A 56630-nucleotide genomic window follows, 5' to 3' on the forward strand; every position below is an offset into this window, starting at 1 on the left:
ACGCTGTCGCAGCAGGTCTCGGCCCAGCTCGAGGAGCATTTCGGCGACAAGGTGTTCAAGACCGTCATCCCGCGCAACGTGCGACTGGCCGAGGCGCCGTCCTACGGCATGCCCGGCGTGGTGTTCGATCCCTCGTCCAAGGGCGCGCAAGCCTACATCGCGTTCGGCGCCGAGATGGTCCAGCGCATCAAGACAATGTAATTGGAAAGACTACACAACATGGCAACCAAAAAAATGAAGGGCCTCGGCCGCGGACTGGAAGCGCTGCTGGGCGGCGACTCGGAGCCGGCCCAGGGCGGCGCCACCCCGTCCGCGCTGCCGGTCGGGCAGCTCCAGGCCGGCAAGTACCAGCCGCGCACGCGCATGGACGAGGGCGCGCTGGCCGAGCTCGCAGCCTCCATCAAGTCGCAGGGTATCATGCAGCCGGTGCTGGTGCGCCCGGTCGATGGCGGCCGCTACGAGATCATCGCCGGCGAGCGCCGCTTCCGCGCGGCGCAGCTGGCCGGGCTGGAAGAGATCCCGGTGCTGGTGCGCGAGGTCGACGACCAGGCCGCCGCCGCCATGGCCCTGATCGAGAACATCCAGCGCGAGGACCTGAACCCGCTGGAAGAGGCGCAGGGCATCGCGCGCCTGATCTCGGACTTCAGTTTCACCCACGAGCAGGCCGCCAACGCGGTCGGCCGCTCGCGCAGCGCCGTGTCCAACCTGCTGCGGCTGATTAACCTGGCCGGCCCGGTGCAGACCATGCTGATGGCGGGCGACATCGACATGGGCCACGCCCGGGCCCTGCTGGCGGTGGACAGCGCCACCCAGATCGGGCTGGCCAACCAGGTCATCGCCAAGCGCCTGTCGGTGCGCGAGACCGAAAAGCTGGTCGCGCGCGCGCTCGAGGAACGCGATGCGCCGGCGGCCGCGCCGCGCCAGAAAGAAAAGCCGGGCGACATCGTGCGCCTGGAAGAGGAGCTGTCGGACAAGCTGGCCACCCCGGTCCAGTTCAAGATGGGGCCGAAGGGCAGGGGGCAGATGATCATCGACTTTGCCGACCTGGACATCCTGGACGGCGTGCTGGCCCGCCTGCGTGCCTGAGCTTGTTGATAAGAACAAGCTTATCCACACCTGCCACCATTCGAACCGTCGTCCCGGCGCAGGCCGGGACCCATGCTGAGGTAGCTCCGCCTGCGGCCTCGACGTTTTCGCGGCAGAGCATGCGGTCGATGGGTCCCGGCCTGCGCCGGGACGACGCGGTTTCCTTGGGGTGGCTGTAACTTTTCGCCTCCCCGCAAGTTTCCTGTAAGTTAACAGATATATGCACTGCCGTTGTGCAAAATCTTTTCCTCTAAGAAACTTTTCGCACCACAAACCTGCCCCATCAACGTCCAGAATCGTTTGACTGGCTTCCGGATAAACACTTATAATCGTCAGGATAACTGTAACTACCGTACCGTTACCGGCTTCAAATGGCTAGCGCGAAAAATCCAAAAGAATGCTGCGCATAGTCTCCCTGCAAATGATGGCAACAGCACTGGCTGGCCTTGTGGCCGCACTGCTGGGGGGATGGCCTGCGATGATTTCAGCCGTGCTCGGTGGGTTGTGTTGTGTCGTACCCAACGCGTTGTTCGCGCTGCGCCTGTTTGCCAGCGTGCACCGTCCGGGTGCAGCCAGTCCGGCGACGTTTTTCGTCGGCGAGTTTATAAAGATTGCGTTGACGGTGGGCTTTCTTGGCGCCACCGCCTGGTTGTACCACGATTTGAACTGGCCCGCGCTCATCGGCGGCTTCATCGTGGCGCTCAAAAGTTACATCATCTTATTGTTTAGGCACCAGAAATGACAACTGAAATTGCTGAGGGAGCACCCGCCGCCGGCGAGCACGCGATCACTGCCGGTGAGTACATCAAGCACCACCTGCACCACAACGCATCGGCCGCGCAAAACGGCCCGATCGATTTTTCCGTTATTCACTACGATACTATTTTCTGGTCGGTCCTGCTGGCCGCCGTCGCCGCGATCTTCCTGATCGCCGCTGCGCGCCGCGCCACTGCCGGCGTGCCGGGCCGCTTCCAGGCCTTCGTGGAAATGGTGGTCGAGCTGGTCGAAGACCAGTCCAAGGCCATCGTGCACGGCAACCGCTCGTTCATCGCCCCGCTGGCGCTGACCGTGTTCGTCTGGGTCGTGCTGATGAACTCGATGGACTTCCTGCCGGTCGACCTGTTCTCCTGGACCGCCGGCAAGCTCGGCCTGGGCGAACCGTACTTCCGCGTCGTCCCCACCGCCGACCTGAACGGCACCCTGGGCATGTCGCTGGTCGTGCTGGTGCTGATGCTCTACTACAACGTCAAGATCAAAGGCGCCGGCGGCTTCGTGCACGAGCTGTTCTGCGCCCCGTTCGGCGCCCACCCGGCCCTGTGGATCTTCAACTTCGGCCTGAACCTGATCGAATTCGCCGCCAAGACCGTCTCGCTCGCAATGCGACTTTTCGGCAACATGTTTGCCGGCGAACTGATCTTCCTGCTGATCGCCCTGCTGGGTGCGCAGTGGGTGGGCTTTACTGGGCAAAGCCTGGCGCTGTCGGGCCTGCACATCTTTGCCGGTTCGATCTGGGCTGTATTCCACATCCTGATCGTGCTGCTGCAAGCTTTCATTTTCATGATGCTGACGCTGGTGTACCTCGGCCAGGCGCATGAAGGTCACTAAGCAGCATCTCGTTTTTCGCAGTATCTGGTTTTTTAACTTTTCATTTTTTTGATTATCTAAGGAGTTTTTGATGACTAACGTCGCGTTTGTTGCACTGGCTTGCGGTCTGATCATTGGTCTGGGTGCTATCGGTGCATGTATCGGTATTGGTGTGATGGGCGGCAAGTACATCGAAGCTTCGGCCCGCCAGCCTGAACTGATGAACACCCTGCAGACCAAGATGTTCCTGCTGGCTGGTCTGATCGACGCTGCATTCCTGATCGGTGTTGGTATCGCGATGATGTTTGCTTTCGCAAACCCGTTCGGCGCCTAATCCCCGGATACTTGAATAGCCGGGCCCCGCGCGTACTTACCGCCGGCCCGGCACATTTCATTCTGAGAAGGAAAAAGCTGTGAACTTAAACGCTACAATGTTCGTGCAGTCCATTGTGTTCTTCATCCTGGCGTGGGTCGTGGCGAAATTCGTCTGGCCGCCGGTGGTGAGCGCTCTGGATGCGCGTGCAAAGAAAATTGCTGAAGGTCTGGCCGCGGCCGACCAGGGCAAGCAGGCCATGGCCGCCGCCGAAAAGCGCGTCCAGGTCGAGCTGGCTTCGGCACGCGACGAAGGCGCCAAGCGCATCGCCGAAGCCGAGCAGCGCGCTCAACTGGTTGCCGAAGAGATCAAGGCCCAGGCCCAGGCCGAAGCCGCACGCATCGTCGCACAAGCCAAGGCGGAAGCCGAGCAGCAAGTGACCAAGGCACGCGAAGAACTGCGTGGCCAGGTTGCCGGCCTGGCCGTCAAGGGCGCCGAGCAGATCCTCAAGCGCGAGATCAACCCGCAAGCGCACGCCGACCTGCTGGCCCAACTGTCGACCGAGCTCTGATCATGGCTGAACTCGCAACCGTCGCCCGCCCCTACGCTGAAGCGCTGTTCCGTGTCGCCCAAAACGGCGACATGGCGGCCTGGTCCAATATCGTCGGTGAACTGGCCCTGATCGGCGCCAATCCCGATGTGCAGGAGTTCGCCAACAACCCGAACGTGACCCCGGCACAGCTGGCCGATACGATTGCGTCTCTGGTCAAGGCCCCGCTCAACGCCGAAGCGAAAAACTTTATCGCGATGCTCGCCGAAAATGGCCGTGTCGCTCTGTTGCCGGAGATCGGCGCCCAGTTCCAGGTACTGAAAAATGCCCAGGAAGGTGCCGCCGACGCGACTATCTATAGCGCGTTCGAGATCTCTGCCGGCCAGCTGTCGCAGCTGGTTGCCACTCTGGAAAAGAAATTTGGCCGCAAGCTGAACCCAACGGTGACAGTGGACCCTTCGCTGATCGGTGGTGTGCGCGTGGTCGTCGGTGATGAAGTGCTCGATACCTCGGTTCGCGCCAAGCTGCAGCAGATGCAGGTTGCGCTGACCGCCTGAGTCGCACGAGACACCGGCGCGCCGCGCCCTTGCCCTACGCATCAAGAAACTATTAGGAGTTAGCATGCAACTTAACCCATCTGAAATCAGCGAACTGATCAAGAGCCGCATCCAGGGTCTCGAGGGTCAGGCTGATGTTCGTAATCAAGGCACGGTGATCTCCGTTGCCGACGGCATCTGCCGCATCCATGGTCTGTCGGACGTGATGCAGGGCGAGATGCTGGAATTCCCGGGTAACACCTTCGGCCTGGCAATGAACCTGGAGCGCGACTCGGTCGGCGCCGTGGTGCTGGGTGACTACGAGCACATCTCGGAAGGCGACACCGTCAAGACCACCGGCCGCATCCTGGAAGTGCCGATCGGTCCGGAACTGCGTGGCCGCGTCGTCAACGCGCTGGGCCAGCCGATCGACGGCAAGGGCCCGGTCAACGCGACCCTGACCGCCCCGATCGAAAAGATCGCCCCGGGCGTGATCGCCCGTGAGTCGGTGTCGCAGCCGATGCAAACTGGCCTGAAGGCAATTGACTCGATGGTGCCGATCGGCCGTGGCCAGCGCGAGCTGATCATTGGCGACCGCCAGACCGGTAAGTCGGCCGTGGCCGTGGACGCGATCATCAACCAGAAGGGTCAGAACATGACCTGTATCTACGTTGCGATCGGCCAGAAAGCCTCGACCATCAAGAACATCGTGCGCTCGCTCGAGCAGCACGGCGCGATGGAGTACACCATCGTCGTGGCCGCTTCCGCTTCGGAATCGGCAGCCATGCAATACATCGCCGCCTACTCGGGCTGCGCAATGGGCGAATACTTCCGCGACCGCGGCGAAGACGCGCTGATCGTGTACGACGACCTGTCCAAGCAGGCCGTTGCATACCGCCAGATCTCGCTGCTGTTGCGCCGCCCGCCGGGCCGCGAAGCGTACCCGGGCGACGTGTTCTACCTGCACAGCCGCCTGCTCGAGCGCGCCGCGCGCGTGAACGCCGACTACGTCGAGAAGTTCACCAATGGCGCCGTCAAGGGCCAGACCGGCTCGCTGACCGCACTGCCGATCATCGAAACCCAGGCAGGCGACGTGTCGGCCTTCGTTCCGACCAACGTGATTTCGATTACCGACGGCCAGATCTTCCTGGAGACCTCGCTGTTCAACGCCGGTATCCGTCCTGCAATTAACGCAGGTATCTCGGTGTCGCGCGTCGGTGGCGCTGCCCAGACCAAGGTCATCAAGGGCCTGTCCGGCGGTATCCGTACCGACCTGGCACAGTACCGCGAGCTGGCTGCGTTCGCGCAGTTTGCATCGGACCTGGACGAAGCGACCCGCAAGCAGCTGGACCGCGGTGCCCGCGTGACCGAACTGCTGAAGCAGCCGCAATACTCGCCGCTGCCGATCTCGCTGATGGCCGTGTCGCTGTTCGCTGTGAACAAGGGCTACTTCGACGACATCGACGTCAAGCAAGTGCTGCCGTTCGAAGCTGGTCTGCATTCGTACATGAAGACCAAGCACGCCGACCTGCTCGCCAAGATCGAACAGACCAAGGCGCTGGACAAGGATGGCGAAGCAGCGCTGGCTGCCGCGATCGGCGACTTCAAGAAGTCGGGCGCATTCTAATCACGTCACGTTTGGATCGCCGCGCCGGTGAACGGTGCGGCAGTCCAAGAAGGAAGGACTCATGGCAGCAGGCAAAGAGATACGTGGCAAGATCAAGAGCGTAGAGAATACGAAGAAGATCACCAAGGCGATGGAAATGGTCGCCGCGTCCAAGATGCGCAAGGCGCAGGACCGGATGCGCGCCGCGCGTCCGTACAGTGAGAAGATTCGGAACATCACCGCCAATCTGGCCACCGCAAACCCGGAGTACACGCACCCGTTCATGGCCCGCGCCAAGACCACGGATGCGAAGGCCGTCGGATTCATCGTCGTCACCACCGATAAAGGTCTGTGCGGCGGCATGAACACCAACGTGCTGCGCCAGGTCACGCAAAAGAGCCGCGAGCTCGAAGCCGCCGGCAACCGCATCGAAGCTGTCGCCATCGGCAACAAGGGCCTCGGTTTCCTGCAGCGGATCGGCGTCAAGATCGCGGCACAGGCCGTGCAGCTGGGCGATACCCCGCACCTGGAAAAGCTGATCGGGCCGGTCAAGGTCATGCTCGACGCCTACCAGGAAGGCAAGCTCGATACGGTCTACCTGTGCTACACCAAGTTCATCAACACCATGAAGCAAGAGCCGGTGGTCGAGCAGCTGCTCCCCCTGCCGGCCAAGCAGCTGGAAGCGGACAAGGCATCCCACGCCTGGGATTACCTGTACGAGCCGGACGCTGCAACCGTGATCGATGAACTCCTGGTGCGCTACGTCGAGGCGCTGATTTACCAGGCAGTGGCCGAAAACCTGGCGTCCGAGCAGTCGGCGCGCATGGTGGCCATGAAGGCGGCAAGCGACAACGCAGGTAACGTGATCGGTGAGCTGAAGCTGGTCTACAACAAGACCCGCCAGGCGGCGATTACCAAAGAACTCTCCGAGATCGTCGCTGGTGCAGCGGCCGTCTAAACAAGAATTTAACTATTACTGAAGGAACGAACATGGCTGATGGCAAAATCGTTCAGTGTATCGGCGCAGTGGTCGACGTGGAATTCCCGCGCGACGCCATGCCCAAGGTATACGACGCACTGAAAATGGAAGGCTCCGAACTGACCCTGGAAGTCCAGCAGCAGCTGGGCGACGGCGTGGTTCGTACCATTGCGCTGGGCAGCTCGGAAGGCCTGCGTCGCGGCATGCTGATCAAGAACACCAACGCGCCGATCACGGTGCCGGTTGGCCCGGCCACCCTCGGCCGCATCATGGACGTGCTGGGCAACCCGATCGACGAACGTGGTCCGGTCAGCCTCGAGCACACCGCATCGATCCACCGTGCCGCCCCGACCTACGACGAGCTGTCGCCGTCGCAGGAACTGCTGGAAACCGGCATCAAGGTGATCGACCTGGTCTGCCCGTTCGCCAAAGGCGGTAAGGTCGGCCTGTTCGGCGGCGCCGGCGTGGGCAAGACCGTGAACATGATGGAACTGATCAACAACATCGCGAAAGCGCACTCGGGCCTGTCCGTGTTCGCCGGCGTGGGTGAGCGTACCCGTGAAGGTAACGACTTCTACCACGAGATGGCCGATTCCAAGGTCGTGGACCTGGAAAACCTGGGCAACTCGAAAGTGGCGATGGTGTACGGCCAGATGAACGAACCGCCGGGCAACCGCCTGCGCGTGGCGCTGACCGGCCTGACCATCGCGGAATCGTTCCGCGACCAGGGCAAGGACGTGCTGTTCTTCGTCGACAACATCTACCGTTACACCCTGGCCGGTACCGAAGTGTCGGCACTGCTGGGCCGTATGCCGTCGGCAGTGGGCTACCAGCCGACCCTGGCCGAAGAGATGGGCCGCCTGCAAGAGCGCATCACCTCGACCAAGACCGGTTCGATCACCTCGATCCAGGCCGTGTACGTCCCTGCGGACGACCTGACCGACCCGTCGCCGGCAACCACCTTCGCCCACCTGGACTCGACCGTCGTGCTGTCGCGTGACATCGCTTCGCTCGGTATCTACCCGGCAGTGGATCCGCTGGACTCGACCTCGCGCCAGCTGGACCCGCTGGTCGTGGGCCAGGAGCACTACGAGACCGCGCGTTCGGTGCAGGGCACCCTGCAGCGCTACAAGGAACTGCGCGACATCATCGCGATTCTGGGCATGGACGAACTGGCACCGGAAGACAAGCTGGTGGTGGCACGCGCACGTAAGATGCAGCGTTTCCTGTCGCAGCCGTTCCACGTCGCCGAAGTGTTCACCGGCTCGCCGGGCAAGTACGTTTCGCTGAAAGACACGATCAAGGGCTTCAAGATGATCGCGTCGGGCGAACTGGACCATCTGCCGGAGCAGGCCTTCTACATGGTCGGCACGATCGAGGAAGCCATCGAAAAAGCCAAGAAACTGGCTGCCTAAGTCGGCATCTTCACACTGAAGGACAACCATGGCAAACACTATCCACGTTGACGTCGTCTCGGCCGAAGACTCGATCTTCTCGGGCGAGGCCGAATTCGTCGCGTTGCCGGGTGAAGCGGGCGAGCTGGGTATCTACCCGAAGCACACCCCGCTGATCACGCGCGTCAAGCCGGGTGCCGTACGTATCCAGGTGGCCGGCCGTAGCGACGAGGAGTTCGTCTTCGTCGCCGGTGGCATCCTCGAAGTGCAGCCGAACCGCGTAACGGTTCTGGCCGACACCGCGATCCGCGGCCACGACCTTGACGAAGCAAAAGCACAGGAAGCCAAGAAACGGGCCGAAGAGCTGATGCAGAACAAGGACGCAGCGATCGACTACGCGAAAGCCCAGGCCGAACTGGCCGCGGCAATCGCGCAACTGGCAGCGATCCAGAAGCTGCGCGCCAAGCGCTAAGCTTCACGCAGCACACAAGAGGGCAGCTTCGGCTGCCCTTTTTTTATATGTACGTTCCGTAGGAGACAGGAAGATGAGAAGAACAAAAGCAGCAATCTTTGCCGCCGCGGCCTTGCTGGCCAGCGCCGCCTGGGCCGCCTCGCCCATCGAGCAACTGAACGAGCGCTTCGCCAAGCTCGCCCTGCCTGGCAGCGTGTCGATCGCGGCCATCAGCCAGGAGGCGCGCGGGGGCCTCACGTTTTCCGTGTCGGCCACCGGCAATGAAGGCCTGCAGCCGGACGCCACCTTCCGTGTGGCCAGCAATACCAAGACCTTCGTGGCCGCCACCGTGCTGCGCCTGTGGGAAGACGGCAAGGTCAAGCTCGACGCCAGCATCCGCGACTATGTGGACCCGGCCTACCTTGCTGCGCTGGACAAGGACGGCTACGACACCGCGCACATCACCGTGCGCCATCTGCTGACCCACACGGGCGGCATCGCCGACCACACGCATAGCAAGCAATTCGAGCAGCTGCTGGCGACCCATCCGGAAACCGCGTGGACCCGCGACAGTACGATGGATGCGCTGGTGCGCTGGACCGACCCGGTGGGCAAGCCCGGCGAAAAGTTCTACTACTCTGACGACGGCTACTGCCTGCTGGGCAACATCATCGAGCGCCTGACCGGCAAGCCGCTCGCGCGCGCGGTCCACGAGATCCTCGGCTACGAAAAGCTCGGCTTGAAGAGCACGTACTGGGAGACGCAGGAACCGGCGGCGCCGCAGGCCGGTCCGCGCGCGCACCAGCTGTTCGACGACGGCCGCGACACCTACGGCTGGAATCCGTCGCTGGACATGTACGGTGGCGGCGGCATCGTGGCCGACCCGCGCGACCTGGCCTGGTTCCTCTACGCGCTGTTCGACGGCAAGGTGTTCAAGCATCCGGAGACCCTGCAGCTGATGCTGTCGAAAGAGGGGATTCCGGCCGACAGCCCGTACCGCATGGGCATTTTCGAGTACGAGGCCAATGGCGTGAAGGCCTACTGGCACAGCGGCTTCTGGGGCACGGCGGCGTTCTACGTACCAAGCCAGCACCGCGCCTACGCCTTTGCCGTCACCCGCCGCAATGCGTACAAGCCGGCATTCGAGCAGATGAAAGCCTATATCAGCGACAACTGAGTGGCGCGAGCTCTGCAGCACGCAGGGTGGGCAGCTTTGCTGCCCACGCGTTCAGCAATGCCGATGCAGGCCGGGCTCCGGGCCAGGACGACATCGGTGGCCGACCGGCGTGCGCTGAACGCGTGGGCGGAATCCGCCCACCCTACCGGTATGCGCCCTTCAGTTGACCGCGCATAAAGTACAAGCGCCGCTGATGCGCTTTACTGTTGCATCTGAGCATTCTTCTTTCGAAAGGGGAACCGTATGCAAACCGCGCTTGCCGGCCAGTTTCTGATCTTGAGTGCGCACGACCGCCTGTTGCAGGCCCACAGCACCGGCGTCATGCATGCCGTCACCGAACTGGCCAAGGCCGGGGACGAGGAGCGCTGGAACGTGCACGTCTGGGCCGACGGCCGGTTGTCGCTGCAGAATGAGAAGTCCAGGCTGTGGTTGTCGGCCGAGCCGAGCGGGCGGGCGATCTGCAATCGCCAGGAGGCGGCCGAATGGGAGAAGTGGACCCTGCACGCGGCCGGCGACCTGTTCCACATTGGCCTGAAGAGCACGCACGGTAAATGGCTGTGCGCCCAGCCGCCCGGCCAGGAAACCCGCTACGGCGGCGAAGTGGTGGCGGACCGCGACAGCTGCGCCGAGTGGGAGCGCTTCTCGATCCTGCCGTCGCAGCACGGCCAGGTGCACGACCCGATCTGGTGGGAAGCGGTCGGCAACGCGGTGGGCGGGGCCACCGCGCTCAAGCCGATCGTGGTTGAATAAGAAACCGCTGAATGTATTCACGTCGTCCCCGCGCAGGCGGGGACCCATACTGAGCATCCAGCCACCTGGCCATTGGCAAGGCCAACTCGGCGCGCTCTCAGCATGGGTTCCCGCCTGCGCGGGAACGACGTTTGCGATTCAACACTTAACGCAGACCGCACCATACCGTCGTCCCGGCGAAAGCCGGGACCCATACGGAGCGCGCGTTACCGCAAACTTGAACCATGGCCGCGTGGGCGCATCTTCAGCATGGGTCCCGGCTTGCGCCGGGACGACGGTCGCTGAAAGCTACCGCGCAGCTGCCAGGTCGACGGTCGCCAGGCTCGGCTGGCGCTCCTTCTGCAGGCGCGCCGCCACCTGCTCGGCCTTGGCAAAAGCGCGGATCAGGTTGCCGCCGGCCAGTTTCGCCAGGTCCGCATCGCTCCAACCGCGCTTGATCAGCTCGGCGAACAGCACCGGATAGGTCGAGACATCCTTGAGCCCTTCCGGATCGTTGCCGCCGCAGTAATCGGCGCCGATGCCCACATGGTCCTTGCCGGCGATGCGGGCGATGTGTTCGATGTGGTCGGCAACGTCCTTCACCGTCACGCGCGGCAGCGGCCCGGCCTCCTTCAGGTAGGCCTCGTAGATGGCCTTCTTGTCGGCGGGGCTGGCGCCTTTCGGGGTGCGCTTTTTCAGCTCGTCGCTCCACGCCAGCGCCTGCTTGTTCAGGAATTCGGGCACGTAGTACACCATCACCACGCCGCCATTGGCCGGCATGCGTTTGAGCACCTCGTCCGGCACATTGCGCTCGATCGGCGCCAGCGCCCGCGCGCCCGTGTGCGAGAAGATCACCGGCGCCTCGCTCACGTCCAGCGTCTGCTGCATCACGCCGGTGCTCACGTGCGCCAGGTCCACCAGCATGCCGAGCCGGTTCATCTCGCGCACCACTTCCTTGCCGAAGGGCGTCAGCCCGCCGTGCCGGTGCTCGTCCGCTGCCGCGTCGGCCCAGTCGAGCGTGACGTTGTGGGTCAGCGTCATGTAGCGCACGCCCATGTCGTAGTACGCGCGCAGCGCGCCCAGGCTGTTTTCGATGACGTGGCCGCCCTCCATGCCCAGGAAGCTGGCTACCTTGCCGGCGCGCTTGGCTTTCATGATGTCCGCGCTCGTCGTGGCCAGCATGAAGCTGTCCGGGTAGCGCGCGATCATCCGCTTGGTCAGCTCAATCTGTTCCAGCTGGGTGCGCGCCCAGCCGCTCTTGAGCGCACCGTCCACGTACACGCTCCAGAACTGCGCCGACACCCCGCCCGCCTTCAGGCGCGCGATGTCGGTCTCGCCGTCGGTGTGCTGGCGCAGGTCGTAGCCCGCCACGTCGCCGTGGTACTTGGGATGCTCGCGGATGATGTACGGCAGGTCGTTGTGGCCGTCCACCAGCGGCACGCGCGCCAGCAGCGCTTTGGCGTGCTGCAGCGCCTGCTCGTCGGAGGGCGTGGCCGGCGCGGCCGTGCATGACGCGGAAATGAACAGTCCTGCCAACAGCATCGGGATAGGGCGGATCATGTAAACCTTTCGAAGAGTGGAAGTGGGCACTTACTGCGCGGCCAGCCGCTGCGCCACGCGGTGCCGGAAATAGCCTTCCTGCACATAGCGGTACAGGTTCTTGCCCGGGCAGACGGTCTGGGCGGAATAGTCGCGGTGGCTGGCGATGCGGTCGAGCGGCACGTGGTACTTGGCGGCCAGCATGGCCATCAGGTCGACCACGGCGTCGAGCTGCTTCTGGTTCGGCTCCACTTCCTCGAAATTGCCCACCACCTCGATCAGCGCATGGCCCATCGGGTCATACTCGGTATTGGTGTCGCCGGCGTACTGGATGTCGCGGCCGGCGTAGATCTTGCCGTCCAGGTCGATGATGTAGTGGTAGGGAATGTCGAGCCAGTGCTTGGTGCTGCGCGACCACGCCTGCAGGTTGCGCAGGTACTGGACCGGGTCCTTGCCCTCGGGGAAGGGCTCGCCCTGGTGGTGCAGGGTGATGTAGCTGACGGCCTGCTTGCGCGCGAGGGCGGGATCGGCAGGCGTGCCGCCCCACGCAGGCACGGCAACAATGCTGCGCTCGACGTCCGCCAGGGCAGGGGCGGCGCCGGCGGCGCTGGAAAACAGCAGGCACAGCGCGGCAGCGGCGATGGTTTTCTTGACTGGCATGGGGACAGCTCGGTAAAAGAATCAGGGAGCATCTTTTCACATTTCTACTGAGCATGGCAAATCGGCAAAGCCTGCGCCAGCGCGCGATGCAAACCTGCTAAGCTAATGGCCGATACCATTGATCGCCAACGTCACATGAAAACCATTCCGCAGATCCTCAAGGAAAGCAGCACCATCGCCGTCGTCGGCCTGTCCAACAACCCGGAAAAGGCCAGCCACGAGGTTGCGCAGTACCTGCAGCAGCACGGTTACCGCATCGTGCCGGTCAACCCGGTGTATGCCGGGCAGCAGATCCTGGGCGAAACGGTGTATGCGAGCTTGCAGGAAGCGGCCGACGCCCTGGCGCCGCTTGGCCAGCGCATCGACATCGTCGACTGCTTCCGCAAGTCGGAAGACATTCCGCCGCTGGCCAAGGATGCGATCGCGGTGCGCGCCGGCTGCCTGTGGATGCAGCTGGGGATCGAGAACCAGTCGGCGGCCGACCTGGCGCGCGCGGCGGGGCTGGACGTGGTGATGAACCGTTGCATGAAGATCGAGCATCGGGCGCTGGGCGCCTGAGCATAACAACAAGGGGACGGACATGAACAAGCTGGTTTCGCGGTTGGTGTTATCTGGTGCTGCAAGCGTTTTTTGGGTTCCCGCTTTCGCCGGGACGACGGCAGAGGCGCCGGTGGCTGCAACGGCGCCGTCGGCCAGCTGCCCGGCGGTGCTGCACCACACCTTCAACCGCCTGCAGGACGACGCGCCGCAGGACCTGTGCCAGTACGCGGGCAAGGTGGTGCTGGTGGTGAACACGGCCAGCTACTGCGGTTTCACCAAGCAGTACAAGGGACTGGAAGAGCTGTACGCCAAGTACGCGCCGCGCGGGCTGGTCGTGCTCGGCTTCCCGTCGAACGACTTCGGCCAGCAGGAGCCGGGCAACTCCAAGGAAATCGCGGACTTCTGCTACAACACCTACGGCGTCAAGTTCCCGATGTTCGCCAAGAGCTCGGTCACCGGCGGCCAGGCCAATCCGCTGCACACGGAACTGACCAAAATCACCGGTCAGGCGCCGAAGTGGAACTTCACCAAATACCTGATCGACCGCCAGGGCAAGACCATCGAATACTTCCCCAGCAAGATCGCGCCGGAAGACAAGGAATTCGTCAGCAAGATCGAGCAGGCGCTGGCCATGTGAATACATCTCGGCAGGGCGGGTGTGCGGCACTTATAATTACCGAACAATAAGATTCGGTCATGCATTGACGACCGCCACCTGTCCGGAGACACCACATGATCATTGTCCGACCAGCGCAACTGGCCGACGTGCCAGCCGTTGCGCCCCTGTTCGACGCCTATCGCCAGTTCTACGGCAAACCCGCCGACGCCGGCCTGGCCGAGCGTTTCATCAGCGAGCGGCTCGCCAAGGGGGAGTCGGCCGTTTTCGTGGCCGAGAAGGACCGGCAGGCGGTCGGCTTCGTCCAGCTGTACCCGTCGTTTTCGTCGGTGTCCGCCGGCCGCGTCTATGTGCTCAACGACTTGTTTGTCGCGCCCGAGGCACGCCGGGGCAACGTCGCGCGCGCGCTCATGCATGCGGCGGCCGAGTACGCCCGTGGCAAGGGCGCCCTGCGCCTGTCGCTGTCCACCGGCATCAACAACGAAAAAGCCCAGGCACTCTACGAGTCCGAAGGCTGGGTGCGTGACGAGCAGTACTACCATTACTCGCTCACGCTCTGAGTTCGGGCGTGGCTTGAATCCGTAGGGTGGGCTCTCGAGCCCACGCGGTCTTCACGCGCCCACGTGCGTGCCGCGTGGGCACAAGTGCCCACCCTACGACCAGGCGTTAGCGCGACAGCGCGTCCTCGGCCTTGCGCTGCAGGACGTTTTTGAACACGTCGAAGGCGCTGTTCTTGATCGCCTCTACCGCCGACGAAGCGGCCGGCTTGTCCTGCTGTTGTTGCTGCTCTCGTTGCGGCTGTGCCAGTGCCTGCCGTGGCGCCGGGGCCTTGTCCTCGTCGTCCGCGTGGCCGGCCATCGCCGCCCCCATCATCGAGCCCATGCCCGGGGTCAAGGAGGCGACCGACTTGCGGCGTACCTTGACGTCCCATTGCGGTTCCCAGTCGATCCTGGGATCTTTCGGCCGCGGCGGATAGGCCATGTTCAGCTCGTCGCCGTAAGCGATCACGCGCGACATCGCCATCGCGCTGACCGCTTCCTTCGGCGCCGCGCATTCGCTGGTGCTGGCCGGCAGGATCACCTTTTCCTTCTGCCACTTGGCGATCGAGCTGTCCGGCTGGTAGTTCACCAGGCCCATGCCCATGTCCGGCAGCTCGCTCGAGGTCCAGTACACCATCTCCATGTCGCCGTTGCCGGCGGCGGCGCTGTCGCGCATGCCCATCGCCTGCACGAACCAGCCGGTGGCCTGCTGCATCGGCTTCCACTTGAACAGCACCCCCCTGGCGTCGTCGCTGCGGGTCGCTTCCACGGCTGGCATCAGGTCGTGCGCGGCGTCGATGTTGAACTTGAAGCCATCGACCACGCCCTCGCCCGCGAACGCGTGCTCGCCGGCCACGCTCGCGCCGTCCGGCAGCATGCGGTCGTCCTTCTTGTTCGGCCACACAGGGCGGCCTGGCGCCGGTTCCGGCACGCGGAACATGGCGTTGCGGTTCTGGAAGAACTGGTTCATCTGCTTCGGATCCATCTTGGCGAAATCGATCACCAGCGGCTGGCCCTTGCGTACCTCGGTGCCGCAGCCCCAGTACAGATACATCTTCCCTTTCGGCATTTGGAACTCGCCGGGACCTTCGCTCGCCATGTGCGATTCCGCCACCACCTTGGTCGGCTCCGGCGCCAGCAGGTTCAGCGTCGGGGCCAGCTTGCTGCCAGCCGGCACGTTCTGGGTCGCGGTCTTCAGGTCCTTGTTGTTGCGGGTCACCAGGGTTACGTCCATCCAGCGTCCCTGCGACTGGCCCTGGGTCTGGCCGAAGCTGTTGCCGCGATCGCTCGATTTGCCGCCGCCGCCAAACAGGCCGCCGAGCATGCCGCCGATGCCACCGGTGGGCGCCATCGGCGCGCCGCCATTGAAGGTGGCCAGGTCGATGTAGGCCTGGCTGACAGGCGGCTTCACTTTCTGGACGATCTCCGCGGCAGACGCGGAGGTCAGCGCGAACAGGCCGGTGACGGCGATGGCGAGCGGTTTGAGCGAGGGCACGGTGACTCCTTGGTGGTGGGTCGGTTTCAAATCGGAAATTCTAGCCCGCGTTGTTCCCGCCAAATTCGCAGTGGCGCCGATTCCCCCCGGCTGGGGGTGAGAATTTTGATGCACATCAACGATTTTATTGCGTCGCATCAATATCCTTCATCTCATTCATACAACGACATAAAAGAGGTAAGTGAAATGAAGAAGTCGATGCTGAAAGTGATGGTTGCAATGATCGGCCTGATGGGCGTGAACGCTGCGATGGCGCAGGAATCGCCGTGGCTGGTACGCGCACGTGCCGTGTACATCGATCCGGCCAACGAGTCCGCGCCTGTTGGTGGCGTTGGCGCGGCTGACCGCATCCATGTCAGCAACAAAACCATTCCCGAAGTCGACGTTTCGTATTTCTTCACGCCGAACATCTCGGCTGAACTGATCCTGACCTATCCGCAGAAGCATGACGTGACCCTGGACGGCGCCAAGATCGGCACGTTCAAGCAGCTGCCGCCGACCCTGCTGGCGCAGTATCACTTCCTGCCGGGCGCCGACATCAACCCGTACGTCGGCGCGGGCGTGAACTACACGCTGCTGTCGAGCGTGAACCTGCTGAACGGCGCTGGCCGCCTCGAGCACGATAGCGTTGGCCTCGCCCTGCAAGCCGGCGTGGACTTCAAACTGGACAAGAATTGGTCGATTAACCTGGACGTGAAAAAAGTCCAGATCCGCAGCGATGTGAACATCTCGGGCGCGCGCGCAAGCGACGTCAAAGTGGATCCGCTGCTCATTGGTGTGGGGGTGGGATACAGGTTCTGATTTAACGATTAAACATAGCTTCCAGCAAAAGCTAAAAACCGGCCCTCGCGGCCGGTTTTTCTTTTTTATGGTGCGTTGCAGCGTAGGGTGGGCAGGTTCTCTGCCCACGCGTTCAATCCGAGTTGGAGTGGCACGAACCGTATCCCGGCCCGTCAGGTGCTGCCTGAACGCGTGGGCAGAATCTGCCCACCCTACGCCTGGTTCTTGCGGAAGTGTTCGACCAGGAAGTCGATGAACGCGCGCGTGCGCACCGGCTGGTTGGCGCGCCCGCCGGCGTAATAGACGAACAGGTCGGCCGAGGGCAGCTCGAACGCGGGCAGCACGATGCGCAGGCGGCCGCTCTCGAGGTACCTGGCCGCGTCCCATTCCGAGCGGATCAGGATGCCGTGGCCGTCCAGCGCCCAGCCCAGCACGATGTCGCCGTCGTTGCTCGACAGGCTGCCGTGCACCTTCACCACCTCGGTGTGGTCCTTGTGGATGAAGCGCCAGATGCCATAGGCGTCGTCGTTCTGGCGGTGGATGATGCAGCGGTGCTGCGCCAGGTCGGCCAGCGTGCGCGGCGTGCCGTGGCGTTCCAGGTACTTGGGCGAGGCGCACAGGAAGCGGCGGTTGGACATGATGCGCCGTGCATTGAGCCGCCGGTCGGGCAGGGTGCCGAAGCGGATCGCCAGGTCAAAGCCGCTCTCGACCAGGTCCACTGGGCGGTCCGTCACCTCCACCTGTACCTCGACCTCCGGATAGCGCCGGGCGAACTGCGAGATCAGCGGCGCGATCGTGGTGCGGCCGAAGCCGAGCGTGGCATTCACGCGCAGCAGCCCGCGCGGCGCGCTGCGGCCGAGCGAGACGGCGTCTTCCATCTCGCGGATCTCGGCCAGGATGCGGGTGGCGTGCCGCAGGTAGGTTTCGCCTTCGCTGGTCAGGCTGATGCTGCGCGTGGTCCGGTTCAGCAGCTGCACCCCAAGCCGCTGCTCCATCTGCGCCAGCCGCTTGCTGGCCGCCGGCGGCGTCAGGTCGAGCGCGCGCGCCGCGGCCGACAGGCTGCTGTGGCGCGCCACCAGCACGAAGAATTCCAGTTCGGATGCGCTATCGTTTTTCACCTGCGGTTAAAACTCTTATGAAATTTAAGACATTATAAGACCGCGCACTGCGACTATGCTAAAGCCTCGGTCACGCCCGTACGTAGGGTGGGCACTTGTGCCCACGCGGCGTACGCGGCGCCTCCAGCAACGCGTGGGCACGGGTGCCCACCCTACAAGAAAGCACCACCATGAAAATCGTAGAAATCCGCGAAAAGACCGTGCCGATCAGCTCTTCGATCCGCAACGCCTACATCGACTTTTCGAAAATGAACCTGAGCCTGGTGGCGGTCGTCACCGACGTGGTCAAGGACGGCAAGCAGGTGATCGGCTACGGCTTCAATTCGAACGGCCGCTACGGCCAGGGCACCTTGATGCGCGAGCGCTTCATCCCGCGCGTACTGGAGGCCGACCCGGCCGCGCTGCTGGACGAAACCGGCGCGAACCTCGACCCGCACAAGATCTGGGCGGCGATGATGACCAACGAGAAGCCGGGCGGTCACGGCGAGCGCTCGGTCGCGGTCGGCACCATCGACATGGCGGTGTGGGACGCGGTGGCCAAGATCGCGGACAAGCCGCTGTTCCAGTTGCTGGCCGAGCGCTACGGCAACGGCACGCCGGAGCGCAAGGTATTCGTGTACGCCGCCGGCGGCTACTACTATCCGGGCCAGGACCACAAAAAGCTCAAGGACGAGATGAAGAGCTACATCGACCGCGGCTACACGGTGGTCAAGAAGAAAATCGGCGGCGCCTCGCTTGACGAGGACCTGCGCCGCATCGACTCGATCCTGTCGGTGCTGCAGGACGGGCAGAAGCTGGCGGTGGACGCCAATGGCCGCTTCGACCTGGACACCGCGATCCAGTACGCCAAGGCGCTGTCGCAGTACGACCTGTTCTGGTACGAGGAGGCGGGCGACCCGCTCGACTTCGAGCTGCAGGCGACCCTGCGCAACTACTACGACAAGCCGATGGCCACCGGCGAAAACCTGTTCTCAATGCAGGACGCGCGCAACCTGATCCGCTACGGTGGCATGCGCCCCGACCGCGACTGGCTGCAGTTCGACTGCGCGCTGTCGTACGGCCTGGTCGAATACCTGCGCACGCTGGACATGCTGCACCAGCACGGCTGGTCGCGCACCCGCTGCATCCCGCACGGCGGCCACCAGATGTCGCTGAACATCGCGGCCGGCCTGGGCTTGGGTGGCAACGAGTCCTATCCGGACCTGTTCCAGCCGTTCGGCGGTTTCCCCGATGGGGTCAAGGTCGAGAACGGCTTCATCACGATGCCGGACCTGCCTGGCATCGGCTTTGAAGGCAAGTCCGACCTGTACTGGGAGATGCAGAAGCTGGCTGCCTGATTCACAGGCTGTGCGCCTCGCGCATCGCGTTCACGTAACGCTGGCGCGAGCTGCGCGCCACCTCGTGCGGGGCAAAGGGCGCGGCCACGCTGTCGAGCAGGTCGACCGCGGCGGACAGGCGCGCTTTTGCCTGTGCATTTGTGGCGGCCACCGGCGCCGTCTCTTTGATCACCTCGACCGCCGCTTCCTTGGCGGCGATATCCTCGGGCAGGCCCGACACGGTGCACAGGCCGTAGGTCCCGTCGAGGAAGGCGGACCATTCGGCCCCCAGGTGTTCTTCGCTGGCGAATGCCGGCGCGCTCGGTGCTATGCCGCCGGCGCGCAGCTGGTCCAGCCGCGCCATGTAGCGCCGGTCGAACAGCGCGCGCGCCTGCGCCTCGCCATCCAGCCCGGCAAGCTGCCCGATCCAGGCCACGTATCCCTTCGCATAGTAGTCGGCGGCGGCGGCGCCCGCCCAGGGGCCGAAGAAGGAGTCGCAACCGATGTCCAGCCGCAGCCGGTAGGAAGGCGCGGGCGCCATGCGCGCCGCCTGCAGCTTGGCCAGCTGCGCGCCCTCGATTGCGCAGCGATCCAGCAGCTGCTCGCGCGTGAAGAAGTACCGCTCAAGGTATCGGATCAGTTCCATGCGTATGTCCTCAGTGGGGAAGGGCAGGAACGATAACCGCATCGGCGCGCACCATGCTTCGGCGCGTGCCGAAGCATGGCTCAGGAAAGCCGGGTAGTGGTGTCGAGCACGGCGCGCAGCGGGCCGCGCAGCGCGTTGCAGATGACGATGTCCTCGGCGTTCTCCAGCATCGCGCGTGTGATGATCCGTTCGGACGCCTTCCACGCGGGCGCGGCCAGCATCACCGCGCGCACCACCCCGGGCAGCAGGCCGCAGGACAGCGGAGGCGTGTACCAGCGCCCATTGATGCGCACGAAGACGTTGCTGCGCCCGCCCTCGGTCAGTTCGCCGCGCTCGTTGAAGAACAGTGCGTCGAATGCGCCCTTTGCCTCGGCCGCCTTCCAGGCTGCGTCGTAGCGGCTGCGGATGCTCGATTTGTGGCGCAGGAACAGGTCGCCCGAATCGGTCGGCTGGTCCGACAGCAGCACGCGTACCGGTTCGCGCGGCGTCTCGCCCAGCGGGGCTGCCTGCACCCTGGCTTGCCCGGTCGCGTTCACCGACAGGCGCACGCGGTGCAGTCCGGGGCCGAGCGCCAGGCAGGTGTCCACCACCAGCGCCTTTGCCGCCTCGCGCTCGAATGGAAAGCCGAAGTAGGCGCACGAGCGGCCGATGCGGTCCAGGTGCTCGTCCAGGTGGCGCGGGCCGTCGTCAAAGCTCGCGCGTATCGTTTCGAACAGTTCGAAGTCGTTCGACAGCCCGGTCAGGAAGCGCGCCTTGAGCTGGCACTCGGCGTATTCGGCGGCGGCATCGCTGTCAAAGACAATGCCCGCGCCCACGCCCAGTTCGCCGCGGCGCACGCCGTGTTCCAGGGGGCCGAGCGCGAGGGTGCGGATCGGCACCGACAGGCAGAAGTCGCCAAGCGCGCGGCCGTCTTGCGGCGGGTCGATCCAGCCGATCGCGCCGGTGTAGATGCCGCGCGGCGCCGTTTCCAGCTCGCGGATGATCTGCATCGTGCGCAGCTTGGGCGCACCGGTGATCGAGCCGCACGGGTACAGCGCGCCGAAGACGCCGGCCAGCGTGGCATCCGCAGGCACGGTCGCGCGCACCGTCGAGGTCATCTGCAGCACGTCGCCGAAGCGCTGCACCTCGAACAGGGCGGGCACGTCCACGCTGCCGGTTGCGGCCACGCGGCCCAGGTCGTTGCGCAGCAGGTCCACGATCATCAGGTTCTCGGCGCGGTTCTTCGGGTCGGCCGCGAGCGCTGCGGCGCTCGCGGCGTCGGCTTGGGCGTCGCCGCTGGCGCGCGCCGTGCCCTTCATCGGCCGCGCGACCAGTTCGCCGCCGTGGTGGCGCACGAACAGCTCCGGCGACATCGACAGCACCGCGCCGCCGTCCGGCAGGCCGACCAGCGCGCCGTAAGGCACAGGCTGGCGCGCGCGCAGCCGCGCATACAGCGCGGCCAGCGGGCCGAAGGCGTCAAAGCGCAGCCGGAACGTATAGTTGACCTGGTAGGTGTCGCCGGCCGCGATGTAGTCGCGAATGCGCGCGATGGCGCTTGCGAACTGCGCTTCGTTCACGCTCGCCTCGATTGCCGCCACGCCGGCCGGCACGCCAGGTGCGGCGCGCGTGTCGAGCCATGCTTGCACCTGCGATGCGGTCAGCCTGTCACAGCGGGTGAACAGCAGCACCTGGGCCAGCGGGCCATCGGCCGTGCGCGCGCCGATGCCGGCTAGGCGCTCGCCCAGCTCATAGGTGAGCAGGGGAACCGCGAACAGGCCGCGCGCCAGCGCGCGTTCCAGGTCCTCGAGCAGCACCGGCCAGCCTGCCGCATCGGCGCAGGTGAGGGTGGCGGCGTGGCCGCTGTACAGGCGCGAGCCCGGCTCGCCCGCAGTTGCGAGCGCGTCGTCGAGCAGCGCAAAGACTTCGTCGGTGCCCATCGCCTCAGGCCATCTGCGGCGCGGCCAGCAGCAGCGCGATCTGGACCGGCGCGCCGTCCGCCGGGTTGTGCTTGAAGCCGCTCTTGGCAAAACGGTGCCAGCGGCCGGTGACATAGCTGACCAGCAGGCCGGCGCGCGCCGCCACTTCGTCTTCCAGCCCCATGCCCTGCGAGGCCGCCAGGCGCAGCGCCTGCTTGCAGGCCAGTTCGACCTTGTCGTAGAACTGGTTCATGCGCAGCTGCAGGCGTTCGTCTTCGCCCACCAGCGCGTCGCCGATCAGCACGCGCGTCATGCCCGGGTTGTTGGCGGCGAATGCGAGCAGCATGCGCACGATCGCCTGCGCCTGGTCGATGCCGCGCTCCTCGTGCTCGGCGATCTGGTTGATGAGCCCGAACACGCTCGATTCGATGAAGTCGATCAGCCCCTCGAACATCTGGGCCTTGCTGGCGAAATGGCGGTACAGCGCCGCTTCGGACAGCGACAGGCGCGCGGCCAGTGCCGCGGTGGTGATCTTGTCGCCCTTGGGATGCTCGAGCATCCCGGCCAGGGCCTGGAGGATTTGCAGTTTGCGTTGCCCTGGCTTGGTACTGGACATGGGTTCGGGTCGGTTGGAGTACGGTTCAGCGCAGCTTGTGCAGGCTGCCGGGAAGCTGCCGTACCGATTTTACTTTGACATCGACGTAATGTGGACGTTTTAGCATCCTTGGCAGCGTCGCCGTGCCGAGCGGGTCGGCCACGCGCAGGTACTGCGTGACCCACACGGTGCCCATGCCCAGCTGGCGCGCGCTCTTCAGGTTGGCCAGCGTGTCCTCCACCAGCACGCAGCGGCGCGCGTCCAGGCCGTGGCGGCGCAGCAGCCGGCGCAGCATCAGCTTCGAGGGCTTCGGCCGCAGCCGGCCGTGCACGTGCATGTCCTCGATCGCGATGTGGTGCGCGAACTGGCGGTGCAAGCCCAGGTGGCGCATCACCTCGCCCGAGTAGCCGCGCGGCCCGTTGGTGAGCAGGATCTTGGTGCCGGGCAGCCGCGCCAGCAGCCGTGCCAGACCGCGCTCGGCGCGGATCATCTGCTGCAGCGCCGGCAACTGGTGCGTCTCGTGCAGGAAGTCGGCGGCGCGCACGTTGTGGTGGCGGATCATGCCGAGCAGGGTGGCACCGTAGCGTTTCCAATAGCCAATCCGCGCGGCGTTGACGGCCTCCGGGCTGGCCGGCTGCGTGCCATCGCCGAGCACGCGCGCGATGTACACGTTCATGTTCGCGCTGATCGCAGGGAAGATCGCATGCGATGCATCGTGCAAGGTATTGTCCAAATCGAACAACCAGATTTTAGGAGTTCTTGTAATATCGACCACAGTAACCGACGGATTCAAAGTGAGCATGTTGCGACGCCTGATTATAGTGTTCTTCGTGTTCCTGTCCTGGCAGCCGGCCCAGGCGGCGGAGCGTGGTGCATTGTTCAGGCTGAGCGCACATGGCCACACGATGTTCCTGTTTGGCACCATGCATGTCGGTTTGCCCAGCTTCTATCCGCTGGAACCGCAACTGGCGGCAGCGGTCGAATCGGCCAGCGTGCTGGCGCTGGAGCTCGATCCCCAGCCTTCGTTCGCCAAGGTCGCGGCCGCCCTGAACCGCTACGGCAAGCTGGAGCCGGGCGCGGCCGGCTACACGCAGCTTGGCCCGCGCAAGCTCACCCGCATCGACGAGATGGCACGCGCCGCCGGACTCGACCCGGCCACCGCGCACTCGTATAAGCCTGTGCTGCTGGCAACACTGCTGTCGCTCGCGGAATACGAAAAGCAGGGTTACCGCGCCACCCTGTCCACCGACCGCGAACTGGCCCGCATGGCGCGCGCGCGCGGCGTTCGCATCGTCGAGCTCGAATCGCTGGAGGGCCAGCTCGCGATGCTTGATTCGCTGCCGGCGCCGTCCCAATGGCGCTTCCTCGAGGATTGTCTCAACAGCATTAGTTCGGGCGCGCAAGCCAACGAGGTGCGTACCGTGGTCAGCGCTTGGGGCAACGCGGACCAGGCCGGGCTGGAAGCGATGGCGCAGCGCATGCAATCGGATAACAGCGTGGGCGGCAAGTTCACGCGCGAGGTCTTGCTCGACGGCCGCAACGGCACGCTGGCGGACAAGATCGACAGCCTGCTGAAGGAGACGGACAAGGCGGTCTCCGCCATCGGCGTGCTGCACCTGCTGGGGCCGCGCAGCGTGCCCGAACTGCTGCGCGCGCGCGGCATTGGGGTTGAGCGGGTCTACTAAAAAAAATGGCGCCCGTGCGGGCGCCACTTGATCGGCATTGCGCCTGTACGCGTTACGGTTTCTGCGGGTAAATACCGTAGAGGCAAATGATGAAATTCATTGCCAGGAACGGCTGCATGTTGTTGTGCGGCATACTCGAGCCGGCAACGCCCAGCGCCAGCGGATTCATCTGCACAACGCCGCTGCTGCCGTCGCTGTACAGTGTCGCCGACGTAGGCGGACGCGTGCTCGTGTCCACATACTGCGCCCATTCGCCACCTGCCGGCGAATTGCTGTTGCCGTTGTCGGCGTAGGCGCGCGGCGCGTGGGTATGGACGGGCATCTCGCTCTGCACCAGCGTCACGGTCGAACTGCCGTTACTGGTGGCAAGGTCGTGGTTGCTCAAGCCCGGGCCCTGGCCCATGCCCAGCGGTGCCTTGCCGGACAGGTTGGGCAGCCCGAAAGTGCTGATCCCGTCCCCGCCAAAGCGGTTCCCGAGGATGGAAAACAGAACGGTGTTGCTTGAGATTGGGAGCAGTTGGCCGTTGCAGAATGCCCAGTCGGCCGGTGCATAGTTGCCGGCGAACAGGCGGATCTCTCCGATGTAGGGGTCCATGTCGTTCTTTCTCCTTAGCTACGTGGCGGGAAAATCCCCTGCAGGGCAATGCAGAAGCTCACAGCCGTGTAAGGCTGCATGTTTTGGTGCGCCTGGCTGGCGCCCGCGGTGGCAATCGCGTTCGCTCCCATGGTGCCGTTGGCCGTGGGCGCGTAGCTCATGCTGCTTGCCCAGTAGCTGTTCGTCACGGCGGACAGGGTCGCGGTCGCGTTGGTCGCCAATACCTGGTGGGTGTGCTGCGGGATCTCGTTGGTGGTCAGCGTGTGCGCTTGTTCGCCTTGCAGCGTACCCTGCGGGTACGTGTTGTTGAAACCCAGCGGCGTGCGCGCGCGCAGGTCGGGCAGCGCGAAATTCGTCTTGCCATCGCCGCCATACGTGACGCCGAGAATGCTAAACAAGGCTACGTTGGTCGAGATCGCCAGAAGCTGGCCCTCGCACCTTGCCCAGCCCTTCGGCGCAAAGCCGAAGGCAAAGGGGCGGATTTCGCCGATGAATGGTTCAGCCATTGTCTGCTCCTGTTAGTTTTGCGTCGGGTAGTTGCCTTCGAGCGCGATGATGAAGTTGATCGTCAGGAAGGGCATCATGTTGTTGTGCGGCATATTCCCGCCTGCTGAGCCGACCTCGGCTGGGTTCATCTGCGCATTCGGCACGGCGTTGGAATAGGCACTGAAATCGGAATTGCTGGCCCAGAAGGCATTCGTCGGGTTGGAGACGGTGCCGTTGTTGGTGTTGGCGCTGGGCACGTGGGTATGCGTGGGCATCTGGTTGGTGGTCAGCGTCACCGTTTCCACGCCACCCATCGCGCCCAGCGGGTAGCTGACGCTGCCAAGGATGGGCAGGCTGCCCGTTGCCTGGTGGATGGGAAGCCGGCCGCGCAGGTCGGGCAGCTTAAACGTTGACACCCCATCGCCGCCGTAGGTCGTCCCCAGCAGCGAATACAAGGCCTCGTTTCCGGAAATGCTGACGGTGCTGCCATCGCACAGCGCCCAGCCCAGTGGCGCGTAATCGCCCCCGAACATTCGGATTTCTCCGACAAATTGATCCGACATCGCCTCTTCTCCTCCTCGTTTGAACGGCCGCCGGCTCCCGGCGCCGTCTTTGCAATTTACTACGGAACTACGTGAAAATATAGCAATTATTTTCCTTCGTGCAAACTTTGATACTATAAGTACTGACAGTTGTACTGTCTAGCAGTTAACTCGACCCTGTAAGCTGAGGTAGAAATTGCCATCCGGAAGCGCAACCGTTCCGGCCTGGTCCCTTCGTTGTGTTCGTACAGTCCCTTGCACCATGAATAGCCAATCCGTCCAAGACTCCATCACACAAGTTGCTTTCATTTTCGATAACGTTGCCCATTACCAGGAGCTGGTTGCCGCCTTCCTTCCGGACGTCGAAGTGCACGTTCTGGACGCAAGCAAGGATGGCCTGCAGCAGATTTCCGCGATCCTGGAGGGACGCAGCGGCATCGCAGGGCTGCATGTGGTTGGGCACGGATCGGAGGGATCGCTCAATTTCGGCAGCGTGACGCTGGACTCGGCCAACATTGGCGGCTACACCGAGGTGCTGGGCAAGATCGGCGCCGCGCTGGCCGATGATGGCGACATCCTGCTGTATGGCTGCGACGTGGGTGCGGCGGCGATCGGCGCCAAATTCGTCGGCCAGATCGCGCAGGCCACTGGCGCGGACGTGGCAGCGTCCACCGATGCGACGGGCGGTGCGCAGCGCGGCGGCGACTGGGTGCTCGAATACCGCCAAGGGGACGTCACCAGCGATGGCGCGCTGGACGCAGCGGCCGTGCACAGCCTGGACGCCCTGCTTGGCCTGATGCCAACCGGCCTGCAGGACGTGACACCTTCCATGAGCACCAGCTCGTTCGTTGGCGGCTTCACCCTGAGCGTGCAAACCGGCTATTCCCTCACCGGGGCCTATGACGCCAACGGCCTGTATTTCAACTCGCCGGCCGCGCCAAACGAATGGCGTGACGCAAAGTTCACCGTCACCGCCGATAACACCAACATCACGGGATTCAACCTTGACGGCATCAACTGGATCAAATACTCATCGACGGGAACGTTTTCGATTCTTGTGACCGGTTTTAACGCGGTCGGGGCCGTGGTCGCGCAAACCACCGTCAGTACAACGAACGGATCGACCAGCTATACCGGCGGGGACTTCTCCGGTTTCATCGGCATACATTTGTTCACGGTCGAAATCATCGGTTCGAGCGACCCCTTGGTCCACTGGCCGATCTCGCAGAACACGTTCGATGGGTTCAGCGTTTCAAACCCGATCGCAGCCAATATCGCGCCGACCTTTGTCGATACGACCACCCAGCTCACCGACACCGAGAACACCTCAGTGAATCTGGCTGCGCTGCTGCACGTGAGCGACACCGACAGTGGCCAGACGCTGACCTGGAGCCAGGATACCGGTCCGTCCCACGGCACCCTGACTTTCTCGACCGCGACCGCGACCAGCGGCAACACCAATGTCGCGCCGGGCGGCAGCATCGTCTATACGCCGACCGTCGGCTACGCGGGTACCGATTCGTTCGTGGTGAAGGTGAGCGACGGCACCGCCACCGCCACGCGCACTGTCACCGTCACGGTCAAGCCGACCGCGGCAAGCGCGCCCGTGCTGACGGCCGCCACCGACACCGGCTTGAGCAACAGCGACAAGATCACCAAGGCCAGCTCTGTCTCCTTCTCCGGCACTGGGGCGGCGGGCGATTCGACCAGCACCGTGCAGGTCTGGGTGGACAAGAACGGCAATGGGCTGTACGACGCCGGCACCGACCTGGTCAGCACTCCGGCGACGCTAAACAATGGCGCCTGGACGTCCACGGCGATCGACGTCTCCGCGCTCGCCAACGGCAGCTACAACGTGTACGGGCAGATCACCGGCGGCGGCCAGGTCGGACCAACCAGCAGCGCAGGCAGCTTCACCATCGACCGCACCGCGCCGACGGTCACCATCAGCAGCAACGTCTCGACAGTATTGGTGGGCCAGACCGCGACGATCACCTTCACGTTCAGCGAAGATCCCGGCTCGAGCTTTACCTGGAATGGCTCCAGCGGCGACGTGGTCGTCACCGCCGGCACGCTCAGTGCCATCTCGGGCACTGGCACCACGCGTACCGCCACCTTCACCCCCACGCCGGGCTTGAACAGTACCTCGGCCAGTATCACGATCGCATCTGGCTCTTATACCGACGCAGCCGGCAACAACGGCGGGGCCGGGACGACGCCGAGCCTGAGCATCGACACCCTGGCGCCGACGCTCGCCATCACCAGCGACAAGGCGGCGCTCAAGGCCGGCGACACCGCGCAGATCACGTTCACGTTCAGCGAGGACCCGGGCTCGAGCTTCACCTGGAACGGCACCACCGGCGACGTGGCAGTCAGCGGCGGCACGCTCAGCGCCATCCTTGGCAGTGGCACCACGCGCACGGCGACGTTCACTGCAGGCGGCGGTAACGGCCCGGCCAGCATCACGGTCGCGGCGGGGGCTTATACCGATGGCGCTGGCAATGGTGGCGGTGCCGGTGCTACCCCAAGCGTCACAATCGATAACACGCCGCCGTCTGCGCCCTCCACGCCGGCGCTTGCGGCCGGCAGCGACAGCGGCACTTCGTCCAGCGACAACGTGACCAAGGTGACGACGCCGACACTGAGCGGCACCGCCGAAGCCGGCGCAACGATCAAGCTGTACGACGGCGTAACCGCAATCGGCAGCAGCACTGCGGACGGCACGGGTAAATGGTCGATCACGCTCGGTAGCGCGCTGTCCTCTGGCACCCACAGCATCACCGCCACGGCCACCGATGCGGTTGGCAACGTCAGCGCCGCGTCGAGCGCGCTCGACATGACGATCGACACCACCGCGCCCACGCTGTCGATTACCAGCGACGTGCCCAAGCTCAAAGTCGGCGAGACGGCCACCATCACCTTCAACTTTAGCGAGGATCCGGGCACCACCTTCGACGTTGGCGATATCACCGTCACCGGCGGCATGCTCAGCGGCCTGACCACGACCGGAGCCACGCGCACCGCGACCTTCACGCCGACGAACAACGTGGACCTCGGCACCGCCAGCATCACGGTCGGCGCGGGCCAGTACACCGACGCCGCAGGCAATGCCGGAGGCGCCGGATCCATCCCCTCGCTGACGTTCGATACCCGCGCGCCGACGGTAACGATCAGCAGCGACCTGGCTTTGCTAAAGGCGGGGCAGACGGCAACCATCACCTTCACCTTCAGCGAAGACCCGACGGGTTTTACCGATAGCGACGTGGTGGTTACGGGCGGCACCCTGAGCGCGCTTAACGGCAGCGGCAACACTTGGACGGCGACCTTCACCCCGACCGACGCTACCAACAACGGCTCGGCCAGCATCAAGATCAACGCCGGTACCTACACCGACGCACAAAACAATGCCGGGGCGGGCGCGGAACTCGTGATCGCTTACGACACGCTGGCGCCGGCTGCGCCCTCGACGCCGGCGCTGGCTGCCGGCAGCGACAGCGGTGCATCGTCCAGCGACAACCTGACCAAGGTCACCAAGCCCACGCTGACGGGCACCGCGGAAGCGGGCGCCACCGTCAAGCTGTACGACGGCGCGACCGAGATTGGCAGCGGCACCGCGGACGGCACGGGCAACTGGTCGATTACGCTTGGGAGCGACCTGGCCGCCGGTTCGCACAGCATCACGGCGAAGGCCTCCGATGCGGTCGGCAACGTGAGCGGCGCGTCCGCTGCTCTTGCCGTGACCATCGACACGACTGCCCCCGGCGCGCCTGCCGCGCTGGCGCTGGCGGCCGGCAGCGATAGCGGCAGCTCGTCCAGCGACAAGGTGACTAACGTGGTGCAGCCGACGATCACGGGCACCGCCGAAGCTGGCGCCACCGTTAAGTTGTATAACGGCGCGACCGAGATCGGCAGCGGCACCGCGGACGGGTCGGGTAACTGGTCGATCACTGCGAACACGCTGGCCGACGGGGCACACAACATCACGGCAAAGGCCACCGATGCGGCCGGTAACACGGGCAGCGCATCGACGGCGCTGGCCGTCACCATCGACGCCACCGCGCCCGTCGCGCCGTCGGCGCTGGTGCTTGCAGCCGGCAGCGACAGCGGCAGCTCGTCCAGCGACAACGTGACCAGCGTGACCAAGCCGACGGTCAGCGGCAACGCCGAGCCCGGCGCCACGGTCAAGCTGTACGATGGTGCGACCGAAATCGGCAGTGGCACGGCCGATGGCACCGGCAAGTGGTCAATCACGCTTGGCACCGACCTGTCCAGCGGAGCGCACAATCTCACCGCCACGGCGACCGACACGGCCGGTAACACCAGTGCCGCGTCGGCTGCGCTGGCCGTGACCATCGATACCACCGCACCGGATGCGCCATCCACGCCGGCCCTGGCTGCCGGCAGCGACAGCGGTGCATCGTCGAGCGACAACCTGACCAACGTCACCAAGCCGACGCTGAGCGGCACCGCGGAAGCGGGCGCCATCGTCAAGCTGTATGACGGCGCGATTGAGATCGGCAGTGGTACCGCGGACGGCACGGGCAACTGGTCGATTACGCTGGGCAGCGATCTGGCGACCGGCGCGCACTCCATCACTGCAACGGCCACCGATGCGGCAGGCAACGTCGGCGCGGCTTCCTCCGCCCTGACTGTCACCATCGATACCGCCGCGCCGGCCGCGCCTGCCGCGCTGGCGCTGGCGACCGGCAGCGATAGCGGCAGCTCGTCCAGCGACCGGGTCACCAGCGTGGTGCAGCCGATCATCACGGGCACCGCCGAAGCTGGCGCGACCGTTAAGTTGTATAACGGGGCGACCGAAATCGGCAGCGGCACCGCGGACGGGTCGGGTAATTGGTCGATCACTGCCAACACCCTGGCTGACGGCTCGTACAACATCACGGCGACGGCCACCGATGCGGCCGGTAACACGGGCAGCGCATCGACCGCGCTGGCCGTGACGATCGACGCCACCGCGCCTGCCGCTCCGTCGGCGCTGGTGCTGGAAGCTGGCAGCGACTCCGGCAGCTCGTCCAGCGACAAGCTGACCAGCGTGACCAAGCCGACGATCAGCGGCAACGCCGAAGCCGGCGCCACGGTCAAGCTGTACGATGGTGCGACCGAAATCGGCAGCGGCACGGCCGACGGCACCGGCAAGTGGACGATCACGCTGGGCAGCGACCTGTCCAGCGGAGCGCACAATCTCACCGCCACGGCGACCGACACGGCCGGTAACACCAGTGCCACGTCGGCTGAGCTGGCCGTGACCATCGACACCACCGCACCGGATGCGCCGTCCACGCCGGCCCTGGCTGCCGGCAGCGACAGCGGTGCATCGTCCAGCGACAACCTGACCAACGTCACCAAGCCCACGCTGAGCGGCACCGCGGAAGCGGGCGCCATCGTCAAGCTGTATGACGGCGCGACCGAGATCGGCAGTGGCACCGCGGACGGCACGGGCAACTGGTCGATTACGCTGGGCAGCGACCTGGCCACGGGTTCGCACAGCATCACGGCGAAGGCCACCGATGCGGCTGGCAACGTGAGTGGGACTTCCGCTGCTCTTACCGTCACCATCGACACGACTGCCCCCGCCGCGCCTGCCGCGCTGGCGCTGGCGACCGGCAGCGATAGCGGCAGCTCGTCCAGCGACCGGGTCACCAGCGTGGTGCAGCCGATCATCACGGGCACCGCCGAAGCTGGCGCCATCGTTAAGTTGTATAACGGGGCGACCGAAATCGGCAGCGGCACCGCGGACGGGTCGGGTAATTGGTCGATCACTGCCAACACCCTGGCTGACGGCTCGTACAACATCACGGCGACGGCCACCGATGCGGCCGGTAACACGGGCAGCGCATCGACCGCGCTGGCCGTGACGATCGACGCCACCGCGCCTGCCGCTCCGTCGGCGCTGGTGCTGGAAGCTGGCAGCGACTCCGGCAGCTCGTCCAGCGACAAGCTGACCAGCGTGACCAAGCCGACGATCAGCGGCAACGCCGAAGCCGGCGCCACGGTCAAGCTGTACGATGGTGCGACCGAAATCGGCAGCGGCACGGCCGACGGCACCGGCAAGTGGACGATCACGCTGGGCAGCGACCTGTCCAGCGGAGCGCACAATCTCACCGCCACGGCGACCGACACGGCCGGTAACACCAGTGCCACGTCGGCTGAGCTGGCCGTGACCATCGACACCACCGCACCGGATGCGCCGTCCACGCCGGCCCTGGCTGCCGGCAGCGACAGCGGTGCATCGTCCAGCGACAACCTGACCAACGTCACCAAGCCCACGCTGAGCGGCACCGCGGAAGCGGGCGCCATCGTCAAGCTGTATGACGGCGCGACCGAGATCGGCAGTGGCACCGCGGACGGCACGGGCAACTGGTCGATTACGCTGGGCAGCGACCTGGCCACGGGTTCGCACAGCATCACGGCGAAGGCCACCGATGCGGCTGGCAACGTGAGTGGGACTTCCGCTGCTCTTACCGTCACCATCGACACGACTGCCCCCGCCGCGCCTGCCGCGCTGGCGCTGGCGACCGGCAGCGATAGCGGCAGCTCGTCCAGCGACCGGGTCACCAGCGTGGTGCAGCCGATCATCACGGGCACCGCCGAAGCTGGCGCCATCGTTAAGTTGTATAACGGGGCGACCGAAATCGGCAGCGGCACCGCGGACGGGTCGGGTAATTGGTCGATCACTGCCAACACCCTGGCTGACGGCTCGTACAACATCACGGCGACGGCCACCGATGCGGCCGGTAACACGGGCAGCGCATCGACCGCGCTGGCCGTGACGATCGACGCCACCGCGCCTGCCGCTCCGTCGGCGCTGGTGCTGGAAGCTGGCAGCGACTCCGGCAGCTCGTCCAGCGACAAGCTGACCAGCGTGACCAAGCCGACGATCAGCGGCAACGCCGAAGCCGGCGCCACGGTCAAGCTGTACGATGGTGCGACCGAAATCGGCAGCGGCACGGCCGACGGCACCGGCAAGTGGACGATCACGCTGGGCAGCGACCTGTCCAGCGGAGCGCACAATCTCACCGCCACGGCGACCGACACGGCCGGTAACACCAGTGCCACGTCGGCTGAGCTGGCCGTGACCATCGACACCACCGCACCGGATGCGCCGTCCACGCCGGCCCTGGCTGCCGGCAGCGACAGCGGTGCATCGTCCAGCGACAACCTGACCAACGTCACCAAGCCCACGCTGAGCGGCACCGCGGAAGCGGGCGCCATCGTCAAGCTGTATGACGGCGCGACCGAGATCGGCAGTGGCACCGCGGACGGCACGGGCAACTGGTCGATTACGCTGGGCAGCGACCTGGCCACGGGTTCGCACAGCATTACGGCGAAGGCCACCGATGCGGCCGGAAATGTCAGCGGGGCGTCCACTGCTCTTGCCGTGACCATCGACACTACTGCACCGGGCGTGCCGGCCACGCCGGCGCTGGCAGTGGGCAACGATAGCGGTACATCGTCCAGCGACAACCTCACCAACGTTACCGAGCCCACACTGACCGGCACTGCGGAAGTGGGCGCCACCGTCAAGTTGTATGACGGCGCGACCGAGATCGGCAGCGGTACGGCAGATGGCACTGGCAACTGGTCGATCACGCTTGGCAGCGACCTGTCCAGCGGTTCGCACAACATCACGGCGACGGCCACCGATGCGGCCGGTAACACGAGCAGCGCATCGACCGCGCTGGTCGTGACGATCGACGCTACCGCCCCCGCCGCGCCATCCGCGCTGGCGCTCGCAGCCGCAAGTGATTCTGGCAGCTCGTCCAGCGACAAGCTGACCAGCGTAACCAAGCCGACGATCAGCGGCAACGCCGAAGCCGGCGCCACGGTCAAGCTGTACGATGGTGCGACCGAGATCGGCAGTGGTACGGCCGACGGCACCGGCAAGTGGTCAATCACGCTTGGCGCCGACCTGTCCAGCGGAGCGCACGATCTCACCGCCAAGGCGACCGACGCGGCCGGTAACACCAGCGGCGCGTCGGCCCCGCTGGCCATGACCATCGATACCACCGCACCGGATGCGCCATCCACGCCGGCCCTGGCTGCCGGCAGCGACAGCGGTGCATCGTCGAGCGACAACGTGACCAACGTCACCAAGCCGACGCTGAGCGGCACCGCGGAAGCTGGCGCCATCGTCAAGCTGTATGACGGCGCGACCGAGATCGGCAACGGCACCGCGGACGGTACGGGCAACTGGTCGATCACCCTTGGGAGCGATCTGGCCACGGGTTCGCACAGCATTACGGCGAAGGCCACCGATGCGGCAGGCAACGTGAGTGGCGCTTCCGCTGCTCTTACCGTCACCATCGACACCACTGCCCCCGCCGCGCCTGCCGCGCTGGCGCTGGCGGCCGGCAGCGATAGCGGCAGCTCGTCCAGCGACAAGGTGACCAGCGTGGTGCAGCCGACGATCACCGGTACAGCCGAGGCTGGCGCCACGGTCAAGCTGTACGATGGCGCGACCGAAATCGGCAGCGGCACTGCAGACGGGTCGGGTAACTGGTCGATCACTGCGAACACCTTGGCTGACGGGGCGCACAACATCACCGCGAAGGCCACCGATGCGGCCGGTAACACGGGCAGCGCATCGACCGCGCTGGTCGTGACGATCGACGCCACCGCCCCCGCCGCGCCGTCCGCGCTGGCGCTCGCAGCCGCAAGTGATTCTGGCAGCTCGTCCAGCGACAAGCTGACCAGCGTGACCAAGCCGACAATCAGCGGCAACGCCGAAGCAGGCGCCACGGTCAAGCTGTACGATGGCGCGACCGAAATCGGCAGTGGCACGGCCGACGGCACCGGCAAGTGGTCAATCACGCTTGGCACCGACCTGTCCAGCGGAGCGCACAATCTCACCGCCAAGGCGACCGATGCGGCCGGTAACACCAGTGCCGCGTCGGCCGCGCTGACTGTGACCATCGATGCCACCGCACCGGATGCTCCGTCCACGCCGGCCCTGGCTGCCGGCAGCGACAGCGGTGCATCGTCCAGCGACAACGTGTCCAACGTCACGAAGCCGACGCTGAGCGGCACCGCGGAAGCCGGCGCCATCGTGAAGCTGTATGACGGCGCGACCGAGATCGGCAACGGCACTGCGGACGGTACGGGCAACTGGTCGATCACGCTGGGCAGCGACCTGGCCACCGGCGCGCATACCATCACCGCAAAGGCGACCGATGCGGCAGGCAACGTCAGCGCGGCTTCCTCCGCCCTGGCTGCCACCATCGATACCGCCGCGCCGGCCGCGCCGGCCGCACTGGCCCTGGCAAGCGGCAGCGATAGCGGCAGCTCGTCCAGCGACCGGGTCACCAGCGCGGTCCAGCCGACCATCACGGGTACCGCCGAAGCCGGCGCCACGGTCAAGCTGTACGATGGCGCGACCGAGATCGGCAGCGGCACCGCGGACGGCACGGGCAAGTGGTCGATTTCCACCACTGGCACCCTGGCCGATGGTTCGCACAACATCACCGCCAAGGCGACCGATGCGGCGGGCAACGTCAGCGTCGCATCGTCTGCGCTGGCCGTCACCATCGACGCCACTGCGCCCGCCGCGCCGTCGACGCTGGCGCTCGCAGCCGCAAGCGACTCCGGCCGCTCGAACAGCGACGGCGTCACCAGCGTGCGCCAGCCGACCTTCGAAGGCGCCGCCGAAGCCGGCACCACCATCAAGCTGTACGATGACGCGACGGAGATCGGCAGCGGTACGGCGGACGGCACCGGCAAGTGGTCGATCACCCCCACCGCCAACCTGTCATACGGGGAGCACAGCATCACCGCCAAGGCCACGGATGCGGCGGGTAACATCAGCGGTGCGTCATCCGCGCTGGCCGTGAGGATCGACACTATTGCGCCCGACACGCCGTTCGGCCCGTTGCTCTCGCCGATCAGCGACAGCGGCACTTCGTCCAGTGACAAGCTGACCAACGTGACCAGGCCGACGCTGGGCGGTCTCGCCGAGGTGGGCTCCGTCGTCAAGCTGTACGACGGCGCGACCGAAATCGGCAGCGTCACGCCAGACGATTACTATATGTGGTCGATCACGCTGGGCAGCGACCTGGCGCCCGGCGTGCATACCATTACGGCGCAGGCGACCGATGCGGCGGGCAATGTCAGCGCCGCGTCCTCTGCCCTGGTTATCACCATCGATACCGCGCCGCCTGCCGCGCCCGCCGCACTGGCGCTGGCGCCCGGCAGCGACAGCGGTAGTTCGTCCAGCGACCGGGTCACGAACGTGTCCCGGCCGACGATCACCGGCACCGCCGAAGCTGGCGCCATCGTCAGGCTGTACGATGGCGCATGGGAGATCGGCAGTGGCACGGCGGACGGCACGGGCAACTGGTCGATTGCCACCACTGGCCTGACCAGTGACGTGAACAACATCACCGCAACGGCGACCGATGCGGCGGGCAACGTCAGCGTCGCCTCGTCTACGCTGGTCGTCACCCACGACAACAGCGCGCCCGCCGCGCCGTCGGCGCTGGCGCTCGCAGCGGCAAGCGACTCCGGCAGCTCGTCCAGCGACCGCGTCACCAACGTGACCCAGCCGACCATCAGCGGCAACGCCGAAGCCGGCACCACGGTCAAGCTGTACGATGGTGCGACCGAAATTGGCGGCGGCACCGCGGACGGCGCCGGCAAGTGGTCGATCACCACCACCGACAACCTGTCCAGCGGGGCGCACAGCATCACCGCCAAGGCCACGGACCTGGCAGGTAACGTCAGCCTTGCAATGGGCGCGCTGGCCATCACGATCGACACCACCGCGCCGGTCGCGCCATCCACACCGGCGCTGGCGGCAGGCAGCGACAGCGGCAGCTCGTCCAGTGACAACCTGACCAAGGTGACCAAGCCGACTCTGACGGGTACCGCCGAAGCGGGCGCCACCATCAAGCTGTACGACGGCGCGACCGAGATCGGCAGCGGCACGGCGGATGGCACGGGCAAGTGGTCGATCACACTGGGCAGCGACCTGGCGACCGGCGCGCATACCGTCACCGCGAAGGCGACCGATGCGGCTGGCAACGTCAGCGGCGCGTCCGATGCGCTTGGCTTGACGATTGACACCACGCCGCCGCAGGTCAGCATCAGCAGCGACAAGGCTGCCCTCAGGGCGGGCCAGCAAACCTTGGTCACCTTCCAGTTCAGCGAAGAACCGGGGGCCGCCTTCGCGCTTGGCAGCATCCAGGTCAGCGGCGGCACCCTGGAGGGACTGTCCGGCACCGGGAACGTGCGCACCGCCACCTTCACGCCGGATGCGAATGCCAACGGTACGGCGCAGATCACGGTCGCATCGAACGCCTACGACGATCGTGCAGGCAATGCCGGGGACAACGCAGCCGCGCTGAACATCCCGTTCGACACCCTGGTGCCGACCCTGGTCATCACGAGGGATACGAATACGCCGCTCAAGATCGGCGAGACCGCAACCATCAGCTTCAGCTTCAGCGAGGACCCCGGTACCAGCTTCCAGTGGGATGGCGCGCTGGGCGACCTGCACGTCAGCGGAGGCACCCTCAGCGCGCTGTCCGGGACGGGGTTGGTCCGGACCGCCACCTTCACGCCGGACACGAACGTCAACGACGGCACGGCCGTGATCTCGGTCTCGGGAAGCTACACCGATGCCGCCGAAAACATCGGCACGAACCCGCCGGATCTCGTCTTCAGCTTCGATACCCAGGCGCCGGCCGCACCGTCCTCGCCAGTGCTTGCCGCAGGCGACGACAGCGGCACTTCGCAAACCGACAACCTGACCTCGGTCGCCACTCCCACGCTGGCCGGCACGGCCGAAGCCGGCGCCACCGTGAAGCTGTACGACGGGGCGACACTGGTTGGAACCGGCACTGCGGACGCCGCCGGTAAATGGTCGATCACCACGAATGCACTGGCCGAAGGCAGCCATGCGATTACTGCAGTGGCCACGGACACGCTGCTCAATACGGGTACAGCATCTGCGGCCCTGGCGGTGACGGTCGACCGCACGGCGCCGACGCTCACGATCAGCAGCGACAAGGCCGCGCTTACCGCAGGGCAGGGCGCGACGATCACGTTCACGTTCAGCGAGGACCCGGGCAGCACATTCAGCTGGGACGGTACGAGCGGCGACATCGTGGTCAGCGGCGGCACGCTTGGCGCCCTCTCCGGGACGGGCAACATCCGCACGGCGGTTTTCACGCCGGATGCTGACGTCAACGCCGGCACCGCGAGCATCACGGTCGCTGCCGGCAAGTACACCGATGCGGCGGGCAACGACGGCGGGGCAGGCGTCACGCCGAGCATCCATTTCGACACCCTGGTGCCGACGGTCTCGATCAGCAGCGACAAGGCGGCGCTCAGGACCGGCGAAACCGCGACCATCACGTTTACCTTCAGCGAGGACCCGGGCGCAAGCTTCACCTGGGACGGTACCAGCGGCGACGTGACGGTGGGCGGCGGCACGCTCAGTGCGATCTCGGGCAGTGGCCTGACCCGTACCGCGACCTTCACGCCGACCGCAAATACCAACGGTGGGGTGGCCAGCATCGCCATTGCCGAGGGCAAGTACAGCGATGCGGCAGGTAATGCGGGCCACGCTGGCACCTCCCCCAGCGTTGTCTTCGACACGCTTGCGCCGGCCGTGCCGTCGGCGCCAGTATTGGATGCCGGCAGCGACAGTGGTGTATCGAACTCGGACCGGCTGACCAATGCGGCCAGCCCGCGCTTCACTGGCACCGCCGAAGATGGCGCTACCGTGAAGCTGGTTGACACCGTCACCGAGACGGTGCTGGGGACCGGCATTGCCGCGGGCGGAACCTGGGCCATCAACGCAAATGGGCTCACCGATGGCGTGGCGAATATCGTGGCGATTGCCACCGATGTGGCGGGGAACACCGGCCCCGCCTCGGCCGCGTCCAACCTCACCATCGACCGCACTGCCCCGGTTGCGCTGTCGCTCGCGCTGGCCAGCGGTACGGGAGCAAGCCTGGTAAGCAGCGGCACGGTCAAGGTGAACGGCATTGAAGACGGGGCCAGCTGGCAGTACAGCCTGGATGGCGGCGCGCACTGGCTGGAGGGCAGCGGTTCGGAGTTCGCGGTCACGGTGGAAGGGCCGGCTTCGGTGCTGGCGCACCAGACCGATCGCGCAGGTAACATGAGCGCTGTAAGCAACGCGCTCTCCTTCACGCTCGACATGTCTGGACCGACATCGAGCGTGTCGCTGAGCGACCTGGCGCTGACCTCCGGCGAAACCGCAACCGTCACGATCAGATTTAACGAGCGGGCTGTCGGCTTTGACCTTGGCGACATCCACGCATCCAATGCCACGCTGTCGAACCTGGCCACCAGTGATGGTGGCCTTACCTGGACTGCCCTGATGACGCCGCAGGCGGGCGTTTCCTCGACCACCAACGTCATCAGTGTTGACAACACGGGGGTCACCGACGCGGTTGGCAACAGGGGCGTTGGCGCGAGCACGTCGGCCAACTACACGGTCCAGACGGGGAAGGTGGCGGCCGCCATCGAGATGTCCGACACCAGCCTGCTGGCGGGAGAAACCGCGCTGGTCACGATCCGCTTCGGCGAAGCCGTCACCGGCTTCACGCTCGCGGACCTGAGCGCGGAGAGCGGCAAGCTGTCCAACCTTGCGAGCGCCGACAACGGGCGCACCTGGACCGCGCTGTTCACCCCGGCCACCAACATCGACGACGCCACCAACCTGATCAGGGTGGACAACAGCGGGGTGATCGGTGCACAGGGCCAGCGCGGCGAGGGCACGAGCAGCTCGGCCAACTACACGGTCAACACGATCCGCCCGACCGCGAGCGTCACGATGGACACCAAGGTGCTGGGGCCGGGCGCCAGTACGCCGCTCACCATCAAGTTCTCGCAACCCGTCCTCGGTTTCGACAGTGCCGACCTGGCCGTCTCGCACGCGACCGTGTCGGCACTTGCGTCCGGCGATGGCGGAATGACCTGGACCGCCACCCTCACCGCCGATGCCGGCGGCAAGTCGGCCGCGCCGGGCTGGGTCTCCATCGATATGGGCGGGGTCAAGAACAGCGCCGGCAATGCCGGTACGGGATCGATCAGCGCGCATTACGTGGTTGCGCCGGCCGGCTCCGCAATCGGCACGGTCGATGGCGTGCAGGTGGTGACCCAGTCCACGACCGATCCCAAGACCGGCCGCGAGCAGCAGCTCCTGATGATCCCGGAGGTGCCGGCCGTGCGGCAGGATGACCCGAACACGGCCAACCAGAAGCTGGCCGACATCCCGCTCGTGTCCAATCCAAACGCGGGCAGCCCGCCTGTCCTGACGGCCGGCCTGCCGGCCGGCGCGGGCCTGCAGGTGGAAGGCCCGGCGGCCCCGTTGAGCACGAGCGATGCGCTGACGGACCTGATCCAGCGCATCCAGGACAAGACCGCCAGCGGGTCGGCGAGCCAGACGGACATGACCGGCCAGGGCCAGGGCTTCCTGAACAGCCTTGGCGCCGGCGGACTGGTCGAATCCCGGACCATCGTTCCGACCGTGTCGTCAGGAACTGCGCCCAGCCAGCCGATCGTCATCAGCGGCGCGGGCGCGGGCAGCGGACCGAACGCGCCGGTGGTCGGCCTGGTCATCGACGGCTCCGGCCTGCCTGCCGGCTCCACGCTGCAGCTCGATAACGTCGATTTTGCCGCCGTGATCGGCGACGTGCGCCTGATCGGCGGCCAGGGCAAGAACTACGTGGTGGGCGATGGTGCATCGCAGACCATCTATCTTGGCCCGGACGACGACGTGCTCAGCGGCGGCGGCGGCGACGATTTCATCGGCAGCGCAGGCGGCGACGACCATCTCGATGGCGGCGACGGCAACGACCTGGTCGCGGGCGGCATCGGCAACGATACCGTGATCGGCGGCGCCGGCGACGACATGCTCAACGGCGGCCGCAGTACGGTGGGCGACTGGACCTTCCACATGACTGCAGCCGGTGCGATCAGCGCCGCGCACGACAAGGCCGTATTCTCCGCGGCGGGAAGCGAAACGGTGCAGGGGGCCGAGCTGGACGCCACGGTTTCGGAGCTCGGCTTCCTGAAGGCCGCTCCGGAACAGCTGGCCGGGATCGCAATGCTGTATGCGGGGCTGGACCGCGCGCCCGACGTTGCCGGGCTCACCTTCTGGGCCCGTGCCGGCGTGTCGCTTGCCGACGTGGCCAATGGCGTGCTGGCCTCGGCCGAATTCGGCGGCACCGCGCTGGCCCACGCGGACAATTCGACCTTCGTGCGCGGCATGTACCTGCAGGTGCTGGGCCGCGAGCCGGAAGGCGCGGCGATGGAGTACTGGAGCGCGCGCCTGTCCGGCAGCGACGGCCGGGCGCCGGCCAGCCGGGCGGACGTGCTGGTGGCCGTCGCCCTGAGCGACGAGCACAAGGGCAAGATGCTGGCGGCCGACGGTTACACCATCGCGCAAAGCAGCCTGGCGCAGGAAACCGCGTGGTTCTCCGGCAGCGGCGACGACCGCCTGGAGGGCGGCTCCGGCCACAACCTGCTGGTGGGCGGCGACGGCGTGGACACCGCGGTCTATGGCGGCAACCAGGCGCAGTACCACGTCCTGATCGGGACCGATGGCCTGCTGCGCGTGGCCGACACCACCAGCGACAGCCTGGACAAGCTGTCCGGCATCGAAGTGGCCGAGTTCAAGGACGGTAAAGTCGACCTGACCGTGCTTGGCAAGGACGCAGGGCAGCTGGACCGCGTGGGCCTGATGTTCCAGACCGTGTTCCATCACGCCGCCGGCCTGGACGCGCTCAAGTCGTTCCTGGCGCTCAATACCGATGCGCCGGGAATGGCCAGGGCGCTGGTCGCCACGTCCGAGTTCCAGTCGCGCTTTGGCGGCACCAGCGACGCGGCCTTTGTCCAGGCGCTGTACGCCAACTCGGGGCTGGATGCGTCCAAGGCGGGCGGCATGCAGTCGTGGCAGGACTACCTGGGCCACCACAGCCGCGCCGAGCTGATCGCAAGCTGGATCGCGCAGGACGACGTGGTGCATGCGCAGTTCGGCAATGCGGGGTTGTGGTTGTTCTGATTCGGTGCTGGAGCGTAAGGCCGGCGGCGGCCGGCTTTACGCCAGCACGACGACATGACAACGGCAACCCGCAGCGGCAATCCACTGCAGGTTCATTGACATGAGGGGGAATTCTTGGTGCCCTTGACGTGGATTGAACACGTGGCCTCTCCCTTACCAAGGGAGTGCTCTACCACTGAGCTACAAGGGCAGGAAGACATGGGGACGCATGCAATGCACACCCGGGCGGGTGCCGCGTCCACATGAATTTTTCAGTGAGAGCGGATCATAGTGCCAAAAGCCTGTTCGGTCAAGACTTCAAGCAACAATGAGTGTTCAATACGACCGTCGATGATGTGCACCGTGTTCACGCCGGACTTGGCGGCATCGAGCGCCGACGAGATCTTCGGCAGCATGCCGCCCGAGATGGTGCCATCGGCAAACATCTCGTCGATCTCGCGCGCCGACAGGTCGGTGACCAGGTTGCCGTTCTTGTCCTGCACGCCGGCGATATTGGTCATCATGATCAGCTTTTCGGCCTTCAGGATCTCGGCGATCTTGCCTGCCACCACGTCCGCGTTGATGTTGTAGGCCTGGCCGTCCTGGCCGAAACCGATCGGGGAGATGATCGGAATGAAGGCGTCGTCCTGCAGTGCCTTGACCACGGCCGGGTTGATGGCTTCGATCTCGCCGACAAAGCCGATGTCGAGGAACTCGCCCGGCTTGTCACGGTCCGGCATCGACATCTTGCGTGCGCGGATCAGGCCGCCGTCCTTGCCGGTCAGGCCGACCGCCTGGCCGCCGTAGTGGTTGATCAGCATGACGATGTCTTGCTGCACCTCGCCGCCCAGCACCCATTCCACCACTTCCATGGTTTCCTCGTCGGTGATGCGCATGCCTTGCACAAAGGTGCCTTGCTTGCCGATCTTCTTGAGCGCGTTGTCGATCTGCGGACCGCCGCCGTGCACCACCACCGGGTTCATGCCCACCAGCTTGAGCAGGATGACGTCGCGCGCGAAGCCATGCTTGAGGCGCTCGTCGGTCATGGCGTTGCCGCCGTATTTGATGACGATGGTCTTGCCGTGGAAATTGCGGATGTACGGCAGCGCTTCCGCCAGGATCTGCGCCTTGATTTGTGGTGAGACCTTGGTCAGGTCGAAATTCTGGTCGTCGGCGGGCGGATTGGTCAGCTGGGCGTTCATCGATGGTCCAAAAGAATTTTGCAGGATTTTACAGGCAACCGGGCAGGGCCTGTGCGCATTATAGGGCTCTCTTGTTGAATTTTCCGGCTCCATCCGTTAACTTTGGTTACTTACCTCACTTAGCGGGCCGATCGATGAGCATTTGTACGCGCTGCGGTGCACCGTTTGGGTGCGCGATGGCCGATGGCGGGGCCGAACCCTGCTGGTGCACGGCGCTGCCCGCCATCGTGCCGGTCCCGGACGTGCCCGCTGGCTGCTGGTGCCCGGCCTGCCTCAAGCAGCACGTCGCCAGCCGATCCGATGCCAGCCCGGAAGTTCCGGCTCAGCTTTTGAACTGAGCGGATACACGCTTCGTGTTTCGGGTCTAAGCTCTGTTACCTGAAGGAGCTGCGATGGACACTTCCTACGACAACGATGTCGTTGCTTGGGCCAGCGAGCAGGCCGCTTTGCTCCGTTCCGGCAAGCTCGATGCGATCGACGTGCTGAATATCGCCGAGGAGATCGAAGGTGTCGCCCGTGACGAGGAACGCGAATTCGGGCGGCGATTCGGATCCCTGTTGATGCATCTGCTGAAGTGGCAATACCAGAAAGCCTGGCGTTGCGTGTACTGGCGCGAAACGATCGCTGAAAAGCGCCGGGTAGTGAGCTACCACTTGGGCGACACGCCAAGCCTGAGTAATTTGTTTGACGACCAGGACTGGCTCGACATCGTATGGAGCGATGCGGCCCGTCGCTTGCGGGATGAGACCGGGCTGGACTTTCCCGAGCGTTGCCCTTGGCCTGTCACCAAAGTACTGGATGGTGACTTTTTCCCGGCCTGACATGGACGTTTGGACAAACATCGATGTGGGCGCTTTCGCCCGCGAGGCAGCTGCCAGGCTGCGCCGTCAGCAGGCGAGCGCAGACGAAGCTGATGTTTCCCGGAGCCTGGATATGGTCGGTCAGCCAGACGCTTGACCAAGATTTCTGGCCAGACTGAACATCCTGCGGCCTTCGACTCAGCGCCGCGTTCGGAAAAAGCGCAGCATCTCCCGGCTCGCATCCGGTCCGCGACCGTCGGTATAGCTGCCGTGCGCGCTGCCGCCAAACCAGGCGTGGCCGCCGCCGTGCACCACCCACTGCTCGGCATGCACGTTGCCGTCGTCGCGCTGGTGCAGCGTGCGCGTGTAGGCATGCCCGTTCGGCACGCGGCCTGGCTCGACCACGATCCCTTTCGACACCGCCAGCGTGCCCTGCGCAATCAGTTCGTCGGCCGCGGCCGGGTGCACGGTCTGGTCCTGGTCGCCGTGGAACACGATGATCGGCAGCGTCTGGCCCGGCGTGTGGCGCCGCTTGAAGTCGCCCTTCATTGCCGCCAGCGCCGACGGCAGGTCGTCGGCCGCCGCGAACGGCAGCCCCGAGTGCACGCCCACGGCCGCGTACAGGTCCGGATACACGGTGCCCATGATGGTCGCCATCGCGCCACCGGCCGACAGGCCGGCCACATACACCTGTGCCGGGTCCACCGCGTGCGTGGCCATGATGTGGCGCGTGATGCCGGCAATGATCGACGGTTCGCCACGGTCGCGCTGCTGGTTCCCTTCGTCGAACCAGTTCCAGCAGCGCGACGGGTTGGCCTGCTGCGACTGCGCCGGATACACGACCAGGCAGGGCATGTCCTCGGCCAGCGCGTTCATCTGGGTGCCGCGCGCGAAGTCGTCCGGGTCCTGGGTGCAGCCGTGCAGCATCACCACCAGCGGCACCGGCTGTCCGTGGTACGTGCTGGGCACGTACAGCTTGTAATTGCGGGTGCCGGCGTCGTTCGTATAAATGCCGTCGCTGAACGTGCCTGGCAGCGTGGGGCCCGGCTGCTGCTTGAGAGCGCCCCCCGGCAGGTCGATCGCGGCCAGCCGGTCGGCCGGTGCCGGCATCGGTATCGCGGACGGCTCCATCACCTTGCGCGCCGCCTGCTGCAGCGCCGACGCGTTGTGGAGCGCCTGCTGAACGGCGTTGGTCGTGACCGCGGCCGGACCTTTGCGCATCAGCGCCCGTGATGCGGCGCGCATTTGCGCAAACAGTTTATCGTTCAGTTTCATGGGCTCTCCTGAGGTTGGGAATGTCAGATGATGCGGTCGGCCAGCGCCGCCTTCAGTTCGCTGCGCACGTGCAGTGCGCCGAGCACGAAGATCGATTCGATCGTGGCCAGCGCCAGTTCGGGCGAGACGTCGTCCGCGATGCTGGCCATGCCGAGCACCTGGATCTGCAGGCGCTGCCCGGCGGCGCGCGCGGCTTCGAGGTCGGCGCGCGAATAATGGTGCATGCCCAGCACAAGGCTCCGGCGCGCCACGGTCTGGCGCACCACGTCGGCATGCTGGCCTAGCTGGTTGCGGATTGCCGTGCGGATGAAATCGGTGCGGTTGGCGTAAAAGCCTTCGCTCACCAGGAGGTCGATCTGGCCAAGGTCGATTGGCCCGAGGTTGATCGTGATCTTTTCGGAATCCTGCGTTTTTTGCTTCAGCTCGCCCGCACCCATTGCACCCGCCATCCATCCACCATCTGACTGGATGGTAGTCTACGCGCTTGAAACCGAGGGTCAAGCGCGATCCGATTGAATAAGTTAATCTTCTGCCCATGAGTCCAGACCTGAAACCCGGCGTGCGCTTCGAGTGGCAGTACACCGTGCCGCCGCGCGCCACCGTACCGCAGCTGTATCACGACACCGCGTTCTGCCTCGACATGCCCGACGTGCTGGCCACCGGCTACATGGTCGGCATGATGGAACTGGCATGCGTGCACGGCATGATGCCCTACGTGGACTGGCCGCACGAGCAGAGCCTGGGCACGATGGTCAGCTTTGCGCACCTCGCGCCAACGCCGCCCGGCATGACGCTGCGCATCCGGGGCGAGGTCATCGAAGTCGATGGCAGGCGCGTGCGTTTCAAGGTCGAGGCATGGGACGACGTGGACCGCATCTGCGAGGGCATCCACGAGCGCTGCGTGATCGACCCCGAACGCTTTGCTGCCAAGCTGGCGCAAAAGGGCGCGAAGGCGGCGGCATGAATCCCGAGCAGCAAACGCCTGTGCCGTCCCCGTGCATCAATGTGTGCGAAATCGCGCCCGACACGGGGCTGTGCCGCGGCTGCCTGCGCACCATCGATGAGATCGCGACGTGGGGCAGCGCGAGCGACGAGGCCAAGCGCGCCGTGTGGCGCGAGATTCGCCGGCGCGAAGAGCGCCTGTTCCGCTAGATGGCGCTGCGCCTGCCCGCCACCATGCGCGTGTTCGAGCGCGGCTGGCTGTCGTCCAACAACGTGCTGTTCACCGGGCCGCACAGCGCGCTGGTGGACAGCGGCTACGTCACCCACGCCGCGCAGACGCTGGCGCTGGTGGACCATGCGCTCGAGGGCCGTCCGCTCGCGCGCCTGCTCAACACGCACCTGCATTCGGACCACTGCGGCGGCAATGCGGCGCTGCAGGCGCGCTACCGCTGCCATACCTTGATCCCCGCGGCCGAAGCGGACAAGGTGCGCGCGTGGGACGAGGACGCGCTGAGCTTTCGCTCCACCGGCCAGCAATGCCCGCGCTTCGCCTTCGACGGCGCCCTGGCCGCAGGCGACACGATCGAGCTTGGCGGCCTGCCGTGGCAGGCGCTGGCCGCGCCGGGGCCCGACCCGCATGCGCTGCTGCTCTACTGCGCCGCCGAGGGCATCCTCATCTCCGGCGACGCCTTGTGGGAGAACGGCTTTGGCGTGCTGTTCCCCGAGCTGGCGGGCGAACCGGGCCTGCGGGAGCAGGCGGCCACGCTCGAGCTCATCGACAGCCTTCACGCGCGCGTCGTCATCCCCGGCCACGGCGCAATCTTCGGCGACGCCGCGCAGGCACTGGCGCGCGCCCGTTCGCGCCTGGACTACCTGGCACAGGATCCGCGCCGCACTGCCCAGAACGCGGTCAAGGTCATGCTCCAGTTCCTGCTGCTAGAACGGCGCCAGGTGGCGCTGGCCGCCGTGCCGCAGCTGCTGGCCTCGATCCCGCTGGTCGAGCGCGCACGCCTGCAATACCTGGGCATGGAGCACGCCGAACTGGCCGATTGGGCCGTGCGCGCCCTGGTGCGCGCGGGCGCTGCGCGGGCCGACGGTGGCGTGCTGCTGCTGGCATAAACGCCGTTTAGAGCGCCACGTCTAGCACGGTCGTGCTTTTTTGATCCTATAATCGTTGCGCGCCTGTCCGTTCAACTTTTCGCGAAAGAGCCCGATGACCCTGCCCGCCGTGCTGCAAGACCTGACCCTTCCCGTGATCGCCTCGCCGATGTTCATCGCCAGCGGTCCCAAGCTGGTGGCGGCACAGTGCAAGGCCGGCATCGTCGGCTCGTTCCCGGCGCTGAACGCGCGCCCGGCCGAACTGCTCGACACCTGGCTCACCGAGCTGCAGGACGAGCTGGCCGCCTGGCGCGAAGCCAATCCCGGCGCCAGGGTGGGACCGATCGCCGTCAACCAGATCGTGCACCAGTCGAACGACCGGCTCGCGCACGACGTCGAGGTGTGCGTGCGGCACCGGGTGCCCATCATCATCTCGTCGCTGCGCGCGCCGCCCAGGGAAATGCTCGACGCGGTGCATGCCTACGGCGGCATCGTGCTGCACGACGTGATCTCGATCCGCCACGCGCACAAGGCGCTGGAGGCCGGTGTGGACGGGCTGATCCTGGTGGCGGCCGGCGCCGGCGGCCACGCGGGCGCGCTGTCGCCATTCGCGCTGGTGGGCGAGGTGCGGCGCTTCTTCAACGGCCCGGTCGCGCTGTCCGGCTCGATCGCGACCGGCGGCGCCATCCTGGCGGCGCAGGCAATGGGGGCCGATTTCGCGTACATCGGCTCGCGCTGGCTGGCCACCCGCGAGTCGAACGTGAGCGACGCCTACCGCGACGCGATCATCGAATCGTCGGCTGCGGATATCGTTTATACCAATCTGTTCACCGGCGTGCACGGCAACTACCTGCGCAAGTCGATCGTCGCCGCCGGCCTGGACCCGGACGCGCTGCCGGAATCGGACAAGAGCAAGATGAGCTTCGGCTCGGGCAGCGCCAAGGCGTGGCGCGACATCTGGGGCGCGGGGCAGGGCGTGGGGCTGATGGACGACGTGCCGAGCGTGGCCGAGATGGTCGAGCGGCTCAAGGCTGAGTACGACGCGGCGCGCGCGCGCCTGTGCGGTTGAGGATCCAGGTTCGCCGCCTTTACCGCTGAACTTGAAACCGTCGTTCCCGCGCAGGCGGGAACCCATGCTGAGCGTCGATGTACGCGGTCTATGGGTTCCCGCCTGCGCGGGAACGACGTGTTTGATTCAACACTTAACGCAGGCGGCTTTTGCCCCTTCAGTGACTTACTGCTGCGCCGCCTTCAGGTCCTCCGGGCTGATCGCCCACAGCGCCGGCAGGTTGCGCCAGTAGCCGTACACGTCCATCCCGAAGCCGACCACGAACCGGTTCGGGATCGACAGGCCGACGATATCGGCATGCACCGGCTTCGTGCGGCCGAGGTCCTTGTCCGCGAACACCGCGATGATGACCTCCTTGGCCCCCATGTCCAGCAGGCGCTGCTTGACCTGCGCCAGCGTCTCGCCTTCGTCCAGGATGTCATCCAGCACGATGATCGTCTTGCCGGCCACGCTCTGGCGCGGAATCACCTTCCACACCACCTGCCCGCCCTGGTCCTCGTCGCCGTAGCGGGTCACGTGGATGTAGTCGAATTCGAGCGGGAAGTCCAGTTGCGGCAGCACGTTGCCGGTGAAAACGACCGCGCCGCCCATGACGCCCAGCACCAGCGGGAAGGCCTGCTCGTCAGGATTGCCGAAGCGTTGGTTGAGCTCGTCCGCAACGCGGCGCACCGCCTGCTGTACCTGTTCGGCGCTGGCGACCTGTTCGGCGTGTTCAAGGAGGGCGCGCGCCCGGTCGTGGTGAAATTCTTGCATGGCTATTCGACAAAAAAACGAAACCCGCTGATTATGCGGCATATCCGCAACTGCGGTGGTCCCGTTGTGCCGCATGTTGACGATTTGATGTCGCAGCGCAAGAAACGCTTGCCCCTTTGGCCACGCGGCGGCGTATCATAGGCGGCTTGAATAACAGAGATACCAAGCTGCCCATGTCAAACCAGGACTTCCAGCGCGAGCGCGCCGAGCGCCTTGGCGCCCTGCGCGCCGCGATGGCCCGCCACCAGGTCGACGCCTTCATCGTTCCATCGAGCGACCCGCATCTGTCCGAGTACCTGCCTGGCCGCTGGAAGGGGCGCGAATGGGTGTCCGGTTTCACCGGTTCGGTCGGCACCTTCATCGCCACCGCCGCATTCGCTGGCGTCTGGACCGATGGCCGCTACTGGACCCAGGCCGAGCATGAGCTGGCTGGTTCTGGCATCGAGCTGATGAAGATCCCGGCGGCCGCCAGCCTGCAGCACATCGACTGGCTCGTCGCGACGCTGCAGCCGGGGCAGACGGTGGCGGTGGACGCGCGCGTGCTCGGCCTTGCGGTCGCGCGCCTGCTGTCCGATGCCCTGGCCGCGCGCGGCATCAAGCTGCGCACCGACCTGGACCTGCTCGACGAAGTGTGGGCCGAACGTCCGGCACTGCCGGCCGCCCCGGTGTTCGAACACGAGGCGCCGTACGCGGTGCTGCCGCGCGCCGACAAGCTGGCCGCCACCCGCGCTGCCATGCGCGAGCTGGGCGCCGACCACCACTTCATCTCGACGCTGGACGACATCGCCTACCTGTTCAACCTGCGCGGGTCGGACGTGAACTTCAACCCGGTGTTCGTCGCGCACGCGCTGGTCGAGCCGGAGACGGCAACGCTGTTCGTCGGCGACGGCAAGGTGCCGGCCGCGCTGCGCGACAGGCTGCTGGAGGACAGCGTGCAGGTCGCGCCGTACGAAGAGGCCCGGACTGCGCTCGCGGCGCTGGAAGCGGGCGCCACGCTGCTGCTCGACCCGCGCCGCATCACCGCCGGCATGCGCGCCGCGGTGCCGGCCGGCGTGCGCGTGGTCGAGTCGGTGAACCCGACCACGTTCGCCAAGTCGCGCAAGCTGGAAGGCGAGGCGGTCCATGTGCGCGCCACCATGGAGCAGGATGGCGCGGCCCTGTGCGAGTTCTACGCCTGGCTGGAAGCGACCCTGGCGGACCCCAACCGCGCGCCGCTCGATGAAGTGGCGATCGACGAGCACATCACGGCCGCACGCGCGCGCCGCCCCGGTTTCGTGAGCCCGAGCTTTGCCACCATCGCCGGCTTCAATCCGAACGGCGCGATCATGCACTACCGCGCCCAGCGGCCCGGCTGCGCCACCATCGAGGGCAACGGCCTGCTGTTGATCGACTCCGGCGGCCAGTACCTGGGCGGCACCACCGACATCACGCGCGTGGTCCCGGTCGGCACGCCCTCGAACGAGCAAAAGCGCGACTTCACGCTCGTGCTCAAGGGCCTGATCGCGCTGTCGTCGGCGCGCTTCCCGCGCGGGACCAAGTCGCCGATGCTCGACGCGATCGCGCGCGCGCCGATCTGGGCCGCCGGCATCGACTATGGCCACGGCACCGGCCACGGCGTGGGCTACTTCCTCAACGTGCACGAGGGCCCGCAGTCGATTTCGCCCACCACGGCGCCCGAGCCGCACACCGCAATGGAGCCGGGCATGATCACCTCGATCGAGCCGGGCATCTACCGCCCCGGCCACTGGGGCATCCGCCTGGAGAACCTGGTCCTGAACCGCACGGCAGCGACCACCGAGTTCGGCGAGTACCTCGGCTTCGAGACGCTGACGCTGTGCCCGATCGACACTCGCTGCCTGGACCTGTCGCTGTTGCGCGCCGATGAAATCGCGTGGCTCAACGACTACCACGCACAGGTCGCGGCGCGCCTTTCGCCGCACGTCGATGGTGCGGCCCGGCGCTGGCTCGACACGCGCACGAGGCCGATCTGATGGCCAGCGTGCGTTCCACCCGCGCCAGCGCCGCCGTGGAGCGGCTGAAAAAGCGCACCGGCCACCCGGGCTATTCGATGGCGCGCACTGGCGACGGCCTGTTCTTCCTGTCCGAACAGCCGGGCGCGCCGCCGTTGTGCGCGCCGCTCGAGCTGGACGAGTTCGTCGCCTTCGTCAACGGCCTGGGCCCGCAAGAACAAAAGCGCGTGACCAAGCACGACCTGGCGTTCGAAAAGCAGCTGGTCAAGAAAAAGCCGACCTGACATCCGCGCCGTTGAAAGGGATGCCATGCCTTCGCATGAACTGTTGACCGCATACTGGTCGCACAACGAACTGGCCACCAACGGCCTGATCCTGCTGAACCTGCTCGGCGCGCTGCTGCTTGGCCTGTTGGTCGGCTACGAGCGCTCCTACCACGGCCGCGCCGCCGGCATGCGCACCTACGGCCTGGTGTGCATGGCCTCGTGCGCGCTGACCGTCATCGCCGGCTATCCGAACTTCTGGTTCGGCGGCCACTTCGACATGGGCGCGGCGATCGACCCGACCCGCATCATCCAGGGCGTGGTGACCGGCATCGGCTTCCTCGGCGCCGGCGTCATCATGCGCGAGGGCTTCAACATCAGCGGCCTGACCACGGCGGCCTCGATCTGGGCATCGTCCGTGATCGGCATCCTGATCGGCCTGGGCTTCTACCTGTCTGCGATGGGGCTGGCGTTTTTCTCGGCCATGATCATGATCTACCTGAACCGGATCGAAGCGGTGCTGCCGTCGCGCCACGCGGTGGCGGTGCGCATGCGCTTCAAGCCGGGCTACAAGCCGCGCGAGGAAGTGCTGCGGCGCATTGCGCTCGAACGCGGTTACGAAATCGCGGGTGGCTCGCTCACCATCAGCGGCGACGTTGGCGGGCAGGAGTGGCGCTTCGTCGCGCTCGCGCTGTCGCGCAAGAGCGGGGCGCCGCTGTCCGAACTGGCCGACGAACTGGCCGCGTTCGAAGGGATCGACGGCTTCCAGCTGTCGCACGCCCGCAACTAAAAACACAAGAACAACTAGGGACGACAAGCATGAACGCACAGAACGTACTTGATTTCTGGTTCGGCGCGCCCGGCAGCGCCGACTACGGCAAGCAGCGTGCCGCCTGGTTCCGCAAGGACGCGCGCTTCGACGCCGAGATCCGCGAGCGCTTTGGCGACACGATCGCGCACGCGGTGTCCGGCGGCTTGCGCGACTGGGACGCCGAAGGCCCGCAAGAACTGCTGGCCCGGCTCATCGTGCTCGACCAGTTCACCCGCAACGCCCGGCGCGGCACCCCGGGCGCGTTCGAAGGCGACGCGCTGGCGCTGGCCGCCGCCCGCAAGCTGGTCGATTCAGGCGCACACCGCGAACTGCTGCCCGTGCTGCGCCAGTTTGCCTACCTGCCGTTCGAGCACGCCGAGGACGCGCGCGCCCAGGAGCAGGCGGTCGAGCTGTTCACGGCGCTGGCGAACGAGCACGAAGGGTTTGCCGATGCGCTCGATTACGCGCATCGCCACCGCGGCGTGATCGCGCGCTTCGGCCGCTTCCCGCACCGCAACCTAATCCTCGGCCGCGCCAACACGCCGGAAGAAGCCGAGTACCTGATGCAGCCCGGCGCCGGATTCTGAGCGTGCGCCCGACCCTGAACATTGTCGGCGGCGGCCACGTCGGCCGAGCGCTCGGGCGCCTGTTTGCGCGCAGCGGCCTGTTCGTGATCCAGGACGTAATGACGCGCTCGCTGCACAGCGCGCGGCACGCTGTCGATTTCATCGGCGCCGGCGACCCGGTGCACGAGATCGCAGCGCTGCGCCGCGCCGACGTGTGGATGCTGGCGGTGGCCGACGACCAGATCGCGCAGGTGGCGGCGGCGCTGGCCAACGCCGGGCTGGTCGACGGCGCGGTGGTGTTCCACTGCAGCGGCGCCAAGTCCTCCGCCGAGCTCGACGCCGCGGCCAGGGGCGGCGCGCTGGCCGCCAGCGTGCACCCGGTGCGCAGCTTTGCCGACCCGGCCGCCGTGGCAGCCGGTTTTGACGGCACGTATTGCGGCATCGAGGGGGAGCCGCACGCGCTGGCGCTGCTCGGCGCGGCGTTCGAAGCGATCGGCGCGCGGCTGGTGCCCATCGATGCGGCGGCAAAGACGGTCTATCACGCCGCGTCCGTATTCGCCTCCAACTACCTGGTCACCGTGCTGGACGCGGCACTGCGCGCCTACCAGGCGGCCGGCATCCCGCCCGAGGTCGCGCGCGAACTGGCGCGCCCGCTGGCCACCGAAACCCTGTCCAACGTGTTCCGGCTCGGGCCGGAAAGAGCGCTTTCCGGGCCGATCGCGCGCGGCGACATGGCCACCGTCACGCGCCAGCACCAAGCGGTCACCCAATGGGACGAGGCCACCGGCGCGCTGTACGCGGCGCTGGCCGAGGCGACGACGGACCTGGCGCGCCGCAAGCGCGGCGGCGCATGAGATTTTCAACGACAAAGGAGTATCGATGCACCTGACTGCCTGGATCACCCTGGCCGCGCTCGCGGTCTATTTCTGGACCTTCGCCAACGCCGGCGCGGCGCGCGTCAAATACAAGGTGCCGGCGCCAAGCATGGACGGCCCGATCGAGTTCCAGAGCCGGCTGCGGGTGCAGATGAATACGCTCGAACAGCTGCCGATGATGCTGGTGCCGCTGTGGCTGTGCGCGGTGTTCCTGGGCGATGCATGGGCCGCGGCCGGTGGCGCGCTGTGGTGCCTGGGCCGGGTGCTGTATGCGCTGGGCTACTACCGCGAGCCAAAGAAACGCGAGCTCGGCTTCGTGACCGGCATGGTGGCGAGCGCCCTCCTGATTGTTGGTGCTGTTGTTGGCTTAATAATGCACTAGAGCAAAAAAGTGTGCCCCAGCTATCGACAAAGTTCCTGAATAGCAATAACCTTGCTAGCCAACAGATCAATCGGAGAGCGCGCCGCATCGGCCGCCGAGCCGATGCCAGGATGGAGGAAAACCAGCATGTTGTTTTTGAAGAGCACCAGCGTGACCAAGGCTCCCGGCATCTATGAAGTCGATGTCGCCGCCAAGCCGCCCGGGAAGACTTTCGGGATTTTCATGGCCACCGATCCGGACAACCCGCCGTCCTCGGTCCTGGCGGAGCTGGAAAAGCTCGGCTTCTACCGCTCCTACCAGCAGGCCTACACGCACAAGGACAAGGGCAAGGTGCTCGACATTCACTTCCACAAGAACGGCACCGACCTGTTCAACGGCTGGAAGACCGAGGAGTGCGAAGCCAACCTGGCCGCCATCGACAACCTCTTCAATGGCGTCGGCATCAAGGTTGCGCCGCGGGTGATGAGCCTGGCCGAAGCCTACGCCTGACCCTCAGCCCTGGCCCTGCACCTCAATGTGGTACAGGGCCCACGGGCAAGCGCCGAACCGCTGTGCCAGCGGTTTGGCCGCCATCTCCGGCACGCGGTCGGCATCATAGACCGCCCACAGCGGACCCAGCCCGCCAAGCGCCATCGGCTCCCCGTCCAGGTGGGTGGCCACGATGAAACCCTGCGCCCGCGCTTGCCTGACCGTCATCGCCACCGCGTAGCCATCGACGGCGCGCAACACTACCTTCGCCTGCTCGCCGCCCTGGGCGCCGGCCTGCGCCAGCACATCGGTCAGCAGCGGGCCGCGCAGCGCGTGCGCTTTGGCGTCGTATTCCAGGGTAGGGCGGATCGTGCGCGCCGGCAGGCGCAGCAGCTCGGCAAAATCGAAGGTGCAGGCGCGCTGGAAATTCACCTGCTGCTTGTGCATCATCTGGTCCAGCGCCGGGTCCACGGGACCGCGGTTGCTGCGCGCGATGTTGCCGCTGATGGTGAGCAGGACCGGTCCGCGCGCCACCGGCGCAGCGTTGGCGCCGCCGGGCGCGGCCACCGCCGCCAGCGCGGCGGCGCCGAGGAATTGGCGTTTGTTCATGCGAGAATGTCCCGTCGATGATGTCCCGCCATCATAGCCGCAAATTTTGCCTGTGGAACTTTTTGCTTCAAGTACAACACTGACCCCGATCCCGGTGGCCGATGGCGAGCTGGCCTTCCTGCCCCAGCTTTCGCTGCCATGGTCGAACCACCAGATCCTGCGCCGCCTGGTCGAGGAAACCGCGTGGCGCGCGGAGACCGTCGTGGTGTACGGCAAGCGTCACCTGCAGCCGCGCCTGACCGCCTGGCATGGCGACGCCGCCTACACCTATTCCGGCCTGCGGCTCGAGCCATTGCCGTTCACCCCGCTGCTGCAGGCCATTCGCGCCGCCGTCGAAGAGGCCTCCGGGCACCACTTCAACAGCGTGCTGCTCAACTATTACCGGAACGGGCGCGACAGCATGGGCATGCACAGCGACGACGAGCCCGAGCTGGGACCGAACCCGGTGATTGCCTCGGTGAGCTTTGGCCAGGCGCGCACGTTTGTTTTGCGCCACAAACGGACGAAACATACGGTTAAACTCGACCTCACCGACGGCAGCCTGTTGCTGATGGCTGGGGCGCTGCAGCACAACTGGTTGCATGGCATAAATAAGTCCGCTCGCCCACTTGGCGCCCGTGTGAATCTAACTTTCCGCTACATCGGCTAACACATCCTTATCCCACATCATTTTTACGGTAAATTATCTGAACCGCGAGTCAGTTATCTTACATTTGATTACAGTTCTTACTGATTAGGCACGGTGTTGAAGATTTGCCAGTGCTATCTTGGCCACGTCGCGATTCATTGTGAATTGCGAAAAGGCATCAAGAGGAAGAAAAGGAACTGATATGAAGAAGCTCGTATTTGCACTGATCGCAAGCGCCGCCGTTGCGGGTGCTGCCCAAGCCCAGACCACCACGACCACCACCGACGCGCCGCGCGGCTACGTCGGCCTGGGTGTTGCCACCGCCGACCACGACTATTCGCTGAGCGGCGTCACCGACAAGGATGGCTACAAGGCCTCGGCCAAAGTGTTCGGCGGCTATGAGTTCAACAAGACCTTCGGCGTCGAGGCAGGCTACACCGACTTCGGCAAGTCCGACTTCAGCTTCAGCAATGCCAGCGGCACCGGCAACGGCCGTTCGGACGGCCACGCCGCCTACATCGCCGGCAAGGCCACCGCACCGCTGAACGACCAGTTCGCCGTGTACGGCAAGCTGGGCGTGGAAAACAGCCACCGCTTCTACAACACCACCACCGGCCTGTCGGGCAGCAGCAACGATACCGGCGTGTATGGCGCCGTGGGCCTGCAATACAACCTGACCAAGGAAGTGTCGCTGACAGCCGAGTACGAGCGCTATGGCAAGTCGAAGGACTTCGGCGCCAAGGCGGACGTCTGGACTGTGGGCGCGCGCTACAACTTCTAAGCGTCCGAACGTCGCAACACTCCCAGGTAAAAACAAAAGGGCCCCGCGGGGCCCTTTTGTTGTTGGCGCCGGCCTCAGGAAGCCGGGTTCGTTTAGGGCATTATGAGGAAGAGGGCACGGTACGGCCGACCCATGGCGGCGGCCCGGCGGCCAGCTCGGCGGCGCACCAGCCGGCCGAGATGAAACGGTGCAGCGATGACCAGCGCCAGTCGTGCGCGCGCTGGCACAGGCCGTGGCGCAGGGCGTTGCCGTGCACATAATCGACCAGCGCGGCGTATTCCTCGTCGTTGCCGATGCGATAGTCGCGGTAGTGCGGCTCCCACACCGCGCCGTCGAGCGCGCCCGGCACGAAGGCTTTGCGCAGCGCCTTGGAAAATGCAATCTTGACCGCGCGCCAGCGGCTGGCGCAGTCGTGGTCGCCGGGCGGCAGGGTCCAGATGGCATGCGCGTGATCGGGCAGCACGACCCAAGCATCCACATGGAAGGGCTTGCGCACCCGCGCCTGGCGAATTGCCTCGCCAAAGGCGGAGAAGTGATCGGTCAGCAGGCTGCTGCCGCGGTCGAGCAGCCGCACCGTGAAGAAAAACGTCCCACCCGGGACCCGGTTGTCACGGTAGTGTGTCATGGCTCGGAGCCAGCGCCGCGACGGCGGTCGCTGG

Annotated in this window: 52 protein-coding genes and 1 tRNA gene (1 of these 53 running past the window's edge); 35 read left to right on the plus strand and 18 right to left on the minus strand. The window is 65.7% G+C overall.

The annotated features are described in order from the left end of the window. The 13 genes from NX774_RS13865 to NX774_RS13925 all read left to right on the plus strand — a co-directional run. Nucleotides 1–201 carry the end of a ParA family protein gene (locus tag NX774_RS13865; RefSeq protein WP_258822825.1) on the plus strand. It extends 570 nt beyond the left edge of the window, so only the last 201 of its 771 coding nucleotides appear in the window; the start codon falls outside the window, past its left edge; its stop codon occupies nucleotides 199–201. Between the two features lie 18 nt (nucleotides 202–219). Then, nucleotides 220–1086 carry a ParB/RepB/Spo0J family partition protein gene (locus NX774_RS13870; RefSeq protein ID WP_258822826.1) on the plus strand — a complete coding sequence of 289 codons (867 nt, stop codon included), beginning with the start codon at nucleotides 220–222 and terminating at the stop codon, nucleotides 1084–1086. A gap of 397 nt (nucleotides 1087–1483) precedes the next feature. After that, nucleotides 1484–1828 (plus strand): ATP synthase subunit I, encoded by a 345-nt coding sequence (locus NX774_RS13875; RefSeq protein WP_258822827.1) that lies wholly within the window; start codon nucleotides 1484–1486, stop codon nucleotides 1826–1828. After that, on the plus strand, nucleotides 1825–2691 hold the full coding sequence (gene atpB, locus NX774_RS13880) for a F0F1 ATP synthase subunit A (RefSeq protein WP_258822828.1): 867 nt from the start codon (nucleotides 1825–1827) through the stop codon (nucleotides 2689–2691). Before NX774_RS13875 ends, atpB begins: the two co-directional genes overlap by 4 nt. Nucleotides 2692–2761: 70 nt before the next feature. Further along, a complete protein-coding gene (gene atpE / locus NX774_RS13885) occupies nucleotides 2762–3004 on the plus strand; it encodes a F0F1 ATP synthase subunit C (RefSeq protein ID WP_258812922.1) in 243 nt (80 codons plus the stop codon). Nucleotides 3005–3083: 79 nt separating this feature from the next. Continuing rightward, on the plus strand, nucleotides 3084–3554 hold the full coding sequence (locus tag NX774_RS13890) for a F0F1 ATP synthase subunit B (protein ID WP_258822829.1): 471 nt from the start codon (nucleotides 3084–3086) through the stop codon (nucleotides 3552–3554). Between the two features lie 2 nt (nucleotides 3555–3556). Next, nucleotides 3557–4090: a F0F1 ATP synthase subunit delta gene (locus tag NX774_RS13895; RefSeq protein WP_258822830.1), complete on the plus strand. Its 534-nt coding sequence runs from the start codon at nucleotides 3557–3559 to the stop codon at nucleotides 4088–4090. A 64-nt stretch (nucleotides 4091–4154) separates the two neighbouring features. Beyond that, entirely contained in the window at nucleotides 4155–5696 is a 1542-nt protein-coding gene (atpA, locus tag NX774_RS13900; protein ID WP_258822831.1) for a F0F1 ATP synthase subunit alpha, read from the plus strand. Nucleotides 5697–5757: 61 nt separating this feature from the next. Continuing rightward, complete coding sequence (gene atpG, locus NX774_RS13905) at nucleotides 5758–6633, plus strand: F0F1 ATP synthase subunit gamma (protein ID WP_258822832.1); 876 nt, start codon at nucleotides 5758–5760, stop codon at nucleotides 6631–6633. Nucleotides 6634–6665: 32 nt separating this feature from the next. Then, a complete protein-coding gene (gene atpD, locus NX774_RS13910) occupies nucleotides 6666–8069 on the plus strand; it encodes a F0F1 ATP synthase subunit beta (protein WP_258822833.1) in 1404 nt (467 codons plus the stop codon). Between the two features lie 28 nt (nucleotides 8070–8097). After that, a complete protein-coding gene (locus NX774_RS13915; RefSeq protein WP_258822834.1) occupies nucleotides 8098–8520 on the plus strand; it encodes a F0F1 ATP synthase subunit epsilon in 423 nt (140 codons plus the stop codon). Between the two features lie 73 nt (nucleotides 8521–8593). Next, nucleotides 8594–9676 carry a serine hydrolase domain-containing protein gene (locus tag NX774_RS13920; RefSeq protein WP_258822835.1) on the plus strand — a complete coding sequence of 361 codons (1083 nt, stop codon included), beginning with the start codon at nucleotides 8594–8596 and terminating at the stop codon, nucleotides 9674–9676. 243 nt (nucleotides 9677–9919) lie between these two features. After that, nucleotides 9920–10426: a fascin domain-containing protein gene (locus NX774_RS13925; RefSeq protein ID WP_258822836.1), complete on the plus strand. Its 507-nt coding sequence runs from the start codon at nucleotides 9920–9922 to the stop codon at nucleotides 10424–10426. A gap of 288 nt (nucleotides 10427–10714) precedes the next feature. On the opposite strand, the gene NX774_RS13930 is transcribed toward NX774_RS13925, so the two are convergent. Then, nucleotides 10715–11965 carry a dipeptidase gene (locus tag NX774_RS13930; RefSeq protein WP_258822837.1) on the minus strand — a complete coding sequence of 417 codons (1251 nt, stop codon included), beginning with the start codon at nucleotides 11963–11965 and terminating at the stop codon, nucleotides 10715–10717. Nucleotides 11966–11995: 30 nt separating this feature from the next. After that, nucleotides 11996–12604, minus strand: coding sequence for a peptidoglycan recognition protein family protein (locus NX774_RS13935; RefSeq protein WP_258822838.1), 609 nt, complete (start codon nucleotides 12602–12604; stop codon nucleotides 11996–11998). Nucleotides 12605–12739: 135 nt separating this feature from the next. Between NX774_RS13935 and NX774_RS13940 the strand changes: the two genes are divergently transcribed. The 3 genes from NX774_RS13940 to NX774_RS13950 all read left to right on the plus strand — a co-directional run bounded on the left by NX774_RS13940 (nucleotide 12740) and on the right by NX774_RS13950 (nucleotide 14320). Continuing rightward, nucleotides 12740–13162, plus strand: a complete 423-nt coding sequence (locus tag NX774_RS13940; protein WP_258822839.1) for a CoA-binding protein — start codon at nucleotides 12740–12742, stop codon at nucleotides 13160–13162. A 22-nt stretch (nucleotides 13163–13184) separates the two neighbouring features. Next, nucleotides 13185–13781, plus strand: a complete 597-nt coding sequence (locus tag NX774_RS13945; RefSeq protein WP_258822840.1) for a glutathione peroxidase — start codon at nucleotides 13185–13187, stop codon at nucleotides 13779–13781. A 95-nt stretch (nucleotides 13782–13876) separates the two neighbouring features. Beyond that, complete coding sequence (locus tag NX774_RS13950) at nucleotides 13877–14320, plus strand: GNAT family N-acetyltransferase (RefSeq protein WP_258822841.1); 444 nt, start codon at nucleotides 13877–13879, stop codon at nucleotides 14318–14320. Nucleotides 14321–14426: 106 nt separating this feature from the next. Here the strand turns inward: NX774_RS13950 and NX774_RS13955 are convergent, their stop codons facing one another. Then, nucleotides 14427–15794 (minus strand): hypothetical protein, encoded by a 1368-nt coding sequence (locus NX774_RS13955; RefSeq protein WP_258822842.1) that lies wholly within the window; start codon nucleotides 15792–15794, stop codon nucleotides 14427–14429. A gap of 186 nt (nucleotides 15795–15980) precedes the next feature. Here NX774_RS13955 and NX774_RS13960 point away from each other — a divergent pair, with 186 nt between their 5' ends. Then, on the plus strand, nucleotides 15981–16595 hold the full coding sequence (locus tag NX774_RS13960; RefSeq protein ID WP_258823360.1) for an OmpW/AlkL family protein: 615 nt from the start codon (nucleotides 15981–15983) through the stop codon (nucleotides 16593–16595). Nucleotides 16596–16786: 191 nt separating this feature from the next. On the opposite strand, the gene NX774_RS13965 is transcribed toward NX774_RS13960, so the two are convergent. Continuing rightward, nucleotides 16787–17692, minus strand: a complete 906-nt coding sequence (locus NX774_RS13965; RefSeq protein WP_258822843.1) for a LysR family transcriptional regulator — start codon at nucleotides 17690–17692, stop codon at nucleotides 16787–16789. A gap of 170 nt (nucleotides 17693–17862) precedes the next feature. Between NX774_RS13965 and NX774_RS13970 the strand changes: the two genes are divergently transcribed. Further along, nucleotides 17863–19029, plus strand: coding sequence for a mandelate racemase/muconate lactonizing enzyme family protein (locus tag NX774_RS13970; RefSeq protein WP_258822844.1), 1167 nt, complete (start codon nucleotides 17863–17865; stop codon nucleotides 19027–19029). A gap of 1 nt (nucleotide 19030) precedes the next feature. Here the strand turns inward: NX774_RS13970 and NX774_RS13975 are convergent, their stop codons facing one another. From NX774_RS13975 to NX774_RS13990, 4 genes are all read right to left on the minus strand, one after another. Further along, on the minus strand, nucleotides 19031–19654 hold the full coding sequence (locus NX774_RS13975) for a DUF6058 family natural product biosynthesis protein (RefSeq protein WP_258822845.1): 624 nt from the start codon (nucleotides 19652–19654) through the stop codon (nucleotides 19031–19033). Nucleotides 19655–19734: 80 nt separating this feature from the next. After that, entirely contained in the window at nucleotides 19735–21570 is a 1836-nt protein-coding gene (gene pabB, locus NX774_RS13980) for an aminodeoxychorismate synthase component I (protein WP_258822846.1), read from the minus strand. Between the two features lie 4 nt (nucleotides 21571–21574). Continuing rightward, nucleotides 21575–22165: a nucleoid occlusion factor SlmA gene (slmA, locus tag NX774_RS13985; protein ID WP_258822847.1), complete on the minus strand. Its 591-nt coding sequence runs from the start codon at nucleotides 22163–22165 to the stop codon at nucleotides 21575–21577. A gap of 25 nt (nucleotides 22166–22190) precedes the next feature. Beyond that, a complete protein-coding gene (locus NX774_RS13990) occupies nucleotides 22191–22946 on the minus strand; it encodes an HAD-IA family hydrolase (protein ID WP_258822848.1) in 756 nt (251 codons plus the stop codon). Here NX774_RS13990 and NX774_RS13995 point away from each other — a divergent pair. Further along, nucleotides 22945–23829, plus strand: a complete 885-nt coding sequence (locus tag NX774_RS13995; protein WP_258823361.1) for a TraB/GumN family protein — start codon at nucleotides 22945–22947, stop codon at nucleotides 23827–23829. The genes NX774_RS13990 and NX774_RS13995 overlap by 2 nt on opposite strands. 52 nt (nucleotides 23830–23881) lie before the next feature. On the opposite strand, the gene NX774_RS14000 is transcribed toward NX774_RS13995, so the two are convergent. From NX774_RS14000 to NX774_RS14010, 3 genes are read right to left on the minus strand one after another with little or no spacing between them, the layout of a single operon-like run. Next, nucleotides 23882–24424 carry a phage tail protein gene (locus NX774_RS14000; protein ID WP_258822849.1) on the minus strand — a complete coding sequence of 181 codons (543 nt, stop codon included), beginning with the start codon at nucleotides 24422–24424 and terminating at the stop codon, nucleotides 23882–23884. Between the two features lie 14 nt (nucleotides 24425–24438). Next, nucleotides 24439–24930, minus strand: coding sequence for a phage tail protein (locus NX774_RS14005; protein ID WP_258822850.1), 492 nt, complete (start codon nucleotides 24928–24930; stop codon nucleotides 24439–24441). A gap of 12 nt (nucleotides 24931–24942) precedes the next feature. Then, complete coding sequence (locus NX774_RS14010; protein WP_258822851.1) at nucleotides 24943–25473, minus strand: phage tail protein; 531 nt, start codon at nucleotides 25471–25473, stop codon at nucleotides 24943–24945. Nucleotides 25474–25714: 241 nt separating this feature from the next. Here NX774_RS14010 and NX774_RS14015 point away from each other — a divergent pair, with 241 nt between their 5' ends. Further along, the gene (locus NX774_RS14015; protein WP_258822852.1) at nucleotides 25715–41500 is read left to right on the plus strand and encodes an Ig-like domain-containing protein; all 15786 of its coding nucleotides are present in this window, start codon (nucleotides 25715–25717) and stop codon (nucleotides 41498–41500) included. Between the two features lie 115 nt (nucleotides 41501–41615). On the opposite strand, the gene NX774_RS14020 is transcribed toward NX774_RS14015, so the two are convergent. Both NX774_RS14020 and argB read right to left on the minus strand, forming a co-directional pair. Continuing rightward, nucleotides 41616–41690, minus strand: a tRNA-Thr gene (locus tag NX774_RS14020). A 61-nt stretch (nucleotides 41691–41751) separates the two neighbouring features. Next, the gene (argB, locus tag NX774_RS14025) at nucleotides 41752–42681 is read right to left on the minus strand and encodes an acetylglutamate kinase (RefSeq protein ID WP_258822853.1); all 930 of its coding nucleotides are present in this window, start codon (nucleotides 42679–42681) and stop codon (nucleotides 41752–41754) included. A 134-nt stretch (nucleotides 42682–42815) separates the two neighbouring features. Here argB and NX774_RS14030 point away from each other — a divergent pair, with 134 nt between their 5' ends. Together NX774_RS14030 and NX774_RS14035 are read left to right on the plus strand one after the other, a co-directional pair. Continuing rightward, nucleotides 42816–43019 (plus strand): cysteine-rich CWC family protein, encoded by a 204-nt coding sequence (locus NX774_RS14030; RefSeq protein ID WP_258822854.1) that lies wholly within the window; start codon nucleotides 42816–42818, stop codon nucleotides 43017–43019. A 54-nt stretch (nucleotides 43020–43073) separates the two neighbouring features. Further along, nucleotides 43074–43502, plus strand: a complete 429-nt coding sequence (locus NX774_RS14035; protein ID WP_258822855.1) for a DUF29 domain-containing protein — start codon at nucleotides 43074–43076, stop codon at nucleotides 43500–43502. Nucleotides 43503–43679: 177 nt separating this feature from the next. Here the strand turns inward: NX774_RS14035 and NX774_RS14040 are convergent, their stop codons facing one another. Both NX774_RS14040 and NX774_RS14045 read right to left on the minus strand, forming a co-directional pair. Continuing rightward, a complete protein-coding gene (locus tag NX774_RS14040) occupies nucleotides 43680–44756 on the minus strand; it encodes an extracellular catalytic domain type 1 short-chain-length polyhydroxyalkanoate depolymerase (protein ID WP_258822856.1) in 1077 nt (358 codons plus the stop codon). Nucleotides 44757–44779: 23 nt separating this feature from the next. Continuing rightward, nucleotides 44780–45193, minus strand: coding sequence for a ribbon-helix-helix domain-containing protein (locus NX774_RS14045; RefSeq protein WP_258823362.1), 414 nt, complete (start codon nucleotides 45191–45193; stop codon nucleotides 44780–44782). 98 nt (nucleotides 45194–45291) lie between these two features. On the opposite strand from NX774_RS14045, the gene NX774_RS14050 reads away from it, so the two are divergent. The 4 genes from NX774_RS14050 (at nucleotide 45292) to NX774_RS14065 (ending at nucleotide 47865) form a co-directional block, all read left to right on the plus strand. Continuing rightward, complete coding sequence (locus NX774_RS14050) at nucleotides 45292–45720, plus strand: thioesterase family protein (RefSeq protein WP_258822857.1); 429 nt, start codon at nucleotides 45292–45294, stop codon at nucleotides 45718–45720. Beyond that, complete coding sequence (locus NX774_RS14055) at nucleotides 45717–45908, plus strand: DUF1289 domain-containing protein (RefSeq protein WP_258822858.1); 192 nt, start codon at nucleotides 45717–45719, stop codon at nucleotides 45906–45908. Before NX774_RS14050 ends, NX774_RS14055 begins: the two co-directional genes overlap by 4 nt. Next, nucleotides 45909–46817, plus strand: a complete 909-nt coding sequence (locus NX774_RS14060; RefSeq protein WP_258822859.1) for an MBL fold metallo-hydrolase — start codon at nucleotides 45909–45911, stop codon at nucleotides 46815–46817. Between the two features lie 94 nt (nucleotides 46818–46911). Continuing rightward, nucleotides 46912–47865 (plus strand): NAD(P)H-dependent flavin oxidoreductase, encoded by a 954-nt coding sequence (locus NX774_RS14065; RefSeq protein WP_258822860.1) that lies wholly within the window; start codon nucleotides 46912–46914, stop codon nucleotides 47863–47865. A 165-nt stretch (nucleotides 47866–48030) separates the two neighbouring features. On the opposite strand, the gene NX774_RS14070 is transcribed toward NX774_RS14065, so the two are convergent. Continuing rightward, nucleotides 48031–48618, minus strand: a complete 588-nt coding sequence (locus NX774_RS14070; RefSeq protein ID WP_258822861.1) for a hypoxanthine-guanine phosphoribosyltransferase — start codon at nucleotides 48616–48618, stop codon at nucleotides 48031–48033. A gap of 173 nt (nucleotides 48619–48791) precedes the next feature. Between NX774_RS14070 and NX774_RS14075 the strand changes: the two genes are divergently transcribed. The 7 genes from NX774_RS14075 to NX774_RS14105 all read left to right on the plus strand — a co-directional run bounded on the left by NX774_RS14075 (nucleotide 48792) and on the right by NX774_RS14105 (nucleotide 53974). Next, nucleotides 48792–50609: an aminopeptidase P family protein gene (locus NX774_RS14075; protein WP_258822862.1), complete on the plus strand. Its 1818-nt coding sequence runs from the start codon at nucleotides 48792–48794 to the stop codon at nucleotides 50607–50609. After that, nucleotides 50609–50872 (plus strand): hypothetical protein, encoded by a 264-nt coding sequence (locus NX774_RS14080; protein WP_258822863.1) that lies wholly within the window; start codon nucleotides 50609–50611, stop codon nucleotides 50870–50872. Before NX774_RS14075 ends, NX774_RS14080 begins: the two co-directional genes overlap by 1 nt. A gap of 25 nt (nucleotides 50873–50897) precedes the next feature. Continuing rightward, on the plus strand, nucleotides 50898–51641 hold the full coding sequence (locus NX774_RS14085; RefSeq protein WP_258822864.1) for an MgtC/SapB family protein: 744 nt from the start codon (nucleotides 50898–50900) through the stop codon (nucleotides 51639–51641). 29 nt (nucleotides 51642–51670) lie between these two features. After that, nucleotides 51671–52249 carry a DUF924 family protein gene (locus NX774_RS14090; protein ID WP_258822865.1) on the plus strand — a complete coding sequence of 193 codons (579 nt, stop codon included), beginning with the start codon at nucleotides 51671–51673 and terminating at the stop codon, nucleotides 52247–52249. A gap of 2 nt (nucleotides 52250–52251) precedes the next feature. Next, entirely contained in the window at nucleotides 52252–53082 is an 831-nt protein-coding gene (locus NX774_RS14095; RefSeq protein WP_258822866.1) for a Rossmann-like and DUF2520 domain-containing protein, read from the plus strand. A gap of 25 nt (nucleotides 53083–53107) precedes the next feature. Next, nucleotides 53108–53485 carry an MAPEG family protein gene (locus tag NX774_RS14100; RefSeq protein WP_258822867.1) on the plus strand — a complete coding sequence of 126 codons (378 nt, stop codon included), beginning with the start codon at nucleotides 53108–53110 and terminating at the stop codon, nucleotides 53483–53485. Between the two features lie 126 nt (nucleotides 53486–53611). Then, complete coding sequence (locus NX774_RS14105; RefSeq protein ID WP_258822868.1) at nucleotides 53612–53974, plus strand: hypothetical protein; 363 nt, start codon at nucleotides 53612–53614, stop codon at nucleotides 53972–53974. A gap of 3 nt (nucleotides 53975–53977) precedes the next feature. Here the strand turns inward: NX774_RS14105 and NX774_RS14110 are convergent, their stop codons facing one another. After that, on the minus strand, nucleotides 53978–54562 hold the full coding sequence (locus tag NX774_RS14110) for a putative pterin-binding protein (protein WP_258822869.1): 585 nt from the start codon (nucleotides 54560–54562) through the stop codon (nucleotides 53978–53980). A 52-nt stretch (nucleotides 54563–54614) separates the two neighbouring features. On the opposite strand from NX774_RS14110, the gene NX774_RS14115 reads away from it, so the two are divergent. Both NX774_RS14115 and NX774_RS14120 read left to right on the plus strand, forming a co-directional pair. Further along, complete coding sequence (locus NX774_RS14115) at nucleotides 54615–55211, plus strand: alpha-ketoglutarate-dependent dioxygenase AlkB family protein (RefSeq protein WP_258822871.1); 597 nt, start codon at nucleotides 54615–54617, stop codon at nucleotides 55209–55211. A 181-nt stretch (nucleotides 55212–55392) separates the two neighbouring features. Next, nucleotides 55393–55971 carry an outer membrane beta-barrel protein gene (locus tag NX774_RS14120; RefSeq protein ID WP_258822872.1) on the plus strand — a complete coding sequence of 193 codons (579 nt, stop codon included), beginning with the start codon at nucleotides 55393–55395 and terminating at the stop codon, nucleotides 55969–55971. Between the two features lie 100 nt (nucleotides 55972–56071). On the opposite strand, the gene NX774_RS14125 is transcribed toward NX774_RS14120, so the two are convergent. Further along, nucleotides 56072–56596, minus strand: a complete 525-nt coding sequence (locus NX774_RS14125; RefSeq protein ID WP_258822873.1) for an REP-associated tyrosine transposase — start codon at nucleotides 56594–56596, stop codon at nucleotides 56072–56074. Between the last annotated feature and the right edge of the window lie 34 nt (nucleotides 56597–56630).

Source organism: Massilia agilis, from assembly GCF_024756255.1.
GTDB classification, from domain to species: domain Bacteria; phylum Pseudomonadota; class Gammaproteobacteria; order Burkholderiales; family Burkholderiaceae_D; genus Telluria; species Telluria agilis.

What these genes read in the sequence shown, in the direction of transcription:
- NX774_RS14005 (WP_258822850.1), bottom strand. Translation starts at nt 24,930, where the DNA reads ATGGCTGAACCATTCATCGGCGAAATCCGCCCCTTTGCCTTCGGCTTT.
- NX774_RS13940 (WP_258822839.1), top strand. Translation starts at nt 12,740, where the DNA reads ATGAAAACCATTCCGCAGATCCTCAAGGAAAGCAGCACCATCGCCGTC.
- NX774_RS14045 (WP_258823362.1), bottom strand. Translation starts at nt 45,193, where the DNA reads ATGGGTGCGGGCGAGCTGAAGCAAAAAACGCAGGATTCCGAAAAGATC.
- NX774_RS13990 (WP_258822848.1), bottom strand. Translation starts at nt 22,946, where the DNA reads ATGCTCACTTTGAATCCGTCGGTTACTGTGGTCGATATTACAAGAACT.
- NX774_RS13975 (WP_258822845.1), bottom strand. Translation starts at nt 19,654, where the DNA reads ATGGAACTGATCCGATACCTTGAGCGGTACTTCTTCACGCGCGAGCAG.
- NX774_RS13925 (WP_258822836.1), top strand. Translation starts at nt 9,920, where the DNA reads ATGCAAACCGCGCTTGCCGGCCAGTTTCTGATCTTGAGTGCGCACGAC.
- NX774_RS14040 (WP_258822856.1), bottom strand. Translation starts at nt 44,756, where the DNA reads ATGAAACTGAACGATAAACTGTTTGCGCAAATGCGCGCCGCATCACGG.
- NX774_RS14015 (WP_258822852.1), top strand. Translation starts at nt 25,715, where the DNA reads ATGAATAGCCAATCCGTCCAAGACTCCATCACACAAGTTGCTTTCATT.
- NX774_RS13920 (WP_258822835.1), top strand. Translation starts at nt 8,594, where the DNA reads ATGAGAAGAACAAAAGCAGCAATCTTTGCCGCCGCGGCCTTGCTGGCC.
- NX774_RS14080 (WP_258822863.1), top strand. Translation starts at nt 50,609, where the DNA reads ATGGCCAGCGTGCGTTCCACCCGCGCCAGCGCCGCCGTGGAGCGGCTG.
- NX774_RS14125 (WP_258822873.1), bottom strand. Translation starts at nt 56,596, where the DNA reads ATGACACACTACCGTGACAACCGGGTCCCGGGTGGGACGTTTTTCTTC.
- NX774_RS14090 (WP_258822865.1), top strand. Translation starts at nt 51,671, where the DNA reads ATGAACGCACAGAACGTACTTGATTTCTGGTTCGGCGCGCCCGGCAGC.
- NX774_RS14085 (WP_258822864.1), top strand. Translation starts at nt 50,898, where the DNA reads ATGCCTTCGCATGAACTGTTGACCGCATACTGGTCGCACAACGAACTG.
- NX774_RS14120 (WP_258822872.1), top strand. Translation starts at nt 55,393, where the DNA reads ATGAAGAAGCTCGTATTTGCACTGATCGCAAGCGCCGCCGTTGCGGGT.
- NX774_RS14010 (WP_258822851.1), bottom strand. Translation starts at nt 25,473, where the DNA reads ATGTCGGATCAATTTGTCGGAGAAATCCGAATGTTCGGGGGCGATTAC.
- atpA (WP_258822831.1), top strand. Translation starts at nt 4,155, where the DNA reads ATGCAACTTAACCCATCTGAAATCAGCGAACTGATCAAGAGCCGCATC.
- NX774_RS13950 (WP_258822841.1), top strand. Translation starts at nt 13,877, where the DNA reads ATGATCATTGTCCGACCAGCGCAACTGGCCGACGTGCCAGCCGTTGCG.
- argB (WP_258822853.1), bottom strand. Translation starts at nt 42,681, where the DNA reads ATGAACGCCCAGCTGACCAATCCGCCCGCCGACGACCAGAATTTCGAC.
- slmA (WP_258822847.1), bottom strand. Translation starts at nt 22,165, where the DNA reads ATGTCCAGTACCAAGCCAGGGCAACGCAAACTGCAAATCCTCCAGGCC.
- NX774_RS13945 (WP_258822840.1), top strand. Translation starts at nt 13,185, where the DNA reads ATGAACAAGCTGGTTTCGCGGTTGGTGTTATCTGGTGCTGCAAGCGTT.
- NX774_RS14000 (WP_258822849.1), bottom strand. Translation starts at nt 24,424, where the DNA reads ATGGACCCCTACATCGGAGAGATCCGCCTGTTCGCCGGCAACTATGCA.
- NX774_RS14100 (WP_258822867.1), top strand. Translation starts at nt 53,108, where the DNA reads ATGCACCTGACTGCCTGGATCACCCTGGCCGCGCTCGCGGTCTATTTC.
- NX774_RS13870 (WP_258822826.1), top strand. Translation starts at nt 220, where the DNA reads ATGGCAACCAAAAAAATGAAGGGCCTCGGCCGCGGACTGGAAGCGCTG.
- NX774_RS13930 (WP_258822837.1), bottom strand. Translation starts at nt 11,965, where the DNA reads ATGATCCGCCCTATCCCGATGCTGTTGGCAGGACTGTTCATTTCCGCG.
- NX774_RS13995 (WP_258823361.1), top strand. Translation starts at nt 22,945, where the DNA reads ATGTTGCGACGCCTGATTATAGTGTTCTTCGTGTTCCTGTCCTGGCAG.
- NX774_RS14075 (WP_258822862.1), top strand. Translation starts at nt 48,792, where the DNA reads ATGTCAAACCAGGACTTCCAGCGCGAGCGCGCCGAGCGCCTTGGCGCC.
- atpB (WP_258822828.1), top strand. Translation starts at nt 1,825, where the DNA reads ATGACAACTGAAATTGCTGAGGGAGCACCCGCCGCCGGCGAGCACGCG.
- NX774_RS13915 (WP_258822834.1), top strand. Translation starts at nt 8,098, where the DNA reads ATGGCAAACACTATCCACGTTGACGTCGTCTCGGCCGAAGACTCGATC.
- NX774_RS13935 (WP_258822838.1), bottom strand. Translation starts at nt 12,604, where the DNA reads ATGCCAGTCAAGAAAACCATCGCCGCTGCCGCGCTGTGCCTGCTGTTT.
- atpD (WP_258822833.1), top strand. Translation starts at nt 6,666, where the DNA reads ATGGCTGATGGCAAAATCGTTCAGTGTATCGGCGCAGTGGTCGACGTG.
- NX774_RS13895 (WP_258822830.1), top strand. Translation starts at nt 3,557, where the DNA reads ATGGCTGAACTCGCAACCGTCGCCCGCCCCTACGCTGAAGCGCTGTTC.
- NX774_RS14110 (WP_258822869.1), bottom strand. Translation starts at nt 54,562, where the DNA reads ATGAACAAACGCCAATTCCTCGGCGCCGCCGCGCTGGCGGCGGTGGCC.
- NX774_RS13970 (WP_258822844.1), top strand. Translation starts at nt 17,863, where the DNA reads ATGAAAATCGTAGAAATCCGCGAAAAGACCGTGCCGATCAGCTCTTCG.
- NX774_RS14060 (WP_258822859.1), top strand. Translation starts at nt 45,909, where the DNA reads ATGGCGCTGCGCCTGCCCGCCACCATGCGCGTGTTCGAGCGCGGCTGG.
- NX774_RS14070 (WP_258822861.1), bottom strand. Translation starts at nt 48,618, where the DNA reads ATGCAAGAATTTCACCACGACCGGGCGCGCGCCCTCCTTGAACACGCC.
- NX774_RS13875 (WP_258822827.1), top strand. Translation starts at nt 1,484, where the DNA reads ATGCTGCGCATAGTCTCCCTGCAAATGATGGCAACAGCACTGGCTGGC.
- NX774_RS14035 (WP_258822855.1), top strand. Translation starts at nt 43,074, where the DNA reads ATGGACACTTCCTACGACAACGATGTCGTTGCTTGGGCCAGCGAGCAG.
- pabB (WP_258822846.1), bottom strand. Translation starts at nt 21,570, where the DNA reads ATGGGCACCGACGAAGTCTTTGCGCTGCTCGACGACGCGCTCGCAACT.
- NX774_RS13960 (WP_258823360.1), top strand. Translation starts at nt 15,981, where the DNA reads ATGAAGAAGTCGATGCTGAAAGTGATGGTTGCAATGATCGGCCTGATG.
- atpE (WP_258812922.1), top strand. Translation starts at nt 2,762, where the DNA reads ATGACTAACGTCGCGTTTGTTGCACTGGCTTGCGGTCTGATCATTGGT.
- NX774_RS14050 (WP_258822857.1), top strand. Translation starts at nt 45,292, where the DNA reads ATGAGTCCAGACCTGAAACCCGGCGTGCGCTTCGAGTGGCAGTACACC.
- NX774_RS14055 (WP_258822858.1), top strand. Translation starts at nt 45,717, where the DNA reads ATGAATCCCGAGCAGCAAACGCCTGTGCCGTCCCCGTGCATCAATGTG.
- NX774_RS14030 (WP_258822854.1), top strand. Translation starts at nt 42,816, where the DNA reads ATGAGCATTTGTACGCGCTGCGGTGCACCGTTTGGGTGCGCGATGGCC.
- NX774_RS14065 (WP_258822860.1), top strand. Translation starts at nt 46,912, where the DNA reads ATGACCCTGCCCGCCGTGCTGCAAGACCTGACCCTTCCCGTGATCGCC.
- atpG (WP_258822832.1), top strand. Translation starts at nt 5,758, where the DNA reads ATGGCAGCAGGCAAAGAGATACGTGGCAAGATCAAGAGCGTAGAGAAT.
- NX774_RS14105 (WP_258822868.1), top strand. Translation starts at nt 53,612, where the DNA reads ATGTTGTTTTTGAAGAGCACCAGCGTGACCAAGGCTCCCGGCATCTAT.